Below are 55,829 nucleotides of genomic sequence, written 5' to 3'. Positions count from 1 at the left end.
ATGGACCTTGGTGTCCCAACGCAGCCAAAGTCCACATCCTGCCCTCGCGGGTCAAGGCCCTGGGGGATATCCGAAACCTTTTCAAAAAAGCGGGGTAATGCCATGAAATGCGAAACGCGCCCCATGGAAGTCACCTGGTTTCCCGGCTGCTCCATGAAGACGTCGGCCATGGAAAACCATGAGTCCTTTAAGATATTCTGCGAGGCCATCGGCATCCGCCTGGTGGAACTTCCCGACTGGAACTGCTGCGGCAGCTCCTCAGCCCACAGCATCGACCGGGACCTGGCCTTTGACCTCGTGACACGGAACCTGGCCATGGCCCCGGCCGGAAGGCCCATTCTCACGGCCTGTCCCAGCTGCACCCTTCGCTTCAAGGAGGCCCACCACCACCTCACCGAAAGCGCCGATGCCCGCACCCGGTTCCACAGGCAGTGGGGAATCCCCTTTGACGAGTCCAAACAGGTCATGCACTTCTTCGAACTCATTGACGGCCTGGACATCTCAGCCTTTGTCCAGGGTGAAAAGCCCCTTTCAGGCCTCACCTATGCACCGTATTACGGCTGCATGCTGGCCCGTCCCCCGCAGCTCAGGCGCCAGAAAAATTTCCACGGCCTCATGGAGAAAATCCTCGGAACCTTAGGGGCCAGGGCCGTGACCTGGCAGGGCCAGAACAGGTGCTGCGGCACCTTTCTCTCCGTGGCCCGCCCCGATGCGGTCAACGAGGTGGTCAACGGCATTGTCCAAAGCGGCCAGAATGCCGGGGCCGAGTGCCTCATCACGGCCTGCGCCATGTGCCAGCTCAACCTGGAGATCCGCTGCGACCTGGGCCAGAGGCTCCCGGTGCTCCACTTTCCCAGTCCTGACCCTGTGGGAGGGGACACGGACCAGTGGATCAAGACTGGCCCTACCCGCTCGACCGCCGGCCGCCAAGGGCTCGATCAACGCCGGGCTCCGAAGCGCTGCGCCCTCCTTGTTTTTTTATGCGCCCCTTGATTCCACCGGCCATGCCATAGTATGGATGTTCCACGCTTAAAACATTGGTCATCACAAGGCACGGAGGGTTCAGATGATGGCGAGCCAGCACCACGAGGCGTCCCGGTTCTTTCTGGAACGTGAGAAGCACCTTGCGCGGATGGTCCGGAGGCGGGTTCCCGGCTACGGAGACAAGGTGGCTCTGAAAGACCGGGCCGACGGCCCCTGGACCCAGATCACCTGGAAGGAGATGGAGCAGACGGCCGACGCCCTGGCCAGAGCCCTTCTGGCATGCGGCATCGGCCCCGGAGACCGGGTGGGTATCTTCTCCCAAAACCGCTCTGCCTGGACTCTGGCCGACCTGGCCATCCTCTCCATTCGCGGGGTCACCGTCCCGGTATACGCCTCCAACTCCACCGACGAAGCCGCCTACATCGTCAACGACGCCGGGATCCACTGCCTCTTTGTCAACGATCAGGAGCAGTACGACAAAGCCCTTGCCATGGCAGCCCGGGGAGCCCCCCTGAAACGGGTGGTGGCCTTCTCTCCCGGGGTTTGCCTGAGCCCGGACATCGAAAGCCACAGCTTTGAAGAGTTTCTAAATCTGGGGAAAGAAAAGCCGGGGCTCCAGCGAGCCCTTGAGCGCCATCTCTCCGAAGCAAGGGGAACCGATCTCTACACCATCATCTACACCTCCGGCACCACCGGCAGCCCCAAAGGCTCCATGCACACCCACGAAAGCATGCTCACCGGCCTCTACAGCACCGGCCACCCCTCTCCCATGACCGAAAAGGACGTCTCTTTAAGCTTTCTGCCCTTGAGCCACATCTTTGAACGGAGCTGGACCTGGTTTGCCCTCTGCCGGGGTGCCAGGAACGTCTACTGCCACGATCCCAACGACGTCCAAGAGTTCCTCACAGAAGCCAGGCCCCACTTCATGGTCAGCGCCCCCCGCGTCTGGGAAAAAATCCACAGCACGGCCATGGAGAAGCTGCACCGGGCCTCCCCTGTCCGGCAGGCCCTCTTTCGATGGGCCCTGGGCATCGGCGGCAAACGAAACCACCTCAAAAACAGCGGAAGGTCCGTGGGCATGGCCTTGAGGATCAAGTATGTGCTGGCTGGATTTCTGGGGTTGGGAAGGCTCCGGTCCGTCACCGGAGGACGGGCACGGTTTATTCATGTGGGCGGGGCGCCCCTGAACCCCGAAATCGCCGATTTTTTCATCAGCGCGGGCATTCCCATGGGGCTGGGCTACGGCCTCACCGAGGTCTTTCCCTTGTGTGTCCGCTCCCTGGAAGACATGGCCCTTGAGACCAGCGGAGCCCCCATCCCCCTGATGGAACTGCGCACGGGCGCCCACGAAGAGATCCAGGCAAAGGGTCCCTGCGTGATGCAGGGATACTGGAACAGGCCCGAAGAGACGGCGCGGGCCTTCACCGAAGACGGGTGGTTCAAAACCGGGGACGTGGGGCGTATCACCCCCGAGGGGCATGTCTGCGTCACCGACCGCCTCAAGGAGATCATCATCACCTCCGGCGGCAAGAGCATCGCCCCCCAGGCCATTGAGTCCGCCCTGAAGGAAGATGTCTATGTGGAACAGGCCGTGGCCGTAGGCGACGGCAAGCCCTACGTTTCGGCCCTTGTGATCCCGGCGTTTCCCATTCTGGAGTCCCTGGCCGAGGTGATGGAGATTTCATGGGACGACCGGGAATCGCTGGTGACACATCCGGAAATCGTCAGCTTTTACAAATACCGCATCGACCAGTACACCCAGCGGCTTGGCCGCGTGAAAAAAATCAAACGATTCACCCTGCTCCCCACCGAACTCACCCAGCGGGCCGGAGAGCTCACCCCCACCATGAAGGTAAAACGCCGCGTCATCAACGAGCGGTACGCCCAGGTCATCGAGTCGATGTATGCCTGACGGCACCGAACACGGCCGGATCTCCGGGACACCCCGCGCACCATAAGAAGACCGGGTGTCTTGCGGCCTCCTGTGCTCCGTCAGGGAGTGCCACCGGTCAGCACAAGGTACACAAACACCATCAGCACGGCCGCGCCAAACACCCCGGCCACCACCCACACGGTGCTCAAGGGGCTTCCGGTCCCCTGGTGGGCGTCGCGCTTCTTTTTCTTTCTGTACTCAGACAACTTCACAACTTTTTTCATCATCAGACGATCCTTCTCCGATAACATGAATTAGCCACACCCCCGCCGCACCAGCCCGCCCGATCCGTCCCACGACGCCTGACGCCATGCATGGCCCGTTTTCTCACACGGTGTGTGCCGACCACCGACGGCCCCTTTACCATAGTGATTTACAAGGAATGACGTTTTTTTTCCAGTCCCAGGTCTGCGATCCCACCCCCGTGCCGTGGCACGTTCCCCGGTTGCACCCATCCGCCACCGGCGGAATGCACGCCCCTGCCTGGCAGCGGCAACTGTATCCTTTGGAACCACCCCCGCTGTATCCATGGATACTTTTTGACACACCCCTCTCCGGGAACCCAATATACCAGGACGGCCCTCACGCAGAAAAATAACAAAACATCTTCGCCTGTTACTTCTTTATTTCAAAGTTTGGCACCGATCATGCATTTTTCTCACAGCGAAACGGAGCACAGGCAGAAGGCTCACCCCCCCTCGAGTCTCCTGCCGAACAACCGCCGGGGCTCTGCCCTCGTCACACCGCAATGGGTGGGGCCCCGGTTTCTTTTCGAACTTGCAAAAACCATAAAAGCACGATCTCCTACCTGCGGACGGGCTCTTCCGTCTGCCCCTGACTCAAACAACAGACCAACAGCGACACACACACACATACTCCTCAACCAACCCGCTCCGGTGCGCCCCCCGCACCGGAGCCCCCCTTCCCCGGACCGTCCTTCCGTTCCCATTTCGCAATAAAAGTGATACAACGTCCCTGCTTCACAGGTTACACGGCCGTCACGGCCATCGGCAAGATGCGCCGGAGCCCGTCATCGTCGACCACGCCTCGCAAGCCCTCTGCCTGTGACACGGAACCCGAACCGCAACCAACCTCCCTGGTGTTCGACGCTTTGCGAGGCCATCAGCCAAAGAAGGCGACCAATCATGAACGATCGGATTCACAATTTCAGTGCAGGGCCCTCGGCCCTTCCCACCGCCGTGATGCAGGAGATGCAGGAAGGCCTGCTGAGCTACCGGGGCAGCGGCATGTCCGTGATGGAGATGAGCCATCGGGGCGATCTTTTTATGGGGATCATCGAAGAAGCGCGCACGCGTATCAAACGCCTGTACGGTCTGTCCGATGACTACGAGGTGCTGTTTGTCCACGGAGGCGCCAGCCTGCAGTTTGCCATGATTCCCATGAACTTCATCGGTGAAGGCCAGACCGCCGAGTACATCGAAACCGGCACCTGGTCCACCAAGGCCATCGCCGAGGCCCGCATCCAGAACAAAGGGGTCCGTGTGGCCGCCAGCTCCGGAGACCGCGAGTTCTGCTACATCCCCAAGGTTTCGGACATCTCTGCCGACGCCCCCTTTGTCCACATGACCACCAACAACACCGTCCGCGGCACCCAGTGGCACGACCTGCCCGACACCGGCGGCGCCCCCCTCATCGCGGACATGTCCTCGGACATCCTGAGCCGCCCCCTGGACGTCTCCCCCTTCGGCATGATCTACGGCGGCGCCCAGAAAAACATGGGCCCTTCCGGAACAGCGGTGGTGATCCTTCGCAGGGACATGGTGGAAAAAATCCCCCAGACCCTGCCCACCATGCTCTCCTACCGCACCTATGTGGATAAGGAGTCCATGTTCAACACCCCGGCCACCTTCCCCATCTACGCCATCTCCCTGGTGACCAAGTGGCTGGAAGAGACCATGGGCGGCCTGGCCGCTGTGGAGGCCGTCAACAAACGCAAGGCAGGTGCCCTCTACACCCTCATAGACGAAGACGACTTCTACTGCGGCACGGCCGACAAGACGAGCCGCTCCCTGATGAACGTCACCTTCCGGCTGAAAGACCGTGAGCTGGAGCCCCTGTTTGTCGAACAGAGCCTGGCCTCGGGCCTTGCCGGCCTCAAAGGGCACAAGTCCGTGGGCGGCATCCGCGCCTCCATCTACAACGCCGTCTCCGAAGCCTCCGTGGCCGCCCTGTGCGAGTTCATGAACGACTTCAGGCGCAAACACCGCTAAGCACCGGGAAGCCGGAGGGCCACCCGGGCCTCCGGCGAAAACCCCTTGCAATGCAAGAGAGATCACCGCATTATCATATGACTGACCATGCCCTTGATTCGTGGAAAGACCAGGTTCCCCTGCTTTCCCAAAAACCCGTTGCCGATGTAGAGAAGGCGGTTTGCAGGCGGCGACGCCTTGCCTCGGTCTTTCCCGCCGAAGAGAACGTCTTTCGGGCCCTCTCCCTCACCCCCTTTGACCAGGTCAAGGTGGTGATCCTGGGCCAGGACCCCTACCACGGCAAGGGCCAGGCAGACGGGCTGGCCTTTTCCGTTCCCGACGGGGTCAGGATTCCCCCGTCGTTGCGCAACATTTTCAAAGAGGTGGCCCGGGATACCGGCCGCCCCCTTGACGAAGCCTCAAGTGACCTCTCCCGCTGGGCGCGACAGGGCGTTCTTCTCCTCAACGCGGTGCTCACCGTGGAAGAGGGCAAGGCCGCGTCCCACGCAAACCTGGGCTGGCAGGAGATCACCGACGGCCTGGTTCGCGCCCTGAGCGCCGGCCGGTCCGGCCTTGTCTTCATGCTCTGGGGAGGCTACGCCCGGGGGAAAAAGCACCTCATTGACGAGGCAAAGCACCGGATCCTGGAAGCGCCCCACCCCTCGCCCCTGTCGGCGCACCGGGGATTCATGGGCTGCGGCCACTTCAGCGAAGCCAACCGCTTTCTGGCAGAACAGGGAAAACCCCCTGTATCCTGGTAATCCCAGGGAGCCGGGAAGCTCCAGCACCGACACCAACAACGAAGAAAACCATATTAATGCAAATCCTTCGACCTTAGGAGAAAACACCATGCAGGATCTTACCGCAGTATTCAAGACCTCCAAAGGCGACATCCGCCTTGCCCTCTTTGCCGAGAAAACCCCCTACACCGTGGCCAACTTCGCCAACCTCGCCAAGCGCGGGTTCTACGATGGCCTCAACTTCCACCGCGTCATCAACGACTTCATGGTCCAGGGCGGCTGCCCCCTCGGCACCGGCACGGGCGGCCCCGGCTACCGCTTTGACGACGAGTTCGACAACAGCCTGCGCCACGAGCGCCCCGGTATCCTCTCCATGGCCAACGCGGGCCCCGGCACCAACGGCAGCCAGTTCTTCATCACCCACGTGCCCACCCCCTGGCTGGACGGCAAGCACTCCGTCTTCGGAAGCGTCATGGGCCAGGCCGATCAGGACGTGGTCAACAGCATCGTCATGGGCGATGAGATCACCTCCGTCACCATCGAAGGGGACACCGACGCCCTCTTTGAAAAGTGCGCGGACAAGCTCGCCGAGTGGAACAAGGTCCTCGACAAAGAGTTCCCCGCCAAAGCATAGCCCTGCATCAAACATCGCCCCCGGCAGCCCTGCCGGGGGCAAACCCTTTCATTTGGACCGCGCCCATGCAGATTCTCCTTCTCTTCCGGGACCGTCACGGCCACACCGAACACCTTCCCAAACTCAAGGAAGCCATTGACCGGGCGGACCTCGTCTGCCTCTGCGGGGACCTCACCAGCTTTCAGGGACCTGCCGCCGCCTTGCGGGTGGTCGCTGCCGTGAAAAAGCCCCTGGACCACATTGTTGCGGTGTCGGGAAACTGCGATGAAAAAAACGTGGAAGAGGGCCTCATCAAAAAAGGGGTGGGAATCCATGGTAGGGTGCGGCAGATAGACGGGGTCTCGCTTTTGGGGCTGGGGGGATCCCTCATCACCCTTCGGCAACGGACGGAGGAAGAGCTGGCATCGACGCTGGAGCATGCCATGGAAGGCGTTTCGGAAACAGGCCCCCTGGTCCTTATCTCCCACCAGCCTCCGTGGGAGTCCTGCGCTGACCGCCTGGCCTCGGGGGTTCACGCGGGCAGCCATGCCGTGGCGGCCTTCATCGACACCCACCGCCCCGTGGCCTGCCTCACCGGCCACATTCACGAATCCTGCGGCATCGAAAACCGAAACGGCACCCTCATCGTCAACCCCGGCGCCCTGGCCCAGGGACGGTATGCCATGGTCTCCATAACAAAAAAGGGCGCCGAAGCAGACTCAAACCCTTTCATAACCCAAACACCTGTGGCACAGGGCCTGGCGAATGCACGAAGCCGAACATGCCGGAGTGCACAGCAGCTTGAGGGTGTACCCCAGCTGCAACCCTGCATCGGGGCTGTTGTCGAAGAAGAAGAGGTTTTCGATGATACCAAACTCCAGGACGCCCGGCCCCACCACCTTTTTAAAGCCCATGGTCAGCTCCACCACCGGCTCTTCCAGCTCCGGGTAGTCTGCCACGGCCGAAGCGTGGTTGAGGCTGAGGACCCAGGAGAAGGTATCGCTGGGCATGTACTCGAAGCTGTTCATGGTGGAGTACCTGAAGCGCTCCAGGTCGAGGTTCTCGTCCCCGTCCCGGGTGTAGACGGTTCCGCCGATCCCGTGATAACCGGCAAAGGAACCCCGACGCCAGCTCCAGATCCCCTGCAGGGTCACGTCCGTGCCGCTGTTCTCCTGGCTGTCGTAGATCCGTGAGGTGGGCAGCTTCACAATGGCCCGGGCCGTCAGCATGGGCCACTGGGAGACCAGCATGGAAGCGGAGAGCTGCACGTCCCCGGTGATGACCCGGTTCAACTCATCGCTTTTGTCGTGGGCCACGTTGTTTTTGTCCACCGTGATGTAGTGGCTGGAGTCCCGGGGCCAGTCATCCCGATTGTGCTGTCCCACCCCGATCATGGAATGGAACCCCTCGATAAACCCGTCCAGCACCCCGCCCCCTTGAATGGCCACGGGAATTTCAAAGCCCAGGGTCATGCGGTCTCCGACCCGGTAAAGGACCGATGGCACAAAGGCCAGGGTCTCCACGTCAAAGAGAAAGCTCCCGTGTTTGAGCTCGTCGGTGTCCTTGAAATCGACCCAGTCAACGGATCGGTCCGACTCCACATGATACACCCAGGTATTGAGCCAGCGCACGTCCATGCCCACCTCCACGCGCCCGGGCATGGAATCGGTAAAAGGGCTGGCAAAGGCAGGAACTGTCCGGAAAAATTCACCGGCCCCCAGGGCGGGGACGCGGAAAGGCCCCAGACCGGCTGAGGCAATGGAAGGGGACAACATCTGACAAACAAACAATACAGGTACCACACAAAACAACATCCATCGGCAACGCATCAAACACCTCATACCAACTTAAAAATCTCACGGCCCGGCACACCTTAAGGCGCACATTTCCGTTTTTGCCGGAGCCTTTATCTCCCCCCCGTAAATCCTTGCATGCCCCCCTCCTTAGCACAGAGGCACATGAAAAAATACAGGCAAATAGCTACCTGTTCTTATCCATAGAAACATTTTCATTGCGGGGCACGCCTTTTTCTGATTATAGTCTGGCGACACCGACCCCGAAGATGAAACACCGCCACCGAAAAACCTGCCGGTTTCACGCGGGTCCGTCCCTGCTCACCCCCTGTATCCAAGGAGACATAAAAAAATGAAACGCCTTACTATATTGACGGCAGCCCTGGCGTGCCTCTTCCTCACCACCGCCCCGGCCATGGCAAAAAAAAACGTGGTTATCGGAATCTCGAAAATCGTGGCTCACCCGGCCCTGGACGCCCTTGAAAAAGGGGTCATGGACGGCATCACCGAACGGTTCCCGAGGGCCGTCTTCGACCTGCAGAACGCCAATGGCGAGCTCTCCACCGCCGCCTCCATCGCCCAGAAATTCAGGGCGGAAAAAGTGGACATCTCCGTGGGCATCGCCACCCCTACGGCCCAGGCCCTGGTGAACACCATCAAAAACCACCCGGTGATCTACTGCGCCGTCACCGACCCCGTGGACGCGGGGCTCATCCGCTCCTTCGACCAGGGTGAAAAGAACATCGCCGGTGTCTCGGACCTCACCCCGGTGAAAGAACAGATCGCCTTTCTGGCAAAGGTGAAAAAAATAAAAACCCTGGGCCACATCTATTCCAGCAGCGAGGCCAACGCCGTGCGCCTGGCCGAGCTGGCCGAAGAGGCCTGCAGGGAACTGGGCATCGCCTTTGTCCCGGCCACGGTGAGCAACTCCGCTGAAGTGAAGCAGGCCATCCAGACCATCATCCGGCGTGTGGACGGCATCTACATCAGCAACGACAACACCGTGGTCTCGGCCCTGTCCGCCATCACCGATGTGGCGGCAAAGCACAACAAGCCGGTCATGAGCGCAGACCCCAGCTCTGCGGAGACCATCCCGGTCCTGGCCGCCTGGGGTTTTGATTACTACAAAATGGGTCGTCGCACCGGCCGCCTCACGGCCGACATCCTCTCCGGCACCGACCCGGAGACCGTCCCCACCATTTTCATGACCGACCCCTCGGACATCGACCTGCTCCTGAACCTCGACGTGGCCGAAGCCCTGGGCCTCTCCTTCCCAGAAGAAGCCGTGAAAAACGCGGCCACCCTCATCAAGGACGGCAAGGTCATCAAACAATAAACAAGGCAACATTTTTGGTAACTATTCAGCTCATAAAACAGCCTCCGGCGGCAAGGTGAGCCACCTTGAAAGCAGGTTGCGGATGCGTTTTGCCCCTCGTTCCTCGGGTCAAATCACATCCGCCTTTAAAATAAAACTCACCAAAAAGATTTTTTAAAACCTGTTTGTTAAATTTTTTAAACATTTAGCCCCCGGCAGGGCCGCCGGCGGCAAAGATGGGCTGAATCGTTACACCAAACCACACGCAACTGGATAGACGAAATGATTGAAGGTATTTTTGTTGAGGGCCTGATCTACGGGATCATGGCCCTCGGTGTTTTTTTTACGTTCCGGATCCTGGATTTTCCGGATCTTACGGTGGACGGCTCCTTTCCCCTGGGAGCCGTGATCATGGCCATGTCCATCCAAAAGGGAATCTGCCTGTCGGCGGGGATCCTCCTGGCCTTTTCCGGCGGGGTGGCCGCAGGGGCCGTAACGGCCCTCATCCACAACAAGCTCAAAGTGCCCCACCTTCTGGCGGGGATCCTCACCATGACCATGCTCTACTCGGTGAACATCCGCATCCTGGGCAACCGGGCCAACCTGCCCCTCATGCGCAAGGAGACCCTCCTCACCAAAGCCACGGCCCTTACCCAGGGCACCCTCTCAGAGGCGTGGACCCTGCTCCTCTTTTTCGTACTGGTGGTGCTGGTCATCAAGGTGCTTTTGGACCTCTTCTTCCTCACGGACATGGGCCTCACCTTCGGGGCCATGGGAGGCAACCCCCAGATGGTGATCTCCCAGGGGGTCAACCCCGCCACCTACAAAGTCATCGGCGTGGGGCTCTCCAACGGGCTCGTGGCCCTGTCCGGTGCCTTTGCCGCCCAATACCAGGGATTTGCCGACGTGAACCTGGGCCAGGGGATCGTGGTCTCGGGCCTGGCCTCGGTGATGCTCGGGGAGTTTCTCATCCGCTCCAACCGCATCTCCATGCTCACCCTGCGGGTGGTCATCGGCGCCATTTTTTACAAGGCCATCATGTTCCTTGGGCGCTATTACGGTTACACCATCCACCTCACCCCCAACGACCTGAAGCTTGTCTCCGGCGTCCTCATTATCGGCGCCCTTGTGATCACCCAGATGAAAAAACCGGCAAAGGGGGCCAAATGATCTCCGTAGAAAACGCCACCCTCACCTTCAACGCCGGAACGCCCAACGAAAACCGGGTCTTCGATGCTCTCAACCTCTCGGTGGACAAGGGGGACTTTGTCACCGTCATCGGCAGCAACGGGGCGGGAAAAAGCACCCTGTTCAACCTGCTGGCCGGAACCGTGACCCCGGACGCCGGTCGCATCGTCTTAAGCGGCAAGGATGTCACCAAGGCACCGGAATACGTCCGCGCCAGGACCATCGGCCGCATTTTCCAGGATCCCCTGGCCGGCACCGCCTCCAACATGACCCTGGAGGACAACATGATGGTCTGCCTCAAAAAAGGGTTCAAGGGTCTCCGCATCAGCCTCAACCGGGGGCGACGAGAGTTCTTCCGGGAGCAGCTCCGGTTCCTCGACATGGGCCTTGAGGACCGTTTGAAAGATAACGTGGGGCTCCTCTCCGGTGGCCAGCGCCAGGCCCTGACCCTTCTCATGATGGTGCTTTCGCGTCCCGAACTGGTCCTTTTAGACGAACACACCGCGGCCCTGGATCCCCGCAATGCCGACATCGTCCTTTCACTCACCACCCATTTTGTGAAAGAATACGGTCTCACCACCATGATGGTGACCCACAACATGCAGCAGGCCATCAACCTGGGCAACCGACTCCTCATGATGGACGCAGGGGACGTTGTTCTGGACATCCGAGGTGAGGAGAAAAAAGACCTCACCGTGGACAAGCTGGTGGCCATGTTTTCTGAAGTCCGAAACAAAACATTCACAAGTGACGAAGCCCTTTTGTCCCGCTAACAGCACAAACGGAGCCCACACATGACCTCACTCGGACGCGTTTTCCTCTCCCTTGCCGCCCTGCTCTTGTTCACTCTTCCCGCCCACGCCTTTGACGGCGCGGACTACCTGCTGGGAAGTAACGACACCGACCGCACCCACAAGCTGGCCATCGGGATGCGGGTCCACGACGAGATCAAAGCCATCCCGGAGCTTCCCCATGACCAGGGGGACCTGAGCTGGCTCCTCGCCTATGAGTATCACTCCAACGTCGCCTACTGGCAGCTCGCCCTGGGCTACACCCCGGAGAGCAACACGGACAGGGACGCCGAGGTCTTCACCCCCCAGGTGAACCTGATCTTCAAAGAGAGCATCTACCGGCTGGGGCTGGGGGCCTTGACAAGTTACGTGGATGAAGACGGAGAGACCGACTGGACCGACGTGTACTGGCAGGCCATTGCGGGCATCGAAATCTCCCTGGGCACCCACGCTTCCATTGGCCTTTTCGGCTGCTACGTCTTCAACAAGTGGGAGGACATCACCGACTCCGGCGACAACGGCCTGGCAGGCAACCTCCTTCTCTCCTGGGCTTTTTAAAAAAGCAGGCCTCCGGCGGCGATTTGCCCCTCGTTCCCAAGGGCAAATCGCCGGTGCCTCTCCAGACCCCCTCCTTTCCTGACCTAAGTCAATGACAGAAGCCCCCACTGTGCTAAAAAACAACATCAAAAACATGATGCCGCATTCGGCAACCTGTTCCATCCACCATGTATCCCCGGGCAAGGAGGGATAAGCGCGGATGTAACAGGTCCATGGGTTGCCCCGAGATGTCGCCATCCCGACAGCCCCTTTTGCCTGAGATGTGCTATACACCCTCTACGTGCCACCGCCTTCAAAGGGTGCTTGATTGTCCCGGGATCCCCCGGCACCATCTGCACCCGGCCGGGGCCGATTCACAAAAGAACCGATCAACCCGAGGTAACCAGGTCCATGTTCAGCCGCATTTCCCCCCGTCGTATGTCCCAGTTTTTTTTTCTGTCCCTTACCCTTTTTATCGGATGGCGCTTTGCCCTCTGGGCCGCAGCCCTTGCCCAGGGCAAGATCCCGTCCGTCACCCGGCCTCCTGCGGTGGACGCCTTTCTTCCCATCAGCGGCCTGCTGAACCTCAAGTACACCCTGGCCACGGGCACCATCCACGGGGCCCATCCGGCGGCCCTGCTCCTCTTCCTTGCCGTGTGTGCCTCGGCCCTGCTCGTAAAAAAAGGCTTCTGCAGCTTTGTCTGCCCCGTGGGCTTTGCAGGGGAGATGGCCGGCAAGCTCGGACGCAAGGCGAACCTTGCCCGGCCCCTGCCGCGGTTCCTTGATCTGCCCCTGCGGGGCATCAAGTACCTCCTCCTCGGCTTTTTCCTCTGGACCATCCTCGTCAAAATGCCCGTGCCCGCCATCCGAGGCTTTCTCTCGGGCAGCACCAACCTCACCGCCGACATTCGCATGTTCCGGTTTTTCGCCCACCCCTCCACGGGCTCGCTGGTCACCCTGGGCCTGTTCCTTGTGCTGCCCGCCCTGATCAAAAACGGCTGGTGCCGCTACCTCTGCCCCTACGGGGCCCTCCTTGGCCTCCTCAGTTTCTTCAGCATCCTGAAAATCCACCGCAGCGAAAGCGCCTGCACCCATTGCGGACGCTGCGCAAAGGCCTGCCCCTCTTCCCTTGCCGTGGATCAAAAAAAGATGATGCTCTCCGACGAATGCACCAGCTGTCTTACCTGCGTGACGAGCTGCCCGGAAAAAGAGGCCCTTCGCCTCTCCACCTCCCCATCGGGCACGCCCTGGTCACCCAAGGCCGTTGCCCTTCTCATGGTGCTGCTCTTTTTCCTCACCGCAGGGGCAGGCCGCCTCTCCGGCAACTGGAAAAGCCACACCTCCGACAGAACGCTCAGGATGGAGGTCATGAAAATGAACATGCCCGAGAGGCGGATGTAAGCGTTACAGAAAAAGCCTCCGGCGGCCCTGCCGGAGGCCAAACTTTTGCCAATTTTATGCGTTGGGTTTGACAAACAGGTTTTCAGAAAATTTTATCTCTGCTCTGCAAAAACCAATTTCGACATGTGCATTCAGAAACATCGTAACCTGTTACTTCGAAGCCAGTGAACCAGCCCGCACATACCATCAGCGTTTATATCGGGCGAAGCCCGAGTCGAAGGCCCTTGCGCTTTGGCCCGAGGAACGAGGGACAAAACGCAAGGGCAGTAAGCTTTCGAGGTGTTTTCGCTATAGTGGCTTCGCCACCCTCGCCGCCGGAGGCACGCTTTTTGTTTTTTAATGGATCATGACAGCATCAGGAGAGAGGGCCTGTGTGCCGGCTGGCATTGCCGACAAACCCTTTGATGCTGTTTTGGAGGTAGAAAAGCTCCCGAAGCCTCAGGGGCCCTTCCATGTCGAGGAAGGGCAGCACCAGAGGGTCGGTCTCCAGGATGGATTTGAGGACGCTCAGCTCCAGGTCCGCGCCCACCTGTCCCCGGCTGATCTCCGAGCTCGGTCACCAGTCCCACAGCCGCGCTCCCGTGCTGCCAGAGCACCCGCTCCCCGAACTCAAAGCTGCCGTAGTGGCCGTAGCAGAGGCGCTCGGGTTTAAGCTCCATGAGGGTCTCCAGGCTTTGCAGGGAGATATCGTAATAAAAGGGAGGCGGGGTGGAGGGCCGCATGTAGGAGATCCCCGAGCAAACAAGCCCCGGCAGCCTCTCCGGTGAACAGGTAACGATCCGTCTGGTAGCTCACGTGGTGGGAGGCATGCCCCGGGGTGGGCACGGGCATCACCGAATTGGACATAAAGCTCTCGGCGGGCACAAGCCTGCTTTCGGATACGGGGCGCACCGGTCCGTACTGCACGGCGGTCTCCCCCAGGACCTTGGCCGTGCTGAGTTCCAGTTGATGGGGATTCAGCAGGTGGGGGATCCCCCGGCTGTGGCACACCACCTGGGTCTCCGGACACTTGCCATCTCTGCGGCCCCCGCATGGTCGATGTGCACATGGGTCAGCAGGATGTAATCCAGGCGGCTCACCCCAAGGGATTCCAGGGCCTTGACCAGGGCCCCTGCCGTTACCGACGGGCCGGTGTCCACCAGAAAGGTGACGTCCCCCACATAGATCCAGGCGGAGAGAAAGCTCTCGTACCCGGCGATGGGGGGATTGAGCCCCACCATAAAAAGGTCATCCGATACTTTGTACAGGATATGTTCCATAGGCTCTCACAGGGTTTGCCGGTCCTTGAGCAACTCTTCCAGATGACTTAGCAGGCGCTTTGCGGCCGGATCCTCACCACCCGGGCCCTGAAGGCTCGCCCGGAAAATGGTCAGGGCAGTGAGGCGGTCTTCCGGTGTGCGGAGCAACTCCGGCAAGGTGCTGATGGCCAGCTCCCGGTTGAAGTTCAGCAACTGAACCTGTTCACCCACCACCTTTTTGGCCTCCCGTTTGGTCATGTCCTGAAGGTGTTTGCGCCCCTTCATCAAGGCTTTAAGGGTCACCAGTTCCTGCTTGTCCACCACCTGCTTCACGCGGCCCAGGGCCACCAGCCCGCGCATCAGCCCCTGGAAAAAGCCCCCTTCCACCATGCGGGAGATCCAGTGGTCCCCGCCGTTCTCATCCAGGGCCCCGACCCCCACATCCAGGGGGGTGTCCGGCATATCCACGGCTTCCTGAAAGAAAAAGTGGGCCATGGGGTTGTCGTACATGCTGTAGAAGAGGAGTTCGCAGGTGCTGTCCCGAAGGTCCCGGTATCCGTCGAGGAGGGCCACCAGGACGTCGGAGCACGCACGCTCCACCTTGCGGAAGGTGTTGTCCGCCGGGGCCTCCATGCGGTGCTCCCGCACATAAGGGGTCCAGGCGCTTGCGGCGCGGGCCGCGGGGTTCATGCTGGAGACGGCATAGAGCCGTTGCCTCAACGGGGAGCTCTCCCGGATCAGGGTGGCGGTGAGTTCCGTGCCCCAGGGCTTCATCAAGGGACTCACAGCGGATTCGTAAAGTTCGGCGATCATCTCCGAGGTCTTGCGCACGTGCTCGAAGGGCCGGGCGTTGTAGTCGCCGCCCCCCCCATGCAGATGGGAGAGGTCCCGCACCTCGAAGCGTGCCTCGCCGTCCTCCTTGATCACCATCTCATAGAGGCCGGGGCAAGGCGCTTGGCACTCAGATAGCTCGAGTCAGCTCTGTGCTCCCGCTCCACCACCTTCCGCGAGAGAGGTGCCCAGGTGCCGACCTCCACATGGAGGAGATACACAATGATCTGGTTGGGCGCCTATCTCCTCCACCGAGCCCCAGACCCGCTCGATCCAACCCAGGGCCTGCTCGGCGGGCGATGTTGTCTCCCCTGGAGGCAAACAGGATCACCGGGTCCTTGAGCTTCCTCAAATCCACGATCTCGCCGCTGCCCCCTTCCACCTGCCCCTCTTCCAGGCGATTACCCACAAAAAGGTCCCGGACCACGAACTGGATCTCCTCCTTGGTCATGAAGACAAACCCGTTCCACCACCGTTCGAAGAAGATGTACCGGTCCCTTTCGGTGTCCACCGACTGCCAGAGGTTGTAATCCTTTTTCCAGAGGCTGTTGGAGGGGTTGAGGTCTTCAAAGCCCCAGACCAGCTGGGCCCCGTCAAACAGGCCGTTGCCCAAGTCCGCGGAGAGGGAGGCCAGCCAGACCCCGCCGAAAAGACCCCCGCGGTAACGCATGGGGTTCTGGGTGTCGCGCCCCGCCCAGTAGGAAAGAGGTGACCCGTTAAGAATCAGGGGGCCTGTGATGTCGGGACGGTCCGCTGCGATGAGGGCGGCGGCCCATCCCCCCTGGCAGTTGCCGATGATGGCCGGACGTTCCGCCTCGGGGTGGAACATGCGGATCACCTTGAGAAACTCAATATGGGCCTTGAACACGTGGGCCAGGGTCTGGCCCCGCACCGGCTCCTGGGTAAAGATAAGAAAATAGACGGGATGGTTCTTGCGCATCACCATGCCCACCTCGGACTCCTTGCGAAACCCTCCGATGCCGGGCCCGTGGCCGGCCCTGGGGTCGATGATCACCACGGGCCGGGCGTCGGGGGCAATCTCCTGCCCCTCCTCAGGGGTGATGCGAGCCAGGGAGTAATTCACGGGATTGTCCAGGTCGCGTCCGTTGAAGATCACCTCGTAGTCAAAGTGCAGCACCGGGGGCAGTCCTTTGCGGTTCTCCTCAATAAAATTGTCGCCCTGCTCTCTTTTGGTGTCGAGGAAAAGGGTCATGCGCTGCCCGAAATCGATCTGGTAGGCAAGGGCCTCCTGCACCAGGGCGGCCCCTTCCGAAAACATGGGCATATAAGCGGTAAAGGGGTTTTCCATGGGTACCTCCCCTGAAAAAACAAGTGGGTTGTGTGTTGGGGTGACTCATGTCTCAGTGACACCGAGGGCGTGGATGGGCAAAAAAACTCTCCGGCTGCTGAAGCCGATGGGAAGACAAGGGCATGGGGCGAGCGCCAAAGGGGCGTCTCAGGTATGACTCAACGGGGTCGCGGGGTCGGCCTGCAAAGAGCCGCAGGGGGCTTCAGGCGTCTTTTTCCGAGGGCCGGGCAATCATTACCGAACAGCTGGCCTTGTGGGCCACGCGCTTGGCGATGCTGCCGAAAATCACCAGCCCCATGCCGGAAAGACCATAGGAGCCCAGGACGACAAGGTCGCAGCCCGACTCGTCCAGGTGGTTGAGGATCTCCGTGGAGACATGGCCGTCCAAAACCACGTACCGGACCTTCACCCCCCCGGGGATAGTTGCGGCATAATGTTTCTGGAGTTTCTCCTCCACCTGGAGGACCAGGTTGCTGTCCACGCTGTCGTCAAAGGTCACCGAGGTGAACACGGGGTTATCGAAATCCGTCACCACGGGGTTCACCGGGGGCGGTACCACGTGAAGCACTTCCAGGACCGCATCAAATTTCTTTGCAAGGGTTGCAGCGGTGCGAACCGCCACATCGGCGTTTTTGGAAAAATCGGTGCAGCAGGCAATGGTCTGGAAGGTCATGGTCCCTCCTTCATGTCGGCACGGCGGGCCGAAGGGATTCGGCGTGAACCGGCATCGTTGGTGAGGTATCGAGGATGGGCTATATTATAAAGGAGTTGGTAAGGCAAATCAATGTGTATCCCCTGCATGCATCGCCTCCCTTTCCAGCAGAAGCCGAAAGCCCACGTCATCGGCTGAAAACTGCGCTGAGGCAACGGGACGGAGAACCATACCGGCGTCCCCGGGGGCGTCGGCCCACCCTCCCCCCACAATGAGGCCGGGGGAACCCCCGTTGCCGGGATCATCCAGCCACTCCCAGACATTGCCCACCATGTTCACCAGGGCCACGGCCCCGGATCCGGCGGGCCTGGGGCCGCACAGATCGCACCGGGCACCGCCCTGGATCCATGCCCCGCAGGGATATCCCTCGTACCCCACGCAGTTGTTCCCCGAAAGGCAGGGTGTTTCCGGCCCTGAAAGGGCAAGGGCCCGTTGCCACTCCCGGGAGGTGGGCAGGCGGAAACGCCCCAGACCCATGATGTTCATGCGGGCCACAAAGGTATCGACCTCACGACGGGTAACGCTCTCCACCGGGCAATTGTCTCCGCATGCGATGAACCACGAGGGGTTGTACCCCATCACCATGCGCCACTGGGCCTGGGTGACCTCACTGGCCTGGAGGTAAAGCGGAGGGGTATCCTCCCCGGGAATCCTCACAAACACCATGCCCGGCATCACGGCAACCGTTGCCTCCGGCTCCCCGGCCACCCTAACCCTGGCGCCTGAGGCAAGGGCGGCAAGACGCTCTTGGGCGGATCGCTGCCGGTCTGCATCCCGCTGGGAGAAAAGGACCCTGCCGGTGCCCAGATCCACCACCTCCAGGAAAAAATCGCCCCGGCTGCCGGTGCCTGTCCAACGTCCCCGGGCTCCGAGTTCGGCCTCAAACACCTCCCCCACAAGGGCCAGGCAATCGGCAACCGAGGCCTCGTCCTCGCCACAGAGCCCCAGGGCAGCGTTCACCCCGTCCCCTTCAAAGAGCCGAAACCCACGGGCCAGATGGGTCACCAGCATCTCCTGGAAATAGGAAACCTCTGCCTCGGGCCTGCCCGGGGCGTCAAAGGGAAACACCACAAGCCCCTGCCCCAGAGCCTGGGAAGCAAAGACCAGAAAAACCCAAAAGGGAACCAAACGGACCATCGTCATCGCACCCTCCCGGCACGAAACATGTCATGAATCCGATATAAGATGACTGAGAAGTAAATGAAGGGCGACTTGCGCCCCGATCAAGTGGGGGGAAAACTGAGAATCCGAACAGATACGTCGCAACCGGGAAACCCCGGCCGGAAAGGGGCAGTGCCCCGTACACCGTAAGACAACAACCAGGCAAGCAATGCGTAAAAAAAGAAGACAAGAAGTCCTTTTATTATGACTCAACGCGTCGAAATGTCAACAGATGGCATGGGGCCTTGCACCCCCTTTTTCGTTTTCCGTGCCGATAACCGGTGGTATAGTGAAGGATCATCACCACCGGTGTCACGCGACGCCACCCCTTCCGACCACGTGAGCATGTCAACCGCCATCCCAACGAGCGAGGCAGCCATGGATCTTATCCCCCCTTACACCCCCCCGGACTTTTCCGCAGAACCCCTGGCCTCCGCCCCGGTGATCACCACGGAAAGGCACCCGCCCGCATCCGGCGTCTTGCACGGATTTTCACGCCACCAGCAACCACCCCGAATACGTCCACGTCGCCCCGGGGACCTGGGTCCTTTTGCACAAAAACCGTATGGACACGGTGATTCGAATGGACGGGGAAACACCCGAGGCCGTGGAGGCAAGGCGACTGAAAAAAGGGGACAGGGTGGTGGTGGGCCGGGGAGAGGAGGGGAGAGTGTCGATATCATACTACTGTTTGCAAGGCAGGGGCCGTCCAAAAAATTTGCCTTCATGACCAGAGGCAGCCGGGAGACCCCCTTCTCGCGAAGCTACGATCACCTCTACGACATCCTCCGGCACGAAAAAAATGAGGGGTTCATCACCTGGGTGCTGGGCCCGGCCGTGGCCTTTGACAAGGACAGCAGAGACGCCATGGCAGGGATCATCCGGGAGGGGTACTGCCACGCCCTCATGGCCGGAAACGCCCTGGCCACCCACGACATGGAGGCCGGTGTCTACGGCACGGGCCTGGGCCAGGACATCTACACCCGGGAGCTCAAGCCCCTGGGCCACTACCACCACCTGGACCTGCTCAACAAGGTGCGGAGAACAGGCTCCATCCCCGCAGCCCTTGAAGGGCTCGGCATCACCGACGGCATCATGCACGCCTGCGAAACCTGCGGGGTGCCCTACGTCCTGGCCGGATCCATCCGGGACGACGGCCCCCTGCCCGAGGTGGAGACCCACACAGGCAAAGCCCAGGACCGCATGCGGGTCTTTGCCGCCCAGGCCACCTGCGTCATCACCCTGGCCACCCAGCTCCACACCATCGCCTTCGGCAACATGACCCCGTCCTACCGGGTCCTGGACGACGGCACGGTGCGCCCCGTCTTTTTCTACGTGGTGGACATCAGCGAGTTCTCCGCAGACAAACTGGCCAACCGGGGATCGGCTCAGTCCACGGCCATCCTCACCAATGTGCAGGATTTTATGATCAACCTTGCCAACAACCTGATCCCATGAACCAGACCATCCGCATCATCGGCGTCCCCATCGACCTCGGCCAGCCCCGGCGCGGGGTGGACGCCTGGCCGCCATCAGGTACGCCGGCCTTGCCGAGCACCTCGCCCGCCTGGGCTACCACGTGGAAGACCGGGGCAACATCCACGTGCCCGTGCGGGACACCGTGCCCGAGGTACAGACCGTGGCCGAAATCGCCCGGACCTCGTCGGCCTGCTACGACCAGGCCCGCAAAGCCATCGAAGACGACACCATCCCCATCTTCCTGGGCGGGGACCACACCATTGCCGTGGGATCCGTGGGGGGCGTCACCCACGACGCCCCCTGCGGGGTGGTGTGGATCGACGCCCACGCCGACTTCAACACACCGGCCATCTCCCCCTCGGGCAACGTCCACGGCATGAGCCTCTCCATCCTCCTTGGCAACGGCCACGAGGCCCTGGTCTGTTGCGGGCGCAGCGGGGCCAAGATAAGGGCCGACCAGGTGGTCCTGGTGGGCATCCGCGATCTCGACCCCCTGGAAAAAGAGGTCCTTGCCCGCTCGGGCATCACCACCTTCACCATGCGGGACATCGATGAGATGGGCATGAGCCGCGTGGCCCGGGAAACCGTCTCCCGCCTCTCCCACCTGGGACGCCTCCACGTGAGCCTGGACATGGACAGCCTGGAGCCCGCCGGCGCCCCTGGGGTCGGCACCCCGGTGCCCGGAGGCCTCACCTACCGGGAGGCCCACCTGCTCATGGAGATCCTGGCCGACTCCCACCTCCTGAGCTCCATGGACATCGTGGAGATCAACCCCATCATGGACACCTCCAACCAGACCGCCACCCTGGCCGTTAAACTGGCCGTCTCCCTCTTCGGCAAACGCATCCTGTAAGGCTAAGGCTGACGTAAAAATCTTATCGCTTGCGCCGGTAACGGGTCTGCACCAAGGCCTCCAGATGGACATCGGTGCGCACATGCTCAAAGGCCATGGCCTCGGGAAGGTCACCGAACAGCGGGGTGCCGCCCCCAAGCAATACGGGCACCGTGGTCAGGGTCACCTCATCGACGAGGTCCTCGTTCAGGAACCCCTGCACGGTCTTGCCGCCGTCGATATAGAGGTGGTCATGCCCCCTGCCGTGAAGGGTCTCCACAACCTCTGCAAGGGCGCCTCCAACCAGCTCGGCCTTCCCCTCGTACCCCGTCGGCAACGACGTAAGGGTACGGCTCAGGACATACACCGGCTTGCTGTACGGCCAGTCGCAGTCAAAGCCGCAGACCACCTCAAAGGTCCGTCGCCCCATGACGATGGCGTCGATGCCCTCCATGAAATCCGCCCACCCGAAATCCAGGTTGTCCGGGTTGGGCACGCACTGCAGCCAGTCCAGCCCGCCGTCCCTGTCCGCAATGTAACCGTCCAGGCTGATTCCTATGTACACACTGATTGACATCGCTGCCTCCTGTATTGAATGAATGCCGTGATGAATGACTGGACCCCATCGGCCAACATGACAACACGGGAAAGATACGGTTATGGGAGTGATGACGAGAGAAGAGAAACAAGGCAGGGTTAAGCAGCTGAGTGTCAGCTATGAAAAACAGCCTTCCGGCGGCCCTGCCGGGGGCCAAACTTTTAAAAAGTTTGATAAACAGGTCTTATGAACGTCTCGGCTCCGCTGAGCGTTATCAGTGAGCCGACTGTTATAAATGTACGGGCATGTTACGAAAAGCGGCCCGCCTGGGGCAAGCCGAATAGGCACAAGAGCAGAAAGCCTGCGAGCACCCCAGGCAGGGCCCCGCAGGCTCACCTGTGATTACACGCCATGGGCATCATGGGGAGCGGTCCCGTCGTCGAGTTCTCCCACGAGCTTTCCGGAAGGCCCCTGATCCCGGGTATTTTCCTGCCTGGCCAGGGCCTCCTTGGAGAAGTCCACCAGGACCATGCCGGAGAACTTCTCCTGGTTGTAGAACTCCACCCGGTAGAGCATGCCCGCCTTGTCCACGGAAAAACGGCGCTGGATGTTGCGCTGGGAGATGGGAATCCCGGATTCGTTACGGACATTCTTCTGGGTAAATCCGATGACGTTGACCCTCAGCCCGGAGGTGGGGTCCACGGTGAACTCCTCCCGCACCGGGACAATCTCCCCGAAGGCCACCTGCCTGCTCACCCCGTCCACCGTCATCTGAACGGAATCAACCGAGGTGTCGTACTCGAAATACTCCGGATGCAGCCAGGTAACGCGCCTGTTTCCGTAATAGATCCGAACCCCCTGGCCGGTATCCACGGCAGCCATGAGGGGATTGCTCGGCGAGAACTCCATGGGGTTCTCTTTTTTCAAGGGGATGTACCGCAGGTTGTTCCGTGCGTTTTTGACGTCCAACACGATGCGCTTGTCGTTGAGGGCAAAGCTCACGTTGTCGTTGATGGCGTGCTTCACCCCGGCAGAGGTCAGGTCAAAGCGCCTCTGGTAGGTGATGTCGAGCTCCTTGAAAAAGGACTCGATGGCGCGGATGTGGTAATACGCCCGTTCATGGGTGGGCAATGACTTGCTGGCCTCGATGCCGAAGGCGGGCTTGTTGTTGCGGATGGTAAAGTAGGTGAGGGTCTTGGCCATCTCCACGTTGCCTTCACGGGTTCTGGTGTTCATGAAGGTGTAGGTGTGGGACGGATCGAGAAGGGCATTGTTGACCTTTTCAACCGTTCGGGTCGCCATCTCCGAGAGGTTGCCGAACCGAACCCCCTCCAGGGCCTCCTGGTCCGCGATGACGCACTGCCCCCAGCGGTTGGGGTTGCGCAGTCTGTCGATGTACGTGTCGCGGTAAAACCCGCTTCCGTCATGGAGGTTCAGCACCAGGTCCACCTCATCATTTAAGATGAGTTTCTTGATCTTTTCGATGGTGCCGTATTCCGGGTCGCTCTCCTTGATGTCGGCGAACTTGCGGTTCAGGTCCCCGTAGACGCCTCTGGAGCGCTTGATGATGCTGAGGAAATTGAGGTTGGGAACCACCCAGACGCTGCCGGAGGTGATGGTGTAATGGGTGGTGATGATGGACGCGGCGTTGAAGCCCCCCGGCTCGTCGCCCTGGATGCCCCCGACAATGAGGATCGTGTTTCCGGGAACCCCGGACTCCATCTTGTGGACGGAAAATTCCAGGGACGATGCAAAGGCCGCCGACGTTGATACGATGGCGCAAACGACTAGTACGATGAATCTCAGCATGATTGCAACTTTACCTTAATATGCCATGGTTCAAAACGGACCCCGAGGTAATTCCCTTTGCTGTACCGGAGTTTGATGTAGCCCAAATCTTCGAGTTTTTTGTAGATGGGGGTGTCCGTGAACTTTTCCGTAAAATTGAGCACCCCGAACCCGACCTGACCGACATCAAAATCGCCGACGCCGTGGAAGGAGTATCCCGGGGGAGCCAGGGAGCGGGAGGCCAGGGAAAGGTTGCCGTCGTTGCTGTGGGCTTTGCTCAAAAAGAGCATGAACTGCTTGGTGACGCTTCGCAGGCCCGAGGTGAGAATAACGTCATCCCCGATGTCTTTCTTGATTTTTTTGTACATCTCAAGGGGCAGCCCCTTGTACAGGTAGTTTCCCGTGTAAGGAATCTTGACGGCTTTGGGTTCGTCAATGGTGTCGGTGAGGTTCTTCAGGGGCTTGTCCCCCATGAACCCGTAGAGAAGGCTGTCCTCATAGAAGATCATCTCCATGAAGTCCAGCTCCTTCTTGGTGAACCGCCCCACGCTTGTGTAGGCTTTGGCCGTTTTCACGGCACCATCGAAACTCAACAGGGCAAAGTGACCGTGCCCCACGATGCGTTGGATACGTTTCAGGCGACTCAGGGCGCTTTTGAGGGTCACTTTCTGATCGGCACGGAGAAAGATATCTTCGGTGTGCTTTTCGTCAAAATTCTCAATCTTATTCAGGTAATCCTTGATGTACCGGTCATCGATGGGCTGCACCTCGTCTTTGAACACGGACATCCACGCAGCGTAAGCCGGTGACGGGACCATGGACCCAAGGGTACCTGCGGCAGCAAGCCTCAAAAAATCTCTTCTGTTCATAATCACCAGAAAAATAAAACGTTAGTATCACTGCCGACGCGCCATGTTTCAGCCCGCCCCACAGCCTTTGCCGACAGTGTATAATTGCGTATCAACCTACCATAACACGTCCCCCGGATCAAACCTGCCACAAGAAAATCCAGTCGAAACCAAGGGGACTTTGCATGCCTTCATGCCACTGGAAATTCAGCATTCGCACACACGGATTCCGCCTCATTTTTTCCGCCTTATCCGCGTCGCCGTGTTTTCCTTTCCGGCCGGGGCCTGGCCCTGTCTTCTTCCCCCGGGTATAAACCTGTGATATGACCCTTCTGAGATAAAAGCCCGGGCAGACACACCTCCCATGGGAAAGAAGGATTCCCCGCACGCCCCAGCGCCCGACACAACCACACGGTTTCCATCACGTTCCGAATCTCCAAGGAGTCACCATATGAACCGCACCGAACACGCCCTTCTCACCCTGTTCCTTGCAGCGCTCCTCCTGCTGACCTCGGCATGTGCCACCAAACAGCCCGCGAGGACCGCCGGCGCTCCCCGTCCCTACAAGGTCCTGGGCAAATGGTACCAACCCCTGGCAACGGCCGATGGGTACGACGAGGTGGGCATCGCCTCCTGGTACGGCCCCAAGTTCCACGGCAAGCCCACGGCAAGCGGCGAGACCTACGACATGCACGCCATGACCGCCGCCCACAAGACCCTGCCCCTGGGAACCATGGTCCGGGTAAAGCACCTGGGCAACGGCAAAACAGTCACCTTGAAAATCAACGACCGCGGCCCCTTTGTGGGCAAGCGGATCATCGACCTTTCCAACAAAGCGGCCCATGCCATCGGCATGGTGGGCACCGGCACGGCCAAGGTACGCGTCACGGCGCTGAAGCCCAAAAAAACCGCTGCGGCTAAGCCCCTTACCCGGGGTGATTTCGGTGTCCAGGTCGGCGCCTTCAGCAGCCGGAGCAATGCAGAGGCTTACGCAGCCCGCCTTACCGACCGGTACAGCCTCCTTCCCGTCAAAGCCATGGAGGGGCCAGACGGCCTCAACCGGGTGGTGGTGGGACACCTCCTCAGCCGGGAAGCCGCCGTGGACCTGAAACTCCGCTTAATGGAAGACGGCTTTACCCAGGCCTTTATCCTCTCCCTATAGGACAGATTCGCATGCCCATCACCACCGTATTCATCGATCGCGACGGGGTCATCAACCAGGACTCCCCCCACTACATCAAAACCGTGGACGAGTTCCACTTTCTTCCCCGAAGCCCCGAAGCCTTTGCCCTCTTGAAGGCCCACGGCCTCTCGGCCATGGTCATCACCAACCAGTCGATCATCGGACGGGGCTGGGTGACCCGAGAGACCCTTTCGGCCATCTTTGACAAGATGACAGCGGGCATTGAAGCGGCCGGGGGCTCGGTGGACGGTATCTTTTTCTGCCCCCACACCCCGGACGACGGCTGCGCCTGCCGGAAACCCAAGCCCGGCCTCATCCACGACGCCTGCAACACCCAAGGCATCGACCCCGCCTCCTCGGTGATGATCGGGGACAGCGCCAAGGACGTCCTCTGCGGAAAAGCCGCCGGGTGCGCGGCCACCGTGCTCGTACGAACCGGAAACCCCGACAAAGCCCTGGCCGCACTGGACGCCGAAGGCCAGCGCCCCGACCATGTGGCAGACACCCTCTTCGACGCGGTCCGCTGGGTCTTAGACACCTTGGGCTCGTAGCAAGGCAGCTCCATGAACACCATCACCCTGTCCGGACGCATCAAGCGCATCCGCTACCGAAATGAAGACAACAGCTACACCATTGCTGACCTTGTCACCGACGACACCGGGGTCACCATCACGGTGGTGGGGACCCTTGCGGGCATCGACCTGGAGGACCGGCTGCGCCTGTCCGGCACCTGGGAGAAGCACCAGCGTTTCGGCGATCAGTTCCGCATCAGCGAATACGAGCTGATCTTTCCCGAAACCGGGGAGGAGATAAAAACCTACCTCAAGCGCCTGGGGGTCAAGGGCCTCTCCACCCCCAAGATCCGAACCCTGGTGGAGCGATTCGGCGCCGAGACCTTAAGCGTCATCGAAACCTGCCCGGAAAAAATCACCGGCCTCAAGGGCTTCGGCAAGAAGACCATGGAGAGCCTGCGCGAGGCCCTCACCCGCCAGATGGAGGTCAAGCGCCTCATCGCCTTTTTAAAGGAACACGGCATCCCCGTGTCCCAATGCGCCCCCATCCACAAACGGTACGGAGCAAAGGCCACCGAGTGCATTAAAGACAATCCCTTTACTCTACTCTTCGACATAAACGGCATGGACTTTAACACCGTGGACCATGCAGCCCTCTCCCTGGGGATCGCCGAAGACGACCCCAGAGGTCCGGGCCTGCCTCCTTTTCGTGCTGGAGCAGTTCACCTCGGACGGCCATGTCTTTGCCCCGGCAGGCAGCCTCATCACCCGCTGCATGGAGCAGCACCACATGGAACACGAGCCCCTCACCGCGGCCCTGGAAGAGCTCAAGGCCAAGGGACGCGTTGTGTCAGAGCCCCTGGACCGGAACGGCGAAGCCATCCAGGCCGTCTACCCCAAAGAGCTCTTCCGGGCCGAAGAGGGCATTGCCCGGCGCCTGGCCATGATGCTCTCCATGCCCGAAGAGGCCCCTGCCATCACCCGTGAGGAGATCCTGGAGACGGTGCTGTCACGCCTGGCCATCAAACTCTCCGACGAGCAGCTCGAAACCCTGGAAGAGATCCTCTGCCACCGGGTGGCCGTCATTACCGGGGGCCCGGGCACGGGAAAGACCACCCTGGTACGCTCCATCGCGGCCCTCTGCGACCACCTGAACCACGAGACCGTCATGGCCGCCCCCACGGGCCGGGCCGCCCGACGCATCACCGAGGTCACCGACAAAAAAGCCTCCACCCTGCACAAGCTCCTGAAATACGACTATGCCACCGGTGCCTTCGAGCACAACCGGGACAAGCCCCTTTCCGGCGACGTCTTCATCATCGACGAGGTCTCCATGGTGGACACCCTGTTGATGCACCGCTTCCTGGACGCCGTGCCCGTTGAGGCTACCGTGGTCTTTGTGGGGGATATCTTCCAGCTCCCCTCGGTGGGGCCGGGCAACGTCCTGTCGGACCTCATCGCCTCGGACCGCCTCAAGACCTATGCCCTCACCCGCATCTTCCGCCAGGCCCAGGAGAGCCCCATCGTCATGAACGCCCACAAGGTCCGCACCGGTGAGTTCCCGGATGCTCACCCGGAAGAAGGCAAAGGGCCTTCGGAGTTTTACTTCATCGAAACCGGTGATCCGGTGAAGGTGATGCAGCGGGTGGTGGAACTCTGCGCCAAGCGGATCCCGGCCACCTACGGCTACACCCCCTTGGAGGAGATCCAGGTGCTGACCCCCATGCACAAAGGGGACGTGGGGACCATCAGCCTCAACGTGGCCCTGCAGGAGGCCCTGAACGAAACCGGAGATGCCCTCCAGTCCCTGGGGGGCATTCGCGAAGGCGACAAGGTGATGCACCTGAAAAACAACTACGAAAAAGAGGTCTTTAACGGGGATATCGGGATCATCTGCGAGGTGAACAAAAAAGAGAAGACCCTCAAGGTGAATTACGAGGGAAGGAAGGTGGCCTATGAGACCGAAGAGCTGGACGAGCTGACCCTGGCCTACGCCATCAGCGTCCATAAATCACAGGGCTCGGAGTACCCGGCGGTGGTGGTGCCCGTCACCACCCAGCACTACCCGCTGTTGCAGAGGAACCTCCTCTACACGGCCATGACCCGGGGCAAAGAGCTGGTGATCCTCATCGGCACCCGGCGGGCCGTGGAGATCGCCCTGTCCAACAACCGGCCCAACATGCGCTGCTCCCACCTGGACCGACGCCTGGCCGGGATGGCGTAAGGGCCATCACCGGAAGTTAGGCGTCTTCGGTGCCTTTCTTGGCGGGAAGGGGGACCTTGAACAGGGGGACGCCCTCTTTTTCGAGGACCTTTTCCTCTTCCGGGGAGCTCACCCCCCGGATGTTCCGGGGCTCGGAGACGCCGTAGTGGATCTTCAGGGCTTCCTTGGCAAAGTTGGCCCCCACGTCGTCGAAGTTCTGCTCCATGAACTCCACGATCTTGGCGCTGACGTCTCCCACGGCCAGGCCGCTGCTCTGCCGGGGACCCGACGGGGCGTTCACCGCCTTGGGGATGGCAAAGGTGCTGGGAACGATAAACACGTTTCTGTTGTCGCAAAAGGGACAGGTAACCAGCCCCTGTTTCTGCTGGTCTTCAAAGGCTGTCTTGTCGTCGAACCACCCTTCAAGGTATGTCCGTTGGCACACTGCAGGTCAGGTGATCCACAGATCATCACCGGTATCGATGGGATCGCTAATGATCAAAATATAGGGTTTACGCGGAATCCGGCCATCATGGAACGGGTATACATACCATACTTGAACCATGGGTAAACAGTGATTTTTTCCTTCCAATGGGGCGGTGAGTTTGTATATGGTAAACCATCCCGAGGGATGGGAACCACACCGCCCAGGTGACGATACGCCATCGCCACGGGAGATAATGTTTTAGTTAAATTGGGATGTCCATCTGGACCGATTCAACGGTTCACCAGGGGAACGGAAAAGGCGGGTTGCGCCCACGCACCTTTCCGGGCCCCTTAAATATTGACAACACCGGAACGCCTATCCGAACCATGAACCCGGAAAGGGCTGCGACGTCACTTTCCGAAGGTCCCGTTCCAATGCCCCTCACGTGCTCTTGATTCAGGGGCCCAACGCGCAGGAGTCAACCATGAAAATCAAAGCTCTCATTACAGCTTGTCTGCTCTTTTCCGCGGCCCCGGCCGCAGCCCAAACCCTGTACATCACCGACCGTATCAACGCGACCTTTCGCGGCGGCCCGGGGACCGAGTACAGCATCCTGAGGGGGCTGCCCTCGGGCACGGCCGTGGAGGTCGTCGAGGACGGAGAAAAGTGGACCCGTGTCACCGTGGACGGAGAGGCCGAAGGCTGGGTCCTGACCCAGTGGCTGGTCCCCACCCCCACCAAAGGGGTGCTCCTTGACAAGCTCCAGGCCAAGCACGACCGGGTCCTTAAGTCCCGCACCGAGCTGAAGGGCCAGCTGGCAGAGCTGAAGAAAGAGAACAACGAGCTGAAAAAGAACCTGACCGATACGGAAAAACGCGCCGCCGAATCCGGCCAGGCGTATCAGGAGCTCAAAAAGAAATCCGGCAACTTCCTGCAGCTGGAAGAGGACTACAAGGAGACCAAGAACCAGCTGGCCAACCTCTCCAAAAAGGCGGACATCTTAAACGACCGCCTGGCCAAGAAGAACATGATCTGGTTCCTGGCCGGAGCCGGGGTCCTGCTCGTGGGCTTTATCATCGGCTCCAGCTCCCGAAAGAAGAGAAGTTCATATTATTAATGTAGGGGATGCGTCCCGCCCGGGACTGCCCGCCACGGGACCGCCCCTTTTCAAAGATGTCCATGGGGCCTCTGCCGGCCGTGCCCGGATAACACGCATCGCACAGCGTCACGATTTTCATCGTTACCGAGGCCTTTATGAACATCACGTCTGATTTTCTCGTTATCGGGTCCGGCGTCGCCGGACTCACCTTCGCCCTGAAAGTCGCCGAACACGGCACCGTCACTATCGTTACCAAAAAGGCGGTCTCAGAAAGCAACACCGCTTACGCCCAAGGGGGCGTAGCCGCCGTCCAGAGCGACATCGACTCCTTTGACCTTCACATCAAAGACACCCTTGACGCCGGAGACGGCCTCTGCAACCGGGACGTGGTGGACATGGTGGTCACCCAGGGCCCCGAACGGGTCAAGGAGCTCATAGACCTCGGAGTCAAGTTCAGCCTCTGCGACGACGACGCCCACAGGGCGCCCGGCACCGACTACGACCTGGGCCGCGAAGGGGGTCACTCGGAAAAAAGGGTCCTCCACGCAGAGGACATGACCGGCCGGGAGATCGAACGCGCCCTGGTGGAACAGGTCCGCGCCACCCCCGCCATCACCCTCCTGGAAGAGCACATTGCCATCGACCTCATCACCGTCTCCACCCGGGTCAAGAGCGGGATGATCACCACCACCCGGGACACCACCTGCTGCGGGGCCTACGTCCTGGACAAGGACGCCGACACCGTCAAAACCATCGCCGCCAAGGTGACGGTCCTGGCCTGCGGGGGCTCGGGCAAGGTCTACCTCTACACCAGCAACCCGGACGTGGCCACAGGGGACGGCATTGCCATGGCCTGGCGGGCAGGGGCTTCCGTGGCCAACATGGAGTTCATGCAGTTTCATCCCACCTGCCTCTACCACCCGGAGGCCAAGAACTTCCTCATCTCCGAGGCCGTGCGCGGGGAAGGGGCTGTGCTGAAAAACGAAAAGGGCGAGTGCTTCATGGAGAAGTACGACCCCTTGAAAGATCTGGCCTGCCGTGACAAGGTCTCCCGGGCCATCGACTCCGAGCTTAAAACCAGCGGGGCCGACTCCGTGTTTCTGGACATCTCCCACAAGGATCCCGCCTTTGTCAAAAAACGCTTCCCCAACCTCTGGCAACAGGGCCTGAAGTTCGGCTTCGACATGACCAAAGACCCCATCCCGGTGGTGCCCGCCGCCCACTACATGTGCGGCGGGGTGGCCACCGACCTGGACGGGCGCAGCGACATCAAGCACCTCTACGCCATCGGGGAAACCGCCTGCACGGGCCTCCACGGCGCCAACCGCCTGGCCAGCAACTCGCTTCTGGAAGCCCTGGTCTACGCCCACAACGCCGCGGCCAGCGCCATAGAAGACGCAAAGGCCTGGAAGGCATCGGACGTTCAACTCCCCCGCTGGGACGACGTGGGCGCCACCGACAGCCAGGCGAGCCGTGGCTTCATCAGCCAACCGCGCAAGCCGCCGCTTCATGTGGAACTATGTGGGCGTGGTGCGCTCGGACAAGCGCCTCTCCCGGGCCCTGAACCGCATCGAAAACATCCAGAGCGAGATCCGGGAATACTACTGGAACTTCCGCGTCACCGCCGACCTCATCGAGCTGAGGAACATCGCCGTGGTGGCCGAGCTCATCATCCGAAGCGCCATGAAAAGGCGCGAATCCCGGGGGCTCCACTACACCATCAACTGCCCCGAGAAAAACGACGCCGCATGGCTGCGGGAGACGGTGCTGAAACGCACCCTCACCAACATATAAGACAGGAACAACGTAACTGTTCAGCTCAAACAAGCCTCCGGCGGCCCTGCCGGGGGCCAAACTTTTGAAACGTTTTACAAACAGACCTTAAGTAAGCCTTTCCAGGCTTCGCCGAAATAGGTTCGACTTTTTCGCTCCATTGGGAATGTTTTTTACGATGCTTTTTTTATAAAAGCGCCCCCGGCGGCAAGCTGGACAAAAGATAAAAAGGGCCATGGAGATCACCTCCATGGCCCTTTTGTGTCTGATTCGTAAAAATGACTTAACAGCCTGTTGCCTGACATTCTGCAGGGTGTGCTTGCGCACCATCTGTTCGGAAAACCGACGCCTTTTGCCATGTCTATGCTGCGTGAAGGTCACCCGTGCATGGGGCTTCATGACCGTTACGACCCTTCGGCGGTGCGCAAGCGCATCCTACCTCACATCCCCTGCACCGTCGGCAACGCGTCACACTCTCATAGGGGCTGTTCCCCAGGAATCCGCGTGTGCCGGCCCCCTACAAGCAACGACATCGTATCCTCTTACGTCGAAGCATGTGATGCCGCCCGCACAAATCATCAGCGTTTATGTCGGGCGAAGCCCGAGCCGAAGGCGATTGCGCATTTTCCTGAGGAACGAAGGAAAATACGCAATCGCAATAAGCTTTCGAGGTGGCTCACCTCGCCGCCGGAGGCAGGCTTTGCCCATAGAAGGAAGGCTTTCAACTCATTACCCGCACTTGGTGTACCCGCAGAGGTGGCAGGTGACGCACCCTTCTTCGTGTGCCATGGCGCCGCCGCAGTCCGGGCAGGGATCATCGATGAGGGAGGGCTCCACCTTGACGCCGTTTGCCGGGCCTTTGCCTTTGAGGTAGCGTTTCTCCAGCACCCGGCCGATGGCATCGGGGATGGAGAGGACCCGGCCCCCTTTCTGGAACACGGCGTGCTCACCGCCGATGCCTTTCACCTGGTGGACGATCTCGGAGACGTCCACCCCGGAGCGAAGGGCCAGGGAGATGAGCCGACCGATGGCTTCGGTCTTGGCCGTGGTGGATTTGCCGGACTTACCTATGGTGGCAAACACTTCAAAGGGGCGGCCGTCCATCTCGGTGACGGTGACATAGAGCTGGCCCATGCCGGTGCCGATCTTGGAGGTGAAGCCTTCCAGGATCTCGGGGCGCTCCAGCACCCTGTGGGAGGGCTCGGCCGGGGCCGCCTCTTTTTTGGCGTCGGAGACGGAGAGGACCTGGTTCTCCTTGCTGCCGTCCCGGTAGATGGTGACCCCTTTGCAGCAGAGGTCAAAGGCCATGTCGTAGATGTCCCGCACCTCGTCTTCGCTGGCCTGCCTGGGCAGGTTCACGGTTTTGGAAACGGCGTTGTCCGTGTGGTTCTGAAAGGCCGCCTGCATGCGGATGTGCCACTCCGGGGAGACGTCGTGGGCGGTGACGAACACGGCCCTTACATCCTCGGGGATCTCTTCCATGTGGGCGATGGTGCCGACCTTGGCGATGCGGGCCATGAGCTCGTCGCTGTAAAATCCCCGGGCCCGAGCCGTGGCTTCAAACAGGGGGTTCACCTCCACAAGCTCGTCTCCATCCATCACCCGGCGCGCACGAAGGCGACCCAGGCTGGAAATGCCGCTGGAGCACCCGGCGATGATGCTCAAGGTCCCGGTGGGGGCGATGGTGGTGCAGGTGGCGTTGCGGTAGGCCCGTGCCTCGTCCCCTTTAAAGACGCTCTTGTCGATGTTGGGGAAGGCCCCCCGGGAGACGGCCAGGTGGCGGGAAGCCTCGTGGGCTTCGGCCTGGACAAAGCCCATGACCTTTTCTGCCAGGGCCACGGCCTCGTCCGAGTTGTAGGGAATTCCCATCATGAACAGGAGGTCGGCAAAGCCCATGACCCCCAGCCCGATCTTCCGGTTGCCCTTGACCATCTCGTCGATGGCGGCAAGGGGGTAGCGGCTCATCTCGATGGTGTCGTCCAGAAAGCGCACGGCAAGCCAGACGGTCTCCTTGAGGGCCTCGTAATCCACCCGCGTTTTGCCTCCCTGGACCGCCACGCACCGGGAGAGGTTCACCGACCCCAGGTTGCACGCCTCCATGGGCAGCAGGGGCTGCTCCCCGCATGGGTTGGTGGACTCGATCTCCCCGATCTCCGGGGTGGGGTTGTCCCGGTTGATGCGGTCCAGAAAGACGATGCCGGGGTCCCCGTTGAACCAGGCCTGGTGGATGAGGGTCTCGTAGACGGTGCGGGCGTCCAAAGAGCCCCGGGGCTCTCCGTTGCGGGGATCGATGAGGTCGTAGGCCTCCCCCTGGCGCACCGCCTGCATAAAGGCGTCGGTGACCCCCACGGAGATGTTGAAGTTGTTCAGGGCTTCGTTGTCCTCTTTGCAGCCGATGAACTCCAGGATATCGGGATGGTCCACCCGCAAAATGGCCATGTTGGCCCCCCGCCGGGTGCCCCCCTGCTTCACCTGTTCGGTGGCGGTATTGAAAATTTTCATAAAAGAGACCGGCCCCGAGGCCACGCCCCCGGTGGAGCCCACCCGGCAGTTCTTGGCCCTGAGCCGGGAAAAGGAGAAGCCCGTGCCTCCGCCGGACTTGTGAATCAACGCCGCGTTCTTCACCGCATCGAAGATCCCCTCAAGGCTGTCGTCCACGGGCAGCACAAAGCAAGCCGCCAGCTGACCCAGGTCGTTGCCCGCGTTCATCAGGGTGGGGGAGTTGGGCAAAAATTTGAATTCCGTCATCAGGCGATAAAACGCCTCGGACACCTCCGAGGGTTCAAGGCCGCCCTCGTAGTATCCTTCTGCCTCGGCAATACTGCTTGCCACGCGCTGGAAAAGCTCTTCAGGCGTCTCCTCAAGATTCCCGGCGGGGTCCTTTTTCAGGTACCGCCTCTCAAGGACCGTTCGTGTATTGTCCGATATTGTCAACATACCGCTCTCTTTCATGATTCCCTCTCGCGTTGTCGCTGTCATCTTCTCTCCGTTATTCACAGGTCATCTCAACCGAATTTTATCATGTATGCTTCCGCCGGTGTCGCCTGAAAGGGGTCGGAACCCCATGGGGGGAACCAATACACCGGACACCAGAGCAGGCAGGAGACTCAAAGAGAATCACCTCTCTTTTTTCTCTCCCATGGGCCGCAACCCGCTTTTTTTTTTACTGGATGGGTGTTGTCAGGAAAACGCCTCCGGGAACACCGGCTGTCTCTGGATGGGCTCAACTGCTCTAAATGTCATTTTAGCACAAGATATAGTGGCGTCAAGGCCAATTTACGCAGCATATAGCGGCATTGACATGGTTTGGGTCCGCTGCTATCGTTCTGAGTTTACCGAGACAACACAACCATGACTGACGGTAAGGGGATCGGGACCATGACAGGGAAAACACGCGGTACACAGCCGTTCCGGACGATGCAATCCGCCATCGTGACGAGGCCTTGAACGCCCACCCAGGCAGAGGTATCGGCCATGGCCATTCCCCCTTTGCCGAATCCCGGACTCAGGCAGCCCAGCCCCCCGCCACGCCAACGGAGAGCCGCATGAAAAACCACACCGAGATCAAAGTCAGGGGCTACCACCTGGACCTGTACGGACACGTCAACAACGCACGCTACCTCGAATTCATCGAAGAAGCCCGCTGGGCCCTTTTTGAGGAACACCTGGGCAACCTGGCGGCAAAGGGGTACTCCTTTTTTGTCGTGAACATCAACATCAGCTACCAGAGCCCTGCCACCCTGGGGGACACCCTGGCCATCGAAAGCCGCATCACCCGGTTCGGGGGCAAGAGCTGCACCCTCAAGCAGACCATGACCAAAAAAGGCTCGGGCACCCCGGTGGTGGAGGCCGACGTCACCTTTGTCATTGCCGGTCCCGATGGCCGCGCCCTGCCCGTGGAAGGGGACATCCGAGAAATGCTGGCCCCCTTTGCCGCGTAAAGGCCCAAACAAGCCTCCGGCAGAGCCGCCGGAGGCATTGGTCTTGTGTGTTTTGTTCTTATGCCGCCGCGTAACGCCCTCCCCGGGGCGGACGCCCCGTCGCCACCTGTACGCAATGGATAAATGAGCCGCAATGAAAGAGCATTCCCCCGGAAAATGGACGGTCTTCGCGCTGGTAACCACGGGCAGCTTCATGTCCACCCTGGATTCCAGCATTGTCAACGTGGCCCTGCCCACCCTCATGGGCAGGCTGAACACCACCATGGTGACCATTGAGTGGGTGGTGCTCATCTACCTCATCGCCTTTACCTCCCTGATCCTGAGCTTCGGGCGACTGAGCGACATTGTGGGACGCCGCCTGGTCCTGGTGGGGGGGCACGGCCTTTTTACCCTCTCCTCCCTGCTCTGCGCCCTCTCACCGTCCGTGGGCGCCCTCATCGCCGCCCGGGCCCTCCAGGGCACGGGGGCGGCCATGATCATGTCCTGCAGCCAGGCCCTCATCGTGGACGCCTTTCCGGAAAACGAGCGGGGCAAGGCCCTGGGCAGCATCGCCACGGTGGTTGCCGCGGGGCTCACCTCGGGCCCTGCCGTGGGCGGGTTCATTCTCACCCATTTTTCGTGGCGGATGATCTTTGCCGTCAACATCCCCGTGGGGCTCACCGTGGCGGTTCTGGCCGCGCGGATCCTCAAAGGGTCCGAGGCCGACACCCGGCGCGACGAGCCCTTTGACCTGCCCGGCGGCCTGCTCATCGCCCTGTCCTGCGGAGCGCTCTTCACCGGCCTCACCCACGCCCACGCCTGGGGCTACGCATCCTTCCGCGTCCTTGGTCTCACCGGCACAGCCATTGCCCTGGCTCTGATCTTTGTGGCCCACGAAAACCGGACCGTTCACCCGGTCATGGATCCCAGCCTCTTTAAAGAGCGCATCTTCCGGCTGCCGGTTCTCTCGGCCGTCGCCCTTTATACGGCCCTGTTCACCATGGTCTTTCTCATGCCCTTTTACCTGCTCTTTCCCATGGGCTACTCCGAAGCCCAGGTGGGCACCGTCATGACGATTCCCTTTGCCCTGCTCTTTGTGGTGCCCCCCTTTTCCGGCGCCCTGGCCGACCGCATGGGCTCGCGGATCCTCTGTGTCCTGGGCATGGGAACCCTCAGCCTGGCCCTGGCCCTGCTGGCCTGGCCCACGGAGGTCACCGCCTTTCCCCCCATCGCCTTCAAGCTGGCCCTGGCGGGTTTTGGCGTGGCCCTTTTCCTTCCTCCGAACAACACCACCATCATGAGCTCGGTGCCCGCTCCCCGGCGGGGCGTGGCCAGCAGCGTGGTGGGCGCCGCGCGAAACCTGGGCATGGTCACGGGCGTGGCCCTGGCAGGTGCGGTTTTTAACCACACCTACACGGCCCTGTCCGGGGCCAACGGGCTTGTCACCCAGGCCCTGCAGGGCCCCTTTCTCACGGCCTTCCGCTACGCCCTCTTCTGCGGCGCGGCCACGGCGGCCCTGGGCAGCCTTCTGGCCTGGCTGCGGGGGCCGGACACTCCGACCAGGTGACCCCGGTGTGATCCAGCACATAGACGGATTGAAAACCAGCCGTATAAGCTGCATCTTCACCACCGACAAGGAGGGGCTCCCTCGAAGCCCTGTCCCGGATAATTCACGAGAACACCTTACGGCTCACATCAGGAGGTCACCCATGAAACGACTCGTCCCCCTTCTTTGTCTCATGCTCCTTTTCTGGGGATGCGCGGAAACCCTGAACCATAGATCGGCTCCCCCGGACGCTGTCGAAGCAGAAAAAGCCATGCCCCCCCTCCCCACCTTCAGAATGCACGCAGACGGGGGCTCCATGTCCCGGGAGGTAAAAAGCGCCCCGGTTCGGAAACGGGGCCTTGGCGCACCCTCGGCCTCGGGACTCAAGGCCGCCTACGCCGACGACAACCGGCAGTTCAACCACTTCCTCGATTTTCTGGAGACCTACAAAGAGGTCCCCCACATCCCCGCCGACGTCAGCGAACGCATCACCCTCACGGTCCTGGACCAGAAAGGGCGCACCTTGCCGGACTGCACCGTCCGCATCGCCTTGGAAGGCAAGACGGTGGAAACCGGGACGACCACCGCCGACGGCATCTTCCGCACATACCCCGCCCTGTACGCGGGCACGACACAAACCTTGGCGGCCACATTCCGCTACGCCGGCCTGGAGAAAAAAGTGTCCCTTGATCGCAGCGGACGGCGCGAGATAACCGTCACCCTGGACACCCACAGGTCCCTTCCCGCGGCCGTGCCTTTGGATCTCCTTTTTATTCTGGACACCACGGGCAGCATGGGCGAGGAGATCGAGCAGCTGAAAACCAGCATCGACCTCATCAACCTCAACCTTTCTCAGCTCTCCGTTCGCCCGTTGATCCGATACGGCATGGTGATGTACCGGGACGCGGGCGATGAGTACGTCACCAGAACGATCCCCTTTACCACCGACTTGGAAGCGTTCAGGCAGCGATTGTCCCGCGTGCGGGCCGGTGGGGGAGGAGACACCCCCGAAGACCTGGAAAGCGCCCTGCAAAAAGGGATCGACGAGATGGACTGGAACGAGGCGGGCATCCGCCTGGCCTTTGCCGTCACCGACGCGCCGCCCCACCTGGACTACGACCACGCCTTCACTTACATGGATGCGGCCCGCACTGCCCGGGAAAAGGGCATCAAGATCTTCTCCGTGGGTACAGGAGGGCTCTCCCTTGCCGGGGAGTATGTGCTGAGGCAGCTCTCCCAGCTCACGGGGGGGGCTTACATTTTCCTCACGTACGGGGAGAGGGGGGAAAGCGACGGCGGCGCACCGGGCAGCGTCAGCCACCACACCGGCGCCAACTTCACATCGGACAAACTTGAAGCCGTTATCATCAACATCGCCCGAAACGAGCTGAACCACCTTGTGACCCAGCCGGACGAAACACACGGGGAGTACTTCGAAGGGGTTGCAGGCGGCCAGAAGCCCGACGAGGTCACGGCAGAGCTCTTTGAAAAAGCCGTGGGGCAGCTGGCGGATTACGCGGCCATCTCCCTGTCGGGGAAACCGGCCACCGCCGTCCTCCCCCTGGCCTCGGAACTCTCCGGCCCGGACGCCTCCTACCTCACCTCGGCCCTTCTCATTGCCGCCACCCGCCACCCCCTTTTCACCGTGGTGGAGAGGGACAACACCTCGGCCATGGTAGATGAGATCACCCTGGGACTTTCCGGGTTCGTGGACGAAGAGACCGCGGCAAAGGCGGGGCGCCTCACCGGTGCCGAACTGCTCATGGCCGGTCGCGTCGTCATCTCCGGTTCCAGGGCCGATGTCATCGTTCGCCTCGTTCGCGTGGAAACCGGGGAAGTACTCTCCGCCACCAGAATTCTCATGGACACCTCCCTTCTTCCGTCAGCCTGGGATTGACACCGGGAGCCGACAGCGCACACAAGGCATGGCGCGATACGTGATATCAACAGCGAATCGCGCCATGGCGCATCAATTAACATTTTTTCACGGATGTGATTTATTTCATAGAATCCCGACGAATAATTTACTATGAATGTACACTTCATTGATGATCAAGGATTCCTCTTCAAACCTGAACCCCTATCTTACTGGGTGGACTGGGTCTTAACCGGAGAGACAATCATCGGTGAAGGTATGACAATGTAATGATTAGTTGAAAGGAAACATCATGAAGAAATGTATTGTAGCACTGGGTGCCCTTCTGCTGGTTGCCGGCACCTCTTATGCGTCCACCGTCAGCGAAAACTGCGGTTGCGGCCTCGGCAAAGAACTCATCGGCGAAAAAACCGGTCTTGCCTGGAACGTCCTCGGCACCTCCCTCAACGGTACCAGCGGAAACCAGACCTTCGGCATCTCCTCCGGTACCCTGGGTTGTGACAAGCCCGAGAGCTTCGTCAGCAACGAGCGCATGGACGCCTTTGTGGCCGACAACATGGACAGCCTGGCTGTTGACATCGCCTCCGGCAACGGCGAGAGCCTCGACGCCCTGATGGAAATTGCCCAGGTATCCGGTTCTGAAAAGGCCGCTGCATGCCAGGCCCTCCAGGCAAACTTCGACACCATCTACCCCACCGTCGACGTTGAGCACGCTGCTGTGTCTCAGTCCATCCGAGGCGTTCTTGCTCAGATCTAGCACAACATCCGCATGGAATTGCCCCCGCCCTTCGGCATGGTATTGCTGCCTGGCGGGGGCTTTTTTGCTGCTTTTTATCGCCCTGGCCCCGGCCCCGCTGTTCGCCGAGTCACCGGACGCGGGCACGGAGGCACTCGTGCGCATCGCCCGCGAACGCAAGCTCTCCGAGAACCCGTACTGGCGGACCCTGCTCCACTGCCCCGTGGGCCTGACCCCGTACCGGAGCTATATAGACGACCCCGCCTTCTTCCTGGCAGAGACGGGAAAGACCGATGCCGACGCAGAGCTCACCGCCCTGATCCGCACGTTTTTCACGGGCGAGGCCCCCGACGACGTCCCCCTGTGCCGCTTCATCGCCCGATACACCTGGGTATACGACCAGCTGTCCGATGTTCTGGACACCCCGCCCCTGGTGTGTGAGGAGGCCGCAAGGCTCCGGCCCTCATCGGCCACCCTGATCTTTCCCACCTATCATCTCAACAACCCGGCCTCCATGTTCGGTCACACCTTTCTGACCATTGAGACCGACTACCAGGCACCGGTGCTGGCCGACGCCGTGAACTACGCGGCCCTGCCCGACAGCCAGAACCCCATCACCTACATGTTCAAGGGCATCGTCGGCTCCTTCAAGGGGTATTATGCCATCCTCCCCTATTACAAAAAAATCCAGGAGTACGGGGACATGGCGCAGCGGGACATCTGGGAGTACCCCCTGACCCTCACCCCGGAAGAGACCCGGCGCATGGTCCTTCATATCCTCGAGCTGAAGGAGAGCTACAGCTACTACTATTTCTTTGACAAAAACTGCTCCTACATGCTCCAGTTCCTGCTGGAGACGGCCCGGCCCGGTCTCTCCCTCACCCATGAAAAAGGGCTCACCGTCATCCCCATCGACACCATCAAGGCCATGCAGAAAGCGGGCCTCATCTCCGAAGCCAGGTACCGCCCTTCCCTGGGAAGCCGCATCCAGGCCGGTGTACGGCGCCTCTCCAAATACGAGGTGGGCCTCGCACAAGACCTCAGCGACGGCACCCTGCCCCCGGCAGACTTTCTCGCCATGGAGCTTCCCGATCGCACCAAACGTGTCACCCTGGACCTGGTCACCGACGTCACACGCTACAGGCGCGCCAAGAAAAAGCTCTCCCAGGAGGAGTTCAGGCCCCGGTTCCTGGGTACCCTTAAGGCACGCAAAACCCTGGGCAAGGGCAGCCCCGAAGAAAAGGCCGTGCCCGCCCCTCCCGAGCCCACCACGGGCCATGATGCGTCACGTGTCTCCGCCACCTTCGGGGTCCGCGACGGGGACAGCTTCGAAGAGCTCGCCTTTACCCCGGCCTTCACCAACCTGCTCACCACCGACTACACCCGGCGCGAAGGCGTCCAGATCGAATTTTTGCACACCCGGGTCCGCTACGACAACGAGGACAAGGAGCTGGATCTGGAGGCCTTCACCGTCCTGGACATCCTCTCCCTGTCCCCCCGAAATGCCTTTATCCGGCCCCTCTCCTGGACTTTCCACGCCGGGTACGAAAAACGGATGACCGAAACCGGAGACATGAAAGGCGCCTACTCCCTGCGTGCCGCAACGGGAATGAGCTGGAACCTCTCGGACGAGAGCCTCTTTTTCATCCTGCCCGAAGCCGAACTCCTCGCCTCCAAAGGCCTGGACAAAGGGGCCTCCGTGGGGCCCGGGCTCCGGACGGGGCTCCTCTTCTCCCCCACGGACCGATGGCGCATGCTTCTTTCCGGCAACATCACCCGGCGCATGCCCGACGACACCACCGAAACCCACGCGGCCTTTGAAACCAACTTCACGGTAAACCGCAACAACCGCATCGGGCTCTCGGTCTCCCGCACCGACGTCGAGAGCCAGCACGCCTGGGAGACCAGCCTCTCCTGGCATCGTTATTTTTAGAATAAAAGGGTAAGTTGCCCCCGGCAGGGCCGCCGGAGGCAACTGAACAGTGGCGCCGTACATTGTACCCACCGGCCGTCACCCGGCGTCAACATCGGCAACACATTGCGGTCCTTCCGGCTTCCATGGTAGAGTGAAAAATCAACCACTTGCCATCCATCCATTCACCCCACACCGGTGCGCCCATGAAACCACACCCCCGTCGCCGTCCCAAGCCAGCGTGGCTCCTTGCCCTCTACAGGCAAAACGACCGCTATCAGCTCCATCCCATTGCCGTGCATATCCCCAACGGCATGGTGCCGGTGGCCGGAATATTCATGGCCGCAGGCTGCCTCTTTCAGATCCAGGGCCTTGTTTTTGCGGCTTACGTAAACCTGGCCGTCATCACCCTGTCCATGCCGGGGGTCATCCTCACCGGCATTGCCTCCTGGCAACACCGGTACAAGGGTGCCACCACCGCCCTGTTCCGCACAAAGCTGGTCTGCAGCGTCCTGGTCCTTGCAGGTGCTGTCCTGATCCTTCTCTTCCAGGCCCTGTACCCGGTAAACGTGCACCGGCTCACCGGTTCGGCAAAAGCCCTTGTGGCGGCCTACCTCCTCCTGCTGGTTCCCACCATCCGTGCGGGTTCCCTGGGCGGCAAGCTGGTCTTCGGCGGCCGAAAGCAGATATAAAAAAAGGGGGAACGCGCGTGTACGCACATCCCCCCAAAATTCACGCGGCCCGATATGGGCCGTCACCTGCCGCCTTACAGGGACGAGAACATGGACACCTTGGGCTTGACTTCCACGGTCTGCATTTTGGCCAGCCCGTCGGCCAACGCCTTCTGGATCCGCTTCTCGCTCCAGGGATTTCGCAAGAACGAGAGGGTGGTAAACCCTTCGGCCTTGGCCTGGAACACGGCATCCCCCTTCTGGTCCAGGATCTGAATCCCCAGAACGACCCGATAACGTTTGAAGAAAAGGTACTGGTCCTGATCCTCGATCTTGAGGTTGGCAGACAGGAACGCCTCCTTCCTGTTTTTGCCCTTGAGCTCGTTGACCACCTTTTTGCGCAGGGAGGTCCCGGCCATAATGTGGTGGAACTCACGGTTGGAGGTGGCCGGGTGGACCCACTCACAGGTGAGGCTTGAAAGCAGGGCGTCCACCTGGCTGTTTCCGGTCTTGTAATCCTTGATGCGATCGAGTTTTTTTGCCCTGCGCTTGTCGGTTCTGAGGTCAAACCCGAAAGGCTCCAGGGCCTTTCTCATCTCCTTGTACGTATCCATCCCCAGGCTGCCAAAGGAGTCTCCCCCGGCAACCTGCTTGGCAAGGTCGATGACATCGGCACCGCCGTCGCTGGTCACCTTGTAGTGCCCCACAAGAACGGGAACATGTTTTTTATCCATCCAGTCCGCGTCCTTCTGGACCCAGGTGGATGCGCAGCCTGTCAGCATCGTGCCTGCCACCAGTACCGTGGCCATGGCCTTCCATCTTCTACAGCCGTTTTTCACAACAAACCTCCGAAATCCCATAAATAAGGCATTCATCTACGGCCCTTTCCCACCCGAGGGCCCTTCACGAAAAAACGTTCCCCGGACGCCTGGCTCCCCGTTTCCCCTGGGTAAGCCGAGGTATGGCCACAGGCCAATCTTCTGCCGGGGGTAACATCACCCCGCCGGATATATACATGCGGTTCTTCAGTAAAAAAAGTTAAAAGAAGGCCAAAAAAAGTACTTATAGGCACGGCAAAGCCCCTTGATTGACGATTGACTCGGCACTTCTTTTTGTCATATAAGCTATGATTATTTTGCTAAAAAGATGACGTAGAGAATCATTTCAGGCAGGTACACTGTGCGCCGTCCCAAAGCATGAGTCATGAAGGAACAATGTATTACTCCAATCACACCGTCTCCTCGACACAGGAGGATCATGGTGGTGAATGATCTGAAGTAAGAATCGGACAAAGCGGTTTTCATGAATATACTTGTTGTCGAAGACGAACAGACGGATTTTATCCTCATCAAGCACGCCATTGAGCAATTGGGCGCATCGTACACCGTCCTGCACGCCGAAGGGTGCAGGGAGGCTGTCCAAACCATCCACGAAACCCCTGTTTCCCTGGCCCTGGTGGATATCCTCCTGCCGGACGGAGACGGCCACAAGATCACGACTCACCTGCAGAGCCACAACATCCCCTTTGTCATGGTCAGCAGCAAGTCCCTGCCCGAATCCGTGGTGCGCTCCCTGAAATCGGGGGCCGAAGACTACATCCGTAAACCCTTTGACATCGCGGAGCTGGCGGCACGCCTGGAGTGTGTCCTCAGACGCACCCCGGAGCCCACCGCCACCACGGACGATGAGGCGCTCCCCGGTGCCGCCGCCCTCGACATCGACTTCACCCCCATCGAGCACCGGCTCCTTCACCGCCTCCGCCTGCGGTTCGACACCTATGTTCCCTCGGACGAACTCATCGAAGCGGTCTGGGGAACCGCAGGCCTGGAGACCTCCAAAGGGGCTCTGAGGACCTACATCTCCCACATCCGGAAGAAACTCACCCAGGCAGGCATCCCCCTTGCCATTGTGAGCAAATGGGGGCGGGGGTACAGGCTCTCCCATACCGACGGCTCCGACGCATGACCCGCACCGGGCAAGGCGCCCCCGGGACGGCCCCATGAAACTCTCCCTGAAAGTCATCAGCATCTTTTTTGTCAGCGTGCTCTCCGCCCTGATGGTCATGGCGGTCATCGGCATCAACATCTCCATCAGGCAGTCCACCCGCAATCTCAAAGAGGCGGCCAACATCGCCCTGACCTCCATTGCCACCACCCTTTCCGAAGACATCGGCACGGGGTTTTCCCATGTAAAAGAAATCGCCGAACACCCAACCGTGGCTGCCCTGCTCACCACCCCAAAGGCCCACAGGAGCGAGGCACTGCTCCAGGAGGTCCGAGACCTGTGCCACCACTACCGGCAATTCAATTCACGCTTCAAGTATGTTTACCTCGGCACCCGGGACGGGAGCCTCATCGTGGACAGGGAAATTTCCCTGCCCCAAGGCTACACCCCCATTGTCCGGCCCTGGTACACCGGGGCCCTGGAAAAACCGGGAACCCCCTTCATCAACGACCTGTACAACAGCGTACCCGACGGGCTGGAGATCACCTCCATCTCCCTGGCCGTCAAAGGCCCATCCGGAGAAATCGCCGGGGTGGTGGGGGTGGACTTCCTGTTCTCCCGATACCATACCATCATGCAGAACCTGGCCTTTGAATCCGGGTTTATCGTCATCACCCACAACAACGCCTCCCTCATCGCCCACTCCCAGGACCCTGCCGCAGGCTATACCAGCCTCTCCACACCGGAGAACAGGGACCTTGCCCGGGCCAACACCGCCGTGAACGGGGAGACCGTCATCATCCACGGCAAACGGTACACCGCCTACACACGGCAGATGGACCGGTACGACCTGAAGATCCTCACCTTTGTCTCGGAAGCCACCCTCCAGGATATCCGAAAAAGCTACATCCTCCTGTACACCCTCACCGCCGGGGTGATTCTTCTCATCGTGGGCATCACCGGGTCCCGCCTGGCGCGGAACACCCTGGCCGTGGAACAGGCCTCCATCCGGGCCAAGCAGGACTTTTTTAAAAACATGAACCACGAGATCCGAACGCCCTTGAACGCGGTGGTGGGGTTCATCGATCTCCTCAGTGAAACGCCCCTGGACCGGAAACAGAAAACCTACGTAAACCACACGCGTACGGCTTCCAAGCACCTGGCCGGCATTGTCAACGATGTCCTGGATATCTCCAGCATCCAGGCGGGGAAATACCGCATCGTGGAGCAGCCTTATCTCTTCCACGACCTCATCGGCCATATCGTGGCCCTGGTGGAACAGACCTTAAGGGGAAAAGACGTTCGCCTCCACGTTTCCGCCTCATCGGAGATCCCCCACGCCATGAAGGGGGACAGCATGCGCCTGAAACAGGTGCTCTTCAATATCCTGCAGAACGCCGTCAAATTCACGGACAGCGGCATCATCTCCCTGCGTATCGGATGCAAGGCGCAGGAGGACCGGATCTGCCTGGAGTTCACCATCACCGATACCGGATCGGGCATCGCCCCGGAGAACCTGCCCCATATTTTCGATGAGTTCACCCAGTTTGCCGAAACCAACGTCCAGGGGACCGGCCTGGGGCTCACCCTCACCCGCAAACTGGTGGAACGCATGGGGGGCAGCATCTCCTGCACCAGCAAGCTGGGCAAAGGGACGCGCTTCACCTTTTTCGTGGTTCAAAAGGCCGTGCACAAAAGGTCCGGGGCGCACCCGGACAACCGCCCGGACGTCCCTGCCGTTGCCCCCCTTTCCCAGAGCTCTGTCCATGATTTCACGGCCCCGGGGGTATCGGTCCTCCTGGTGGAAGACGATCCCCTGAGCCGCACCATGGTCTCCGAGCTCCTGAAAGGGCACCGCATGGAGGTCCACACCGCCGAGACCGGCAGGGCCTTCCTGGACACCATGACCTCGGGCCGCACCTTCGACCTTGTCATCACCGACATGAAGCTCCCGGACCTCAACGGCCGCACCGTCGTGAGACGTTTGAGGTCCCATCCGTCCCTTGCCCTGCCCCCTGTCATCGCCTTCAGCGCCGTGGACACAGAAGAGAACCTGAGGCAGATCCTATCGAAAACCCATCGACATCGTCACCTTTCGTAAGACGCTGCTGGCATGGATCCCCCGTGAACGCGTCGTCACCGGGGCCCCCCGACCCAAGGCACCTGCCCCCCTTCTTGCCGGAGAGACATGCCGGGAAAAATACGGCACCGGGCTCTATGTGAAACTGCTGCACGTTTTTTTGGAGGATCATCGGGAGGGCATACGGATCATGGAGACCATGGCCAGGGAGGAACGATTCTCCGATCTCGAGGTCAGGGTCCACCGCTTCAAGGGCGCCCTCCTGAACATCGGCGCCCCAAAGACGGCGGCCATAGCCGAATCCCTGGAGCACAGGCTCGAGGCCGGGGAAGCCATCGGGATCGATGAGCTGGCCCCCCTGGCCGGGGAGACGGCCAGGGTCATGGAGGAGGCCCGCTGCCTCCTGGCCGCCTTGGAAAAAGAAGCGGAAACGTAACCAGAACAAGCCTGCCTTCCATGGTTAAAGTCGAATGAACCACAGGATCAAGAGAGCTCAGCAAAAGCAAAAACGATGCCTCCGGCGGCGAGGGTGGTGAAGCCACTTAGGCAAAACACCTCGAAAGCAGGTTGCGAATGCGCTTTCCCCTTCGTTCCTCAGGGAAAATCACATTCGCTGTTGTTTCAGATGAAACTGAATCTGTTTATTGAGCCCGTCGTTATGAAATCCGGCAAAAATTTAGCCCCGGCAGGGCCGCAGGGGGCCTGCTTTTTTTCACCCACGCTGCCCACAGAGGGCAAGCTGGCCAACACCGGTCACCCCCGCGCCAGTATCGCGTCCAGGCGGAGGACCGCACGGGCCACGAGCTCCTGCACCCGTCCTGCGGCCCGGATCGCCGCTTTGCCCTCGGGGGTGGAGGGGTCAACCCCGCCGTTGAGGGTCTTGCAGGCCAGGGCCCCGTGGTCGGCAACAAACCCGTCTCGAAAGGCGTCCACCAGCCCCCTAACCCGATCCCGAGCCCCGGGTTCCGCGATGGTGTCGGGACCTGCTGCAAGTCCTATCACCAGGCAGGCCGCGGTCATGACTCCGCAGGTCCCGCCTCCGGCCCCCATGCCCCCGGCAAGGCCCGATGCCAGCTTCAGGGCACAGGCGTGCCCCAGCCCAAGCTCTTTTGCATAGGTGAGCAAAAGGGCCTCGGAACAGGAGTACCCGGCCTGCAGATAATCCGTGGCAACGGCCACGCGCGTTGATGTCGTCATGTCTCCCCCTTATGGTATGTCAATTCTTATGCACAGACGGCCTGGCCCCCGAAACGGGCCCCGGACCATGCCCTCAACCCTGCACCACGACGGGTGCACCTGTATTGGACAAATGCGACTTTTTCCAGGGAGGTCAGGCCACGCACTGTGAAGGGGAATAATCGGCCAGGCTGAGGCACTCGCGGATCAGGTGGGACTGGTCAAAGAAGCCGCAACGAACGGCCACGTCGGCGGCGTGGGAGGTGGAGAGGTGCCCCAGGGCACGGGAGAGCCGGAACATGCGGGCAAGATGCTTCGGGGGCACCCCGATGCGCTCATCAAAGAGCCGCTCCAGATGGCGCCGGCTCACCCCGCATCGGGCGGCCAGATCCTCCATGCCCATGCGCGCCGCCCTCGACGGCAGATCGGGCAGGCCGGCCGTTGCCACCAGCCCGGGCATAGGATAAAAAGGCGTCCCTGCGCGCCTCAAAAAAGGCATTGAACCGATGCGCGTGAGCCTCCGGCGCATCGCCCCTGTCCCGGGCCACCGCCTCCACGCCCCAGGCCCTTCCATTCCCCAAGTTGCGTCAAGAACCACGCACTGCCCGGCAAACTCCATCTGGGGCATGGAGAGAAAGGGGAATACCCCGCAGGGGCAAAACCGAACGCAAAAAAGCCTCAGGTCGCCGTCTGACCCAAGCTCCACCCGACGCGACATGCCCCCCAGAAGAAAAGAAGAGGACACCGTAAAGGGAGCGCGCCCCTGAACGCTTACGGACACGGGATCCCCCAGGTTGAACACCAGGGCCACCCCGCCGAAGAGCTCAAGGGAGGTCTCGCCTTTCAGGTGGCGATACGAAGAAATAAAAGGTGCGAACTCCGAAGGGGGGTCGATGACGGCCATGGGCACCTCAACGGGACACGCTGTTTTTCAAGCGTTCCACGCGCTTCCGGTTGACGCCGAAGTCGCTGTACCCCGTGCGGGAGGCCGATCGGAAATGGATGGTGCGGCTGGCCTCATCGATATGCACCTCCAGGTCATCCACAAACCGGAAAAGGGCGGAGCGGACCTCGGCATGGAGGTAGGTGTCGGTGCGGGTCACCAGGGTGACGCGGGGGGTCTTCTCAAGGACCGAAACAATGCGCGCCATGGCCTCGGCAGGGGAAACCGTTAGTGGCAGGGGAGCAATCCCATGGGTGTCGTCGTCGGCCTGGGAGGAGACGCAGTTGGGCGAATCCGGGCAGGGGGACAGCCTGCCCTCCATGACGCCCAGGTTATCGGGCTTCTTCCCGGCAAAAAGCGAGCACCCTGAAAAGAGACAAAGGGCAACGGCGCCAAACACAAGGGCCTTGATGGTCATGGGAAACCTCGTGATTATCGGATAGGGTGATACGACACGTAAGCGTAACCCGGGTGAAACGATACAAGCACCAAAAAACTGCCTCCGGCGGCCCTGCCGGGGGCCAAACGTTTGAAAAGTTTGACAAACAGATTTTATCCAATTTCTCCGAAGCCTTCGCGAATGTCCTCGTCCTGAGGAACAGAGGGCAAGGAGCATCGCAACTGTGGGTCCGGGGATCATCCCTAGCAGCAGGAGGCACGCTTTTGAACCGACTTTAGCCATAGAAGGCAAGCTGAATAGTTACAACCTGTCGGAACAGGGGCCCTGCCGGGCCTATCCGGGCTATTTGCGAACAAACAGAAACATGTCTGTGGTGATGCTCCCGTCCGGCTCCGGGTAATCGCTCAGGTGGGTCTCCTCTACGGCAAGGTGATTCTCGGCAAGCCAGCCCTTCACCGCCTCGGGGTCGTGGTAGGTAAAATGAAGCTTGCGGCCCCCGGAAAAACCGGCGGTCTCGTACCCGTCTTTTTTTCCCACCATGAAACTCAGGTAGAGAGCGCCCCCGGGTGCCAGGCAAGAGGCAACCTCCGTGATTACGCCCCGGGCCTCTTCAGGCGAGATATGCACGATGCAAAACGAGGCGATGACCACATCAAAGGTGCCGAACCCTGAGAGGTCTCGGATATCCCCCACCCGAAAGCAAAAATCCCCTGACGGCATATGGGCTTTGGCCAGGCCCACCATCTCGGCAGAGAGGTCGATGCCGGTGACGGACGCCTTTTTTTGGGCCATCAGCACGGCGTTGTTCCCCGGGCCGCAGCCGATGTCCAGCACCGCGGCCCCTTCCGGCACATAGCTGTCGCGAAAACGGATCATCATCTCCCGGTACGGAGCGTAATCCATGAACTTGTCCGCGTAGGCAGCCGCGGAGTCATCGTAGGTGGAAATGGTGGTCTTGAGGCGGGATGTCATAACGGTCTCCGGGCTAAGGGCTAAGCGGCCAGGGCTAAGGGCTAAGGGCTAAAATAGCCGAATGCATTCAGGTGTCAACTCAAACAACGAAACGTTAACACGAAAACCAACGTTTGTTTTACTTATGCCTGCGGGGGCTGAATGTTTAAAAAAGTTGTAACTATTCAGCTTGCCTCCGGCGGGTCGCTTTTTTGAAAAAAAGCTCCGCAAAAAACTTTTCGGTAGAAAGGTCAGAACAGTCAGAATCACTGGAATTCATGGCAAAGCTGTCAAAGCCTGTTTGTCAAACTTTTCAAAAGTTTGGCCCCCGGCAGGGCCGCCGGAGGCAAACATAAGCTGAATAGTTACAAAAAGTTGAACACGCAGACTTAAACATTCGGCTTGAGTGAATTCCGGTTTAAATGCGGATGTGATTTGACCCGAGGACGAGGGGCAAAACGCATCCGCAACCTGCTTTCAAGGTGGCACACCTTGCCGCCGGAGGCAGCTTTTTAGCGGCACGGAACCGTAACCTTAGATATTACGCAATGGCTTTCACAGCCTCGGCAAAGGCCTGAATCTCGTTCTCCGTGGTGGCAAAGGAGGCCATGAGACGGACCTCGTTTGTCTGGTTGTTCCAGACATGGAAATGAAACCGCTGCTGGAGAGTCTCGATCATGTCAGCCGGCAAAACGGCAAAGACGGCATTGGCATCCACGGGCTGGGTAATGGTCACCCCGGGGGCTCCCTTTAGGCCGTCTGCGATTTTTCGTGCCATGGCATTGGCGTGGAGGGCGTTGCGTCTCCAGAGGCCGTCCTTTAAAAATGCCTCGAACTGGGCCCCCACAAAGCGCATCTTGGACACAAGCTGCATGCCCTGCATGCGGCTGTACTGAAAGGCCTCGTCAAACTCCGGGGTAAAAAAGACAACGGCTTCACCAAACATCATGCCGTTTTTGGTGCCCCCGAAGGAGAGGAAGTCCACCCCGGCGTCTTTGGTAAAGGCTGGGAAATCGAGGCCCAGGGATGCGGCGGCGTTGGAGATGCGGGAGCCGTCCATGTGGACCAGGAGCCCGTTGTCATGGGCGTACTCGCAGATGGTTTTGATCTCATCCACGGAGTAGACCGTGCCGTACTCCGTGGTCTGGGTGATGGAGACCACCTTAGGTTGAACCCTGTGGTAGTCCGGCTCCCGCTCCACCCAGGGCCGTAGCCCTTCCACGGTGAGCTTGCCCTGCTCCGAGGGCACCGTGATGAACTTGCTGCCGGTGAACCGCTCCGGCGCGCCGCATTCGTCCATGTGGAGATGGGCGCAGTCTGAGATAAGCACCGCCTCAAAGGGCCGGGTCACGGCGTCGATGGAAAGGATATTGGCGGCGGTGCCGGTCATCACCAAAAAGGCGGAGGCCTCTTTGCCAAAAACCTTTTTGAAGCGTTCCGCGGCCACGGCCGTCCAGGGGTCTGTGCCATAGGCACCGGCCGTGCCTGCGGCAGCGGCTGCCACCGCTGATACAATCTCTAGGTGAGCCCCTGCATGGTTGTCACTGGCCAGGCTGATCATCTCGTCTTGCATCTACATCTCCTTCCATACATCAACACGTCCCGGTGCTATCACACCGACATTTCAAGTTCATTGGAAGAAAAAAGGTACCCCCCGGAACACCCGTTGTCAATGGGACAAAAGCCAGGCAGCAGGGTCAACGCATTTACACATTCAGTTGCCTCCGGCGGGTCGCTTTTTGAAAAAAGCTCCGCAAAAACGTTCCGGTAATAAATAAAACCTGTTTATCAAACGTTTCAAACGTTTGGCCCCCGGCAGGGCCGCCGGAGGCAAAAATCTACATGCGTTAACCTTGAGCCAGGTAGCACAAAGCATGCTCACCGTAGGGGACTCTGACCGGACAAGGCCTTTGAAGCACCCCGGTACGGAAAACGCCCCCATGGAGACACCCCCCAGGCCCCGCCATCTTGCATGGGGGTCGTGTTTTTCCTGCGCGCCCGGACACCGGACTCCGTTGTGTGACCCCATACCCGCTCTCCTTTTCTGGTTCATATTGTCAATTTAAAAACATGACCCCATGTTCACCCCTGTTTGACAGCATCCCCCCGGGTGTGGGAATAATCGGCAGGTCCATTCACTACTCGCAAAGGAAAAAGAGCGCACATGAACCAGGGGACGCAGCAAGCAAGAAAGCCTGGACACAGACAAAAGACAAGATCCTCAAGGCCGCTGAGCGCCTTTTTTCGGATAAAGGCTTCCACAAGACCAACACCAAAGCCATCGCCGCCGAAGCCGGTGTGGCCACCGGAAGTGTCTATGCGTACTTCAAGGACAAAAAGAGCGTCTTCCTTGAAACTTACGGGACCGGCGCGCCGGGCATCGAACAGGATCGGCTGCTCGACGCCCTTGCCGACATGGTTACGCGGTACGTTTTTCGATGAGGTGGGTCCCCCTGTCACATGACGCCTCTGGGCCACAGACGATAAGTCCGCTGCGGAACAGGACATTCGGCGTCCGTTTTTTTTCCATTGTGTGTTGACATAGAGCCACTCAAACCATATATTGCCATATAACGATATATCAGCCATCAGGGAGAACCCGATGAAACCGTTTATCAAAGTGATGAAAGCCCTGTCCGACCCCAGCCGGGTGAAGATCGTCAAGGCTCTGCAACATCGGTCTCTTTGCGTTTGCGAACTGAAAGAAGCCCTGGGCCTGGCCCAGTCCACGGTGAGCAAGCACCTCAAGGTCCTGGAAGAGGCCGAATTGGTGAGCTTTGAAAAAGATGGGCTCTGGGTCAATTTTCAGCTGAACCGCCAGCCGGGAAACACCTATGCCGTGGCCATGCTGGACCAGGTGAGCGACTGGCTCGAAGCCGATGCGGACATCCGGGAGATGCTGGACAGGCTCCCGGACATTGATCGGGAGTTCATCACCCGGGGTTGAGGGGTCTGCCAAATACCCATGAGTGAGTGGGGAGGGCACCGACCCTCCCGACGATGATGGCAGCACACCGCTTCGTTATGCTGAAAGGACCTGTTTTTTCCTTGGGGCATGACAGGTTCATTCGTCCCAAAGCCCGGGGTTTTATACCGGCTCTGCGGTTTCCCGCGGGGCGGAATGGCACCAATTACATCGCCAAATGGCAATACATAGAATTACAAACCCGGCGGTCACACACGCTTCGCGTCCATGAGTTCACGGACCACCCGAGCTTAGCGTCCCCGCCACCATGGATGTCTGTTATGAAAGAACGCACCAAATTCATCTGGATCGCCGGCCTCTACCTCGCCGCCTACCTCATGCCCTGGGGCTCCCCCACCATTCGCCAGGCAGGCCTGGAGGCTTTCATGATGCTGCAGGAGTACGCCCGGCAGCACGTCCTCACCTGCCTGGTCCCGGCCTTTTTCATTGCCGGGGCCATCAGCGTCTTTGTCTCCCAGGCCTCGGTCCTGAAATACTTCGGCGCCCAGGCCAGAAAGGTTCTCGCTTATTCCGTGGCCTCTGTCTCCGGGGCCATCCTGGCGGTCTGCTCCTGCACGGTCCTGCCCCTGTTCGCCGGAATCTACGCCCGGGGAGCGGGCATCGGTCCGGCCACGGCCTTTCTCTACTCCGGGCCAGCCATCAACGTGCTGGCCATCATCCTCACCGGCCGGATCCTCGGATGGCAGATGGGCCTTGCCCGGGCCATCGGGGCCATCTGCTTTGCCCTGGTGGTGGGGGCCCCCCACGGCCTTTTCTTCCCAGCCACCGGCCCCATGCACCTTCCCGATGAAGAGGAGAACCGAAGCCTTGCCCAGAACGGAATCGTCATGGCTGTCATGGTGCTCATCCTCGTCTTTGCAGCCTTTGCCAAACCCGGCTCCGACGAAGGGGTTGTGTGGCAGACCCTTTTCGGGGTCAAATGGTACCTGACAGGAGGCCTTCTGCTTCTCCTGGCCTGGCTGCTGAAAGCCTGGTTCGACGCCGAAGAACGCACCGACTGGGTGGAATCCTCCTGGGGGTTCATGAAGCAGATCTTTCCCATGCTGGCCATCGGGGTCCTGGCCGCAGGATTCCTCCTGGGGCGCCCCGGCCACCCGGCCCTCATCCCCGAGGCGTGGATTTCGGCCCTGGTGGGTGGGAACTCTTTTTCCGCGAACCTGTTCGCCTCCCTCTCCGGCGCCCTCATGTATTTTGCCACCCTGACGGAGATCCCCATCCTCCAGGGGCTCATGGGAGCCGGCATGGGCAAGGGCCCGGCCCTGGCCCTCCTGCTTGCGGGACCGGCCCTCTCCCTGCCCAACATGATCGTCATCAGCGGCGTCATGGGCGTAAAGAAAACATCCGTCTTCGTAGCCATCGTGGTGGTGATGTCCACCCTCGCCGGCATGATCTACGGAGCCATCTGACACGTGCAAATCAATAAAAGGAAAAAACCATGATCATCAAAGTCCTCGGTCCCGGATGCACCAAGTGCAACAAAACAGAAGCCATCGTCAAGGAAGCCGTTGCCGAAGCAGGAGTTGACGCCACCGTGGAAAAAGTCACCGACCTTCTGGCCATCGGGTCCTACGGCGTGTTCGGCACCCCGGCGGTGGTGGTGAACGAAGAGGTGAAAAGCGTGGGCAAGGTGCCCAAGAAAAAGGATGTCATCAAATGGCTCACGGCCTGATTCCGAGGTCTTGCTTCGTCCCTCGTCACCTGCGACCGAATCAACCGTCCGGTCCCCTCGCCGCCGGTGACGAGGGAAAGACCTGTCCGCACCCGCTCTGAACCACTCACCCATGGGGGAAAACCATGAAACGACTGATTCTCGTATCAACCGTCCTGCTGTGCCTTGCCGCAACCCCGGCCCTTGCCGACACCACACCCGCCACCGAAGTACCGGCCAAAGGCATGGTCACCATGCTTGACCTGGGTGCCCACAAGTGCGTCCCCTGCAAAATGATGGCGCCCATTTTAGACGAACTTCAAAAGGAGTATGAAGGAAGGGCCGCCATCGTCTTCATTGATGTGTGGAAACACAAAGATGTGGCAAAAAAGTACGGTATCCGGGCCATTCCCACCCAGATTTTCTACGACAAAAGCGGCAACGAAGTGAAACGACACGTGGGGTTCATGGACAAGAAAAGCATTGAGGCGGAGTTGAAGAGCCTCGGTGTTCAGTAAACCGCGAGCCACCGCCTGCACGCCGCAGGCAAGGATGTTCAACGCAGTTTAACCATGAAAGGTAAAGGCCCCTGATGCTCTACGACCTTCTCACCACCGTCAACACCTGGATGGCCGGCACCTTCGGGCTGGCCCTTTTCGGCTGCTTTCTCTGGGGCATGATCAGCGTCATCCTCTCCCCCTGCCACATGGCCTCCATCCCCCTGATCATGGGGTACGTGGCAGGCCAGGAAAAAGCCCTCCAGGCCCGGAGCGCAGCCCGATACGCCGTGGTCTTTACCCTGGGACTCTTCATCACCATCGCCCTTCTGGGCATCGCCTGCACCCTTCTGGGCCGCATGCTGGGGGACGTCAGCCCCTACTGGACCCTGCTCATGGGCGGCATCCTCATCTGGGTGGCCCTGGACATGCTCGGAGTGGAAGCCTGCGCCATGTCCGGCGGAGCCCTCTCAAAACTCCAGGTCCGGGGGCTCTTCGGGGCCTTTGTCCTCGGCCTTGCCTACGGTATTCTCTCCGGTTCCTGCACCTTCGGATTCATGGCGCCCATCCTGGCCGTCATCACCATCCAGGAAAAAATCGCCGCAGGGATCCTTCTCGTGGTCGCCTTCGGCATCGGCCACTGCGTCCCCATTGCAGTGGCGGGCTCCAGCACCGCCCTGATCCGTCGCCTCCTCACAAGCCAAAGCTTCCAGAGCGGAAGCCTGTGGTTCAAAAAAGGAGCAGGGGTCATCGTGGGGGGCCTGGGGTGCTATTTCATCGTAAGACCTTTTATTTAAGTTAAAACCATGAAAAAGCCTGCCTCCGGCGGCCAGGGGATAATCCCCTGAACCCCAGGTTGCGGATGCTCCCCCTCGTTCCTCGGGGTGAAAGCATCCGCGAAGATGTTCACAAAATGCCCCCAAACCTGTTTGTCAACCGATCTAATCGGCAATGTTTGGCCCCCGGCAGGGCCGCCGGAGGCACAAGATTTCATTAAACAAAAAATCCCCTCCGCCGGAAACAGGGCGGAGGGGATTTCTTATAGGGGAGACTGTATGTGGGAGCGTATCTTACAGCCTCAACCCGCCGTTCACAGAGAGACAAT

General features: G+C 60.3%; 54 protein-coding genes and 3 pseudogenes (2 of these 57 cut by a window edge). 35 read left to right on the top strand and 22 right to left on the bottom strand.

The window, feature by feature from the left end:
• Positions 1-993 carry the 3' portion of a heterodisulfide reductase-related iron-sulfur binding cluster gene (locus ACOYW2_RS28155; protein ID WP_482768746.1) on the top strand. It extends 423 nt beyond the left edge of the window, so 993 of the gene's 1,416 nt are visible here — the last part of the coding sequence; its start codon lies off the left edge, out of view; the stop codon is at positions 991-993.
• Positions 994-1,066: 73 nt separating this feature from the next.
• Positions 1,067-2,896, top strand: a complete 1,830-nt coding sequence (locus ACOYW2_RS28150; RefSeq protein ID WP_482768745.1) for an AMP-dependent synthetase/ligase — start codon at positions 1,067-1,069, stop codon at positions 2,894-2,896.
• A gap of 80 nt (positions 2,897-2,976) precedes the next feature.
• Here ACOYW2_RS28150 and ACOYW2_RS28145 read toward each other — a convergent pair whose 3' ends face one another.
• A complete protein-coding gene (locus ACOYW2_RS28145) occupies positions 2,977-3,144 on the bottom strand; it encodes a hypothetical protein (protein WP_482414507.1) in 168 nt (55 codons plus the stop codon).
• 918 nt (positions 3,145-4,062) lie between these two features.
• On the opposite strand from ACOYW2_RS28145, the gene serC reads away from it, so the two are divergent.
• The 4 genes and pseudogenes from serC to ACOYW2_RS28125 all read left to right on the top strand — a co-directional run.
• The gene (gene serC, locus ACOYW2_RS28140) at positions 4,063-5,148 is read left to right on the top strand and encodes a 3-phosphoserine/phosphohydroxythreonine transaminase (protein WP_482768744.1); all 1,086 of its coding nucleotides are present in this window, start codon (positions 4,063-4,065) and stop codon (positions 5,146-5,148) included.
• A gap of 77 nt (positions 5,149-5,225) precedes the next feature.
• Positions 5,226-5,888, top strand: a complete 663-nt coding sequence (ung, locus tag ACOYW2_RS28135) for a uracil-DNA glycosylase (RefSeq protein ID WP_482768743.1) — start codon at positions 5,226-5,228, stop codon at positions 5,886-5,888.
• An 88-nt stretch (positions 5,889-5,976) separates the two neighbouring features.
• Positions 5,977-6,501 carry a peptidylprolyl isomerase gene (locus tag ACOYW2_RS28130; protein WP_180137404.1) on the top strand — a complete coding sequence of 175 codons (525 nt, stop codon included), beginning with the start codon at positions 5,977-5,979 and terminating at the stop codon, positions 6,499-6,501.
• Between the two features lie 65 nt (positions 6,502-6,566).
• Positions 6,567-7,181, top strand: a pseudogene (locus ACOYW2_RS28125) (metallophosphoesterase family protein); the annotation flags it as partial.
• Between the two features lie 18 nt (positions 7,182-7,199).
• On the opposite strand, the gene ACOYW2_RS28120 reads toward ACOYW2_RS28125, so the two are convergent.
• Positions 7,200-8,282, bottom strand: a complete 1,083-nt coding sequence (locus tag ACOYW2_RS28120) for a DUF3187 family protein (protein WP_482768742.1) — start codon at positions 8,280-8,282, stop codon at positions 7,200-7,202.
• Positions 8,283-8,625: 343 nt separating this feature from the next.
• Here ACOYW2_RS28120 and ACOYW2_RS28115 point away from each other — a divergent pair, with 343 nt between their 5' ends.
• Positions 8,626-9,609, top strand: coding sequence for an ABC transporter substrate-binding protein (locus ACOYW2_RS28115; RefSeq protein WP_482768741.1), 984 nt, complete (start codon positions 8,626-8,628; stop codon positions 9,607-9,609).
• Positions 9,610-9,634: 25 nt separating this feature from the next.
• On the opposite strand, the gene ACOYW2_RS28110 is transcribed toward ACOYW2_RS28115, so the two are convergent.
• Positions 9,635-9,793 (bottom strand): hypothetical protein, encoded by a 159-nt coding sequence (locus ACOYW2_RS28110; protein WP_482768740.1) that lies wholly within the window; start codon positions 9,791-9,793, stop codon positions 9,635-9,637.
• 77 nt (positions 9,794-9,870) lie between these two features.
• Between ACOYW2_RS28110 and ACOYW2_RS28105 the strand changes: the two genes are divergently transcribed.
• From ACOYW2_RS28105 to ACOYW2_RS28090, 4 genes are all read left to right on the top strand, one after another.
• The gene (locus tag ACOYW2_RS28105) at positions 9,871-10,758 is read left to right on the top strand and encodes an ABC transporter permease (RefSeq protein ID WP_482768738.1); all 888 of its coding nucleotides are present in this window, start codon (positions 9,871-9,873) and stop codon (positions 10,756-10,758) included.
• On the top strand, positions 10,755-11,549 hold the full coding sequence (locus ACOYW2_RS28100) for an ABC transporter ATP-binding protein (RefSeq protein ID WP_482414500.1): 795 nt from the start codon (positions 10,755-10,757) through the stop codon (positions 11,547-11,549). The genes ACOYW2_RS28105 and ACOYW2_RS28100 overlap by 4 nt, the downstream gene beginning before the upstream one ends.
• A gap of 21 nt (positions 11,550-11,570) precedes the next feature.
• Positions 11,571-12,125, top strand: a complete 555-nt coding sequence (locus tag ACOYW2_RS28095; protein WP_482768737.1) for a hypothetical protein — start codon at positions 11,571-11,573, stop codon at positions 12,123-12,125.
• Between the two features lie 390 nt (positions 12,126-12,515).
• Positions 12,516-13,505, top strand: a complete 990-nt coding sequence (locus ACOYW2_RS28090; RefSeq protein WP_482768736.1) for a 4Fe-4S binding protein — start codon at positions 12,516-12,518, stop codon at positions 13,503-13,505.
• 355 nt (positions 13,506-13,860) lie between these two features.
• Here the strand turns inward: ACOYW2_RS28090 and ACOYW2_RS28085 are convergent, their stop codons facing one another.
• From ACOYW2_RS28085 to ACOYW2_RS28055, 7 genes are all read right to left on the bottom strand, one after another.
• On the bottom strand, positions 13,861-14,034 hold the full coding sequence (locus tag ACOYW2_RS28085) for a hypothetical protein (protein WP_482420924.1): 174 nt from the start codon (positions 14,032-14,034) through the stop codon (positions 13,861-13,863).
• Positions 14,035-14,153: 119 nt separating this feature from the next.
• Positions 14,154-14,498, bottom strand: a complete 345-nt coding sequence (locus ACOYW2_RS28080; protein ID WP_482768735.1) for an MBL fold metallo-hydrolase — start codon at positions 14,496-14,498, stop codon at positions 14,154-14,156.
• The gene (locus tag ACOYW2_RS28075) at positions 14,462-14,764 is read right to left on the bottom strand and encodes an MBL fold metallo-hydrolase (RefSeq protein ID WP_482768734.1); all 303 of its coding nucleotides are present in this window, start codon (positions 14,762-14,764) and stop codon (positions 14,462-14,464) included. The genes ACOYW2_RS28080 and ACOYW2_RS28075 overlap by 37 nt, the downstream gene beginning before the upstream one ends.
• A 6-nt stretch (positions 14,765-14,770) precedes the next feature.
• Positions 14,771-15,673 carry a DUF3141 domain-containing protein gene (locus ACOYW2_RS28070; protein WP_482768733.1) on the bottom strand — a complete coding sequence of 301 codons (903 nt, stop codon included), beginning with the start codon at positions 15,671-15,673 and terminating at the stop codon, positions 14,771-14,773.
• A gap of 31 nt (positions 15,674-15,704) precedes the next feature.
• Positions 15,705-16,883, bottom strand: coding sequence for a DUF3141 domain-containing protein (locus ACOYW2_RS28065; RefSeq protein ID WP_482768732.1), 1,179 nt, complete (start codon positions 16,881-16,883; stop codon positions 15,705-15,707).
• 202 nt (positions 16,884-17,085) lie between these two features.
• Positions 17,086-17,556: a universal stress protein gene (locus ACOYW2_RS28060; RefSeq protein WP_482414495.1), complete on the bottom strand. Its 471-nt coding sequence runs from the start codon at positions 17,554-17,556 to the stop codon at positions 17,086-17,088.
• A gap of 108 nt (positions 17,557-17,664) precedes the next feature.
• The gene (locus ACOYW2_RS28055; protein ID WP_482768731.1) at positions 17,665-18,738 is read right to left on the bottom strand and encodes a formylglycine-generating enzyme family protein; all 1,074 of its coding nucleotides are present in this window, start codon (positions 18,736-18,738) and stop codon (positions 17,665-17,667) included.
• Between the two features lie 562 nt (positions 18,739-19,300).
• Here ACOYW2_RS28055 and ACOYW2_RS28050 point away from each other — a divergent pair.
• From ACOYW2_RS28050 to rocF, 3 genes and pseudogenes are all read left to right on the top strand, one after another.
• Positions 19,301-19,486 (top strand): annotated as a pseudogene (locus tag ACOYW2_RS28050) (hypothetical protein); the annotation flags it as partial.
• On the top strand, positions 19,483-20,214 hold the full coding sequence (locus tag ACOYW2_RS28045; protein ID WP_482768730.1) for an ornithine cyclodeaminase family domain: 732 nt from the start codon (positions 19,483-19,485) through the stop codon (positions 20,212-20,214). The pseudogene ACOYW2_RS28050 and the gene ACOYW2_RS28045, both read left to right, overlap by 4 nt.
• 121 nt (positions 20,215-20,335) lie before the next feature.
• The gene (rocF, locus tag ACOYW2_RS28040) at positions 20,336-21,088 is read left to right on the top strand and encodes an arginase (protein WP_482420916.1); all 753 of its coding nucleotides are present in this window, start codon (positions 20,336-20,338) and stop codon (positions 21,086-21,088) included.
• 22 nt (positions 21,089-21,110) lie between these two features.
• Here rocF and ACOYW2_RS28035 read toward each other — a convergent pair whose 3' ends face one another.
• The 3 genes from ACOYW2_RS28035 to ACOYW2_RS28025 form a co-directional block, all read right to left on the bottom strand.
• Positions 21,111-21,644 carry a dihydrofolate reductase family protein gene (locus ACOYW2_RS28035; protein ID WP_482768729.1) on the bottom strand — a complete coding sequence of 178 codons (534 nt, stop codon included), beginning with the start codon at positions 21,642-21,644 and terminating at the stop codon, positions 21,111-21,113.
• A gap of 363 nt (positions 21,645-22,007) precedes the next feature.
• Positions 22,008-23,414 (bottom strand): M14 family metallopeptidase, encoded by a 1,407-nt coding sequence (locus tag ACOYW2_RS28030; RefSeq protein WP_482768728.1) that lies wholly within the window; start codon positions 23,412-23,414, stop codon positions 22,008-22,010.
• On the bottom strand, positions 23,408-24,262 hold the full coding sequence (locus ACOYW2_RS28025) for a D-alanyl-D-alanine carboxypeptidase family protein (RefSeq protein ID WP_482414489.1): 855 nt from the start codon (positions 24,260-24,262) through the stop codon (positions 23,408-23,410). The genes ACOYW2_RS28030 and ACOYW2_RS28025 overlap by 7 nt, the downstream gene beginning before the upstream one ends.
• Positions 24,263-24,692: 430 nt before the next feature.
• Here ACOYW2_RS28025 and ACOYW2_RS28020 point away from each other — a divergent pair, with 430 nt between their 5' ends.
• The 4 genes and pseudogenes from ACOYW2_RS28020 (at position 24,693) to recD2 (ending at position 28,160) form a co-directional block, all read left to right on the top strand.
• Entirely contained in the window at positions 24,693-25,403 is a 711-nt protein-coding gene (locus ACOYW2_RS28020) for a septal ring lytic transglycosylase RlpA family protein (protein WP_482768727.1), read from the top strand.
• 11 nt (positions 25,404-25,414) lie between these two features.
• Complete coding sequence (gmhB, locus tag ACOYW2_RS28015) at positions 25,415-25,975, top strand: D-glycero-beta-D-manno-heptose 1,7-bisphosphate 7-phosphatase (protein WP_482768726.1); 561 nt, start codon at positions 25,415-25,417, stop codon at positions 25,973-25,975.
• Positions 25,976-25,987: 12 nt separating this feature from the next.
• A pseudogene (locus ACOYW2_RS28010) lies at positions 25,988-26,563 on the top strand (YrrC family ATP-dependent DNA helicase); the annotation flags it as partial.
• A gap of 19 nt (positions 26,564-26,582) precedes the next feature.
• A complete protein-coding gene (gene recD2 / locus ACOYW2_RS28005; RefSeq protein ID WP_482768725.1) occupies positions 26,583-28,160 on the top strand; it encodes an SF1B family DNA helicase RecD2 in 1,578 nt (525 codons plus the stop codon).
• Between the two features lie 16 nt (positions 28,161-28,176).
• Here the strand turns inward: recD2 and ACOYW2_RS28000 are convergent, their stop codons facing one another.
• Positions 28,177-28,584: a DUF1178 family protein gene (locus ACOYW2_RS28000; protein ID WP_482768724.1), complete on the bottom strand. Its 408-nt coding sequence runs from the start codon at positions 28,582-28,584 to the stop codon at positions 28,177-28,179.
• Between the two features lie 466 nt (positions 28,585-29,050).
• Here ACOYW2_RS28000 and ACOYW2_RS27995 point away from each other — a divergent pair, with 466 nt between their 5' ends.
• Entirely contained in the window at positions 29,051-29,683 is a 633-nt protein-coding gene (locus tag ACOYW2_RS27995) for a TIGR04211 family SH3 domain-containing protein (RefSeq protein ID WP_482414485.1), read from the top strand.
• 137 nt (positions 29,684-29,820) lie between these two features.
• Positions 29,821-31,527, top strand: a complete 1,707-nt coding sequence (gene nadB, locus ACOYW2_RS27990; RefSeq protein ID WP_482768723.1) for an L-aspartate oxidase — start codon at positions 29,821-29,823, stop codon at positions 31,525-31,527.
• A 640-nt stretch (positions 31,528-32,167) separates the two neighbouring features.
• On the opposite strand, the gene ACOYW2_RS27985 is transcribed toward nadB, so the two are convergent.
• The gene (locus ACOYW2_RS27985) at positions 32,168-34,417 is read right to left on the bottom strand and encodes a vitamin B12-dependent ribonucleotide reductase (protein WP_482768722.1); all 2,250 of its coding nucleotides are present in this window, start codon (positions 34,415-34,417) and stop codon (positions 32,168-32,170) included.
• 566 nt (positions 34,418-34,983) lie between these two features.
• Here ACOYW2_RS27985 and ACOYW2_RS27980 point away from each other — a divergent pair.
• The 6 genes from ACOYW2_RS27980 (at position 34,984) to ACOYW2_RS27955 (ending at position 42,120) form a co-directional block, all read left to right on the top strand.
• Positions 34,984-35,379, top strand: coding sequence for an acyl-CoA thioesterase (locus ACOYW2_RS27980; protein ID WP_482768721.1), 396 nt, complete (start codon positions 34,984-34,986; stop codon positions 35,377-35,379).
• 133 nt (positions 35,380-35,512) lie between these two features.
• Entirely contained in the window at positions 35,513-36,925 is a 1,413-nt protein-coding gene (locus tag ACOYW2_RS27975; protein WP_482768720.1) for an MFS transporter, read from the top strand.
• 142 nt (positions 36,926-37,067) lie between these two features.
• On the top strand, positions 37,068-38,801 hold the full coding sequence (locus ACOYW2_RS27970; protein WP_482768719.1) for a VWA domain-containing protein: 1,734 nt from the start codon (positions 37,068-37,070) through the stop codon (positions 38,799-38,801).
• A gap of 271 nt (positions 38,802-39,072) precedes the next feature.
• Positions 39,073-39,537 carry a DUF3015 family protein gene (locus ACOYW2_RS27965; RefSeq protein ID WP_482420906.1) on the top strand — a complete coding sequence of 155 codons (465 nt, stop codon included), beginning with the start codon at positions 39,073-39,075 and terminating at the stop codon, positions 39,535-39,537.
• Between the two features lie 64 nt (positions 39,538-39,601).
• The gene (locus tag ACOYW2_RS27960; protein WP_482768718.1) at positions 39,602-41,449 is read left to right on the top strand and encodes an Lnb N-terminal periplasmic domain-containing protein; all 1,848 of its coding nucleotides are present in this window, start codon (positions 39,602-39,604) and stop codon (positions 41,447-41,449) included.
• Between the two features lie 185 nt (positions 41,450-41,634).
• On the top strand, positions 41,635-42,120 hold the full coding sequence (locus ACOYW2_RS27955) for a hypothetical protein (RefSeq protein WP_482768717.1): 486 nt from the start codon (positions 41,635-41,637) through the stop codon (positions 42,118-42,120).
• 74 nt (positions 42,121-42,194) lie between these two features.
• Here ACOYW2_RS27955 and ACOYW2_RS27950 read toward each other — a convergent pair whose 3' ends face one another.
• Positions 42,195-42,938, bottom strand: coding sequence for a hypothetical protein (locus tag ACOYW2_RS27950; RefSeq protein WP_482768716.1), 744 nt, complete (start codon positions 42,936-42,938; stop codon positions 42,195-42,197).
• Positions 42,939-43,401: 463 nt separating this feature from the next.
• Between ACOYW2_RS27950 and ACOYW2_RS27945 the strand changes: the two genes are divergently transcribed.
• From ACOYW2_RS27945 to ACOYW2_RS27935, 3 genes are all read left to right on the top strand, one after another.
• On the top strand, positions 43,402-44,064 hold the full coding sequence (locus ACOYW2_RS27945; RefSeq protein WP_482420902.1) for a response regulator transcription factor: 663 nt from the start codon (positions 43,402-43,404) through the stop codon (positions 44,062-44,064).
• A gap of 34 nt (positions 44,065-44,098) precedes the next feature.
• A complete protein-coding gene (locus ACOYW2_RS27940; RefSeq protein WP_482768715.1) occupies positions 44,099-46,144 on the top strand; it encodes a hybrid sensor histidine kinase/response regulator in 2,046 nt (681 codons plus the stop codon).
• Between the two features lie 118 nt (positions 46,145-46,262).
• Complete coding sequence (locus ACOYW2_RS27935) at positions 46,263-46,559, top strand: Hpt domain-containing protein (RefSeq protein ID WP_482768714.1); 297 nt, start codon at positions 46,263-46,265, stop codon at positions 46,557-46,559.
• A 317-nt stretch (positions 46,560-46,876) separates the two neighbouring features.
• On the opposite strand, the gene ACOYW2_RS27930 is transcribed toward ACOYW2_RS27935, so the two are convergent.
• The 5 genes from ACOYW2_RS27930 to ACOYW2_RS27910 form a co-directional block, all read right to left on the bottom strand.
• Positions 46,877-47,320 (bottom strand): C-GCAxxG-C-C family (seleno)protein, encoded by a 444-nt coding sequence (locus ACOYW2_RS27930; protein WP_482768713.1) that lies wholly within the window; start codon positions 47,318-47,320, stop codon positions 46,877-46,879.
• 133 nt (positions 47,321-47,453) lie between these two features.
• The gene (locus tag ACOYW2_RS27925; protein WP_482768712.1) at positions 47,454-48,203 is read right to left on the bottom strand and encodes a helix-turn-helix domain-containing protein; all 750 of its coding nucleotides are present in this window, start codon (positions 48,201-48,203) and stop codon (positions 47,454-47,456) included.
• A gap of 7 nt (positions 48,204-48,210) precedes the next feature.
• Positions 48,211-48,660: a DUF1499 domain-containing protein gene (locus ACOYW2_RS27920; RefSeq protein ID WP_482768711.1), complete on the bottom strand. Its 450-nt coding sequence runs from the start codon at positions 48,658-48,660 to the stop codon at positions 48,211-48,213.
• A gap of 324 nt (positions 48,661-48,984) precedes the next feature.
• Entirely contained in the window at positions 48,985-49,614 is a 630-nt protein-coding gene (locus tag ACOYW2_RS27915) for a class I SAM-dependent methyltransferase (protein ID WP_482768710.1), read from the bottom strand.
• 520 nt (positions 49,615-50,134) lie between these two features.
• On the bottom strand, positions 50,135-51,166 hold the full coding sequence (locus ACOYW2_RS27910) for a threonine aldolase family protein (protein WP_482768709.1): 1,032 nt from the start codon (positions 51,164-51,166) through the stop codon (positions 50,135-50,137).
• A gap of 497 nt (positions 51,167-51,663) precedes the next feature.
• Here ACOYW2_RS27910 and ACOYW2_RS27905 point away from each other — a divergent pair, with 497 nt between their 5' ends.
• The 6 genes from ACOYW2_RS27905 (at position 51,664) to ACOYW2_RS27880 (ending at position 55,521) form a co-directional block, all read left to right on the top strand.
• Positions 51,664-52,035 (top strand): TetR/AcrR family transcriptional regulator, encoded by a 372-nt coding sequence (locus ACOYW2_RS27905; protein ID WP_482768708.1) that lies wholly within the window; start codon positions 51,664-51,666, stop codon positions 52,033-52,035.
• 160 nt (positions 52,036-52,195) lie between these two features.
• Positions 52,196-52,540: an ArsR/SmtB family transcription factor gene (locus tag ACOYW2_RS27900; protein ID WP_180137443.1), complete on the top strand. Its 345-nt coding sequence runs from the start codon at positions 52,196-52,198 to the stop codon at positions 52,538-52,540.
• Positions 52,541-52,839: 299 nt separating this feature from the next.
• Positions 52,840-53,985: a permease gene (locus tag ACOYW2_RS27895; protein WP_482768707.1), complete on the top strand. Its 1,146-nt coding sequence runs from the start codon at positions 52,840-52,842 to the stop codon at positions 53,983-53,985.
• Positions 53,986-54,014: 29 nt separating this feature from the next.
• Positions 54,015-54,248, top strand: coding sequence for a thioredoxin family protein (locus tag ACOYW2_RS27890; protein ID WP_482414466.1), 234 nt, complete (start codon positions 54,015-54,017; stop codon positions 54,246-54,248).
• A 125-nt stretch (positions 54,249-54,373) separates the two neighbouring features.
• Positions 54,374-54,745, top strand: coding sequence for a thioredoxin family protein (locus ACOYW2_RS27885; RefSeq protein WP_482768706.1), 372 nt, complete (start codon positions 54,374-54,376; stop codon positions 54,743-54,745).
• A gap of 74 nt (positions 54,746-54,819) precedes the next feature.
• Positions 54,820-55,521 carry a cytochrome c biogenesis CcdA family protein gene (locus tag ACOYW2_RS27880; RefSeq protein WP_180137447.1) on the top strand — a complete coding sequence of 234 codons (702 nt, stop codon included), beginning with the start codon at positions 54,820-54,822 and terminating at the stop codon, positions 55,519-55,521.
• Positions 55,522-55,794: 273 nt separating this feature from the next.
• Here ACOYW2_RS27880 and fabG read toward each other — a convergent pair whose 3' ends face one another.
• On the bottom strand, positions 55,795-55,829 hold the 3' portion of the coding sequence (fabG, locus tag ACOYW2_RS27875) for a 3-oxoacyl-ACP reductase FabG (protein ID WP_482768705.1). Its footprint extends 685 nt past the window's final position; 35 of the gene's 720 nt are visible here — the last part of the coding sequence; its start codon lies off the right edge, out of view — the gene reads right to left on this strand; its stop codon occupies positions 55,795-55,797.

The sequence above is a fragment of the Desulfoluna sp. CLI2B genome, from assembly GCF_056847375.1.
The sequence above is the reverse complement of the archived record's forward strand: the minus strand, read 5'-3'. Positions and strand labels throughout refer to the sequence as shown.

Bases quoted from the DNA above. Each gene is read 5' to 3' on its own strand.
- ACOYW2_RS27980 (WP_482768721.1), top strand. From the start codon at position 34,984: ATGAAAAACCACACCGAGATCAAAGTCAGGGGCTACCACCTGGACCTG.
- gmhB (WP_482768726.1), top strand. From the start codon at position 25,415: ATGCCCATCACCACCGTATTCATCGATCGCGACGGGGTCATCAACCAG.
- ACOYW2_RS28020 (WP_482768727.1), top strand. From the start codon at position 24,693: ATGAACCGCACCGAACACGCCCTTCTCACCCTGTTCCTTGCAGCGCTC.
- ACOYW2_RS28090 (WP_482768736.1), top strand. From the start codon at position 12,516: ATGTTCAGCCGCATTTCCCCCCGTCGTATGTCCCAGTTTTTTTTTCTG.
- ACOYW2_RS27995 (WP_482414485.1), top strand. From the start codon at position 29,051: ATGAAAATCAAAGCTCTCATTACAGCTTGTCTGCTCTTTTCCGCGGCC.
- ACOYW2_RS27885 (WP_482768706.1), top strand. From the start codon at position 54,374: ATGAAACGACTGATTCTCGTATCAACCGTCCTGCTGTGCCTTGCCGCA.
- ACOYW2_RS28060 (WP_482414495.1), bottom strand. From the start codon at position 17,556: ATGACCTTCCAGACCATTGCCTGCTGCACCGATTTTTCCAAAAACGCC.
- ACOYW2_RS27925 (WP_482768712.1), bottom strand. From the start codon at position 48,203: ATGGCCGTCATCGACCCCCCTTCGGAGTTCGCACCTTTTATTTCTTCG.
- ACOYW2_RS27955 (WP_482768717.1), top strand. From the start codon at position 41,635: ATGAAACCACACCCCCGTCGCCGTCCCAAGCCAGCGTGGCTCCTTGCC.
- ACOYW2_RS28025 (WP_482414489.1), bottom strand. From the start codon at position 24,262: ATGAACAGAAGAGATTTTTTGAGGCTTGCTGCCGCAGGTACCCTTGGG.
- ACOYW2_RS27975 (WP_482768720.1), top strand. From the start codon at position 35,513: ATGAAAGAGCATTCCCCCGGAAAATGGACGGTCTTCGCGCTGGTAACC.
- ACOYW2_RS27930 (WP_482768713.1), bottom strand. From the start codon at position 47,320: ATGACGACATCAACGCGCGTGGCCGTTGCCACGGATTATCTGCAGGCC.
- ACOYW2_RS28065 (WP_482768732.1), bottom strand. From the start codon at position 16,883: ATGGAAAACCCCTTTACCGCTTATATGCCCATGTTTTCGGAAGGGGCC.
- ung (WP_482768743.1), top strand. From the start codon at position 5,226: ATGACTGACCATGCCCTTGATTCGTGGAAAGACCAGGTTCCCCTGCTT.
- ACOYW2_RS27970 (WP_482768719.1), top strand. From the start codon at position 37,068: ATGAAACGACTCGTCCCCCTTCTTTGTCTCATGCTCCTTTTCTGGGGA.
- serC (WP_482768744.1), top strand. From the start codon at position 4,063: ATGAACGATCGGATTCACAATTTCAGTGCAGGGCCCTCGGCCCTTCCC.
- ACOYW2_RS28150 (WP_482768745.1), top strand. From the start codon at position 1,067: ATGATGGCGAGCCAGCACCACGAGGCGTCCCGGTTCTTTCTGGAACGT.
- ACOYW2_RS28095 (WP_482768737.1), top strand. From the start codon at position 11,571: ATGACCTCACTCGGACGCGTTTTCCTCTCCCTTGCCGCCCTGCTCTTG.
- nadB (WP_482768723.1), top strand. From the start codon at position 29,821: ATGAACATCACGTCTGATTTTCTCGTTATCGGGTCCGGCGTCGCCGGA.
- ACOYW2_RS28115 (WP_482768741.1), top strand. From the start codon at position 8,626: ATGAAACGCCTTACTATATTGACGGCAGCCCTGGCGTGCCTCTTCCTC.
- ACOYW2_RS27920 (WP_482768711.1), bottom strand. From the start codon at position 48,660: ATGACCATCAAGGCCCTTGTGTTTGGCGCCGTTGCCCTTTGTCTCTTT.
- ACOYW2_RS28035 (WP_482768729.1), bottom strand. From the start codon at position 21,644: ATGTCAATCAGTGTGTACATAGGAATCAGCCTGGACGGTTACATTGCG.
- ACOYW2_RS28130 (WP_180137404.1), top strand. From the start codon at position 5,977: ATGCAGGATCTTACCGCAGTATTCAAGACCTCCAAAGGCGACATCCGC.
- ACOYW2_RS27905 (WP_482768708.1), top strand. From the start codon at position 51,664: ATGACCCCATGTTCACCCCTGTTTGACAGCATCCCCCCGGGTGTGGGA.
- ACOYW2_RS27940 (WP_482768715.1), top strand. From the start codon at position 44,099: ATGAAACTCTCCCTGAAAGTCATCAGCATCTTTTTTGTCAGCGTGCTC.
- ACOYW2_RS28045 (WP_482768730.1), top strand. From the start codon at position 19,483: ATGACCAGAGGCAGCCGGGAGACCCCCTTCTCGCGAAGCTACGATCAC.
- ACOYW2_RS28110 (WP_482768740.1), bottom strand. From the start codon at position 9,793: ATGTTTAAAAAATTTAACAAACAGGTTTTAAAAAATCTTTTTGGTGAG.
- ACOYW2_RS27895 (WP_482768707.1), top strand. From the start codon at position 52,840: ATGAAAGAACGCACCAAATTCATCTGGATCGCCGGCCTCTACCTCGCC.
- ACOYW2_RS28070 (WP_482768733.1), bottom strand. From the start codon at position 15,673: ATGGTGATCAAGGAGGACGGCGAGGCACGCTTCGAGGTGCGGGACCTC.
- ACOYW2_RS27900 (WP_180137443.1), top strand. From the start codon at position 52,196: ATGAAACCGTTTATCAAAGTGATGAAAGCCCTGTCCGACCCCAGCCGG.
- ACOYW2_RS27915 (WP_482768710.1), bottom strand. From the start codon at position 49,614: ATGACATCCCGCCTCAAGACCACCATTTCCACCTACGATGACTCCGCG.
- ACOYW2_RS28105 (WP_482768738.1), top strand. From the start codon at position 9,871: ATGATTGAAGGTATTTTTGTTGAGGGCCTGATCTACGGGATCATGGCC.
- ACOYW2_RS28055 (WP_482768731.1), bottom strand. From the start codon at position 18,738: ATGACGATGGTCCGTTTGGTTCCCTTTTGGGTTTTTCTGGTCTTTGCT.
- ACOYW2_RS28075 (WP_482768734.1), bottom strand. From the start codon at position 14,764: ATGGAACATATCCTGTACAAAGTATCGGATGACCTTTTTATGGTGGGG.
- ACOYW2_RS27965 (WP_482420906.1), top strand. From the start codon at position 39,073: ATGAAGAAATGTATTGTAGCACTGGGTGCCCTTCTGCTGGTTGCCGGC.
- ACOYW2_RS28145 (WP_482414507.1), bottom strand. From the start codon at position 3,144: ATGATGAAAAAAGTTGTGAAGTTGTCTGAGTACAGAAAGAAAAAGAAG.
- ACOYW2_RS28030 (WP_482768728.1), bottom strand. From the start codon at position 23,414: ATGCTGAGATTCATCGTACTAGTCGTTTGCGCCATCGTATCAACGTCG.
- ACOYW2_RS28100 (WP_482414500.1), top strand. From the start codon at position 10,755: ATGATCTCCGTAGAAAACGCCACCCTCACCTTCAACGCCGGAACGCCC.
- ACOYW2_RS27945 (WP_482420902.1), top strand. From the start codon at position 43,402: ATGAATATACTTGTTGTCGAAGACGAACAGACGGATTTTATCCTCATC.
- recD2 (WP_482768725.1), top strand. From the start codon at position 26,583: ATGCAGCCCTCTCCCTGGGGATCGCCGAAGACGACCCCAGAGGTCCGG.
- ACOYW2_RS27985 (WP_482768722.1), bottom strand. From the start codon at position 34,417: ATGACAGCGACAACGCGAGAGGGAATCATGAAAGAGAGCGGTATGTTG.
- ACOYW2_RS27890 (WP_482414466.1), top strand. From the start codon at position 54,015: ATGATCATCAAAGTCCTCGGTCCCGGATGCACCAAGTGCAACAAAACA.
- ACOYW2_RS27880 (WP_180137447.1), top strand. From the start codon at position 54,820: ATGCTCTACGACCTTCTCACCACCGTCAACACCTGGATGGCCGGCACC.
- ACOYW2_RS27910 (WP_482768709.1), bottom strand. From the start codon at position 51,166: ATGCAAGACGAGATGATCAGCCTGGCCAGTGACAACCATGCAGGGGCT.